50 protein-coding genes (1 of these 50 running past the window's edge) are annotated in these 57,671 nt (G+C 46.8%); 19 read left to right on the top strand and 31 right to left on the bottom strand.

The features are described from left to right. From pnp to OXN25_01815, 10 genes are all read right to left on the bottom strand, one after another. A protein-coding gene (pnp, locus tag OXN25_01860; GenBank protein MDE0423594.1) for a polyribonucleotide nucleotidyltransferase crosses the window boundary here: on the bottom strand, positions 1-1,535 show its 5' portion. 787 nt of this gene lie to the left of the window's left edge; 1,535 of the gene's 2,322 nt are visible here — the first part of the coding sequence; its start codon is at positions 1,533-1,535; its stop codon lies off the left edge, out of view. A gap of 53 nt (positions 1,536-1,588) precedes the next feature. Beyond that, complete coding sequence (gene rpsO, locus OXN25_01855; GenBank protein ID MDE0423593.1) at positions 1,589-1,879, bottom strand: 30S ribosomal protein S15; 291 nt, start codon at positions 1,877-1,879, stop codon at positions 1,589-1,591. 256 nt (positions 1,880-2,135) lie between these two features. Beyond that, positions 2,136-3,107: a bifunctional riboflavin kinase/FAD synthetase gene (locus OXN25_01850; protein MDE0423592.1), complete on the bottom strand. Its 972-nt coding sequence runs from the start codon at positions 3,105-3,107 to the stop codon at positions 2,136-2,138. Between the two features lie 12 nt (positions 3,108-3,119). Next, on the bottom strand, positions 3,120-4,142 hold the full coding sequence (locus tag OXN25_01845) for a bifunctional oligoribonuclease/PAP phosphatase NrnA (GenBank protein ID MDE0423591.1): 1,023 nt from the start codon (positions 4,140-4,142) through the stop codon (positions 3,120-3,122). Further along, positions 4,139-4,522, bottom strand: coding sequence for a 30S ribosome-binding factor RbfA (gene rbfA / locus OXN25_01840; protein MDE0423590.1), 384 nt, complete (start codon positions 4,520-4,522; stop codon positions 4,139-4,141). Before rbfA ends, OXN25_01845 begins: the two co-directional genes overlap by 4 nt. Before the next feature lie 46 nt (positions 4,523-4,568). After that, positions 4,569-4,853 (bottom strand): DUF503 domain-containing protein, encoded by a 285-nt coding sequence (locus tag OXN25_01835; protein MDE0423589.1) that lies wholly within the window; start codon positions 4,851-4,853, stop codon positions 4,569-4,571. 78 nt (positions 4,854-4,931) lie between these two features. Beyond that, positions 4,932-6,965 carry a translation initiation factor IF-2 gene (gene infB / locus OXN25_01830; protein ID MDE0423588.1) on the bottom strand — a complete coding sequence of 678 codons (2,034 nt, stop codon included), beginning with the start codon at positions 6,963-6,965 and terminating at the stop codon, positions 4,932-4,934. Then, the gene (locus OXN25_01825; GenBank protein MDE0423587.1) at positions 6,958-7,275 is read right to left on the bottom strand and encodes a YlxR family protein; all 318 of its coding nucleotides are present in this window, start codon (positions 7,273-7,275) and stop codon (positions 6,958-6,960) included. Before OXN25_01825 ends, infB begins: the two co-directional genes overlap by 8 nt. Before the next feature lie 73 nt (positions 7,276-7,348). After that, positions 7,349-8,659, bottom strand: coding sequence for a transcription termination factor NusA (gene nusA, locus OXN25_01820; GenBank protein MDE0423586.1), 1,311 nt, complete (start codon positions 8,657-8,659; stop codon positions 7,349-7,351). 118 nt (positions 8,660-8,777) lie between these two features. Then, entirely contained in the window at positions 8,778-9,227 is a 450-nt protein-coding gene (locus OXN25_01815) for a hypothetical protein (GenBank protein ID MDE0423585.1), read from the bottom strand. A 613-nt stretch (positions 9,228-9,840) separates the two neighbouring features. Here OXN25_01815 and OXN25_01810 point away from each other — a divergent pair. Both OXN25_01810 and OXN25_01805 read left to right on the top strand, forming a co-directional pair. Next, positions 9,841-10,446, top strand: a complete 606-nt coding sequence (locus OXN25_01810; protein MDE0423584.1) for a hypothetical protein — start codon at positions 9,841-9,843, stop codon at positions 10,444-10,446. After that, on the top strand, positions 10,443-11,777 hold the full coding sequence (locus tag OXN25_01805; GenBank protein ID MDE0423583.1) for a hypothetical protein: 1,335 nt from the start codon (positions 10,443-10,445) through the stop codon (positions 11,775-11,777). Before OXN25_01810 ends, OXN25_01805 begins: the two co-directional genes overlap by 4 nt. Before the next feature lie 5 nt (positions 11,778-11,782). Here OXN25_01805 and OXN25_01800 read toward each other — a convergent pair whose 3' ends face one another. The 3 genes from OXN25_01800 to OXN25_01790 are packed head-to-tail and all read right to left on the bottom strand — an operon-like array spanning position 11,783 to position 14,963. After that, complete coding sequence (locus OXN25_01800; protein ID MDE0423582.1) at positions 11,783-12,463, bottom strand: TVP38/TMEM64 family protein; 681 nt, start codon at positions 12,461-12,463, stop codon at positions 11,783-11,785. Further along, positions 12,460-13,953, bottom strand: coding sequence for a hypothetical protein (locus OXN25_01795; GenBank protein MDE0423581.1), 1,494 nt, complete (start codon positions 13,951-13,953; stop codon positions 12,460-12,462). The genes OXN25_01800 and OXN25_01795 overlap by 4 nt, the downstream gene beginning before the upstream one ends. After that, positions 13,947-14,963 carry a glycosyltransferase family 9 protein gene (locus OXN25_01790; GenBank protein ID MDE0423580.1) on the bottom strand — a complete coding sequence of 339 codons (1,017 nt, stop codon included), beginning with the start codon at positions 14,961-14,963 and terminating at the stop codon, positions 13,947-13,949. Before OXN25_01790 ends, OXN25_01795 begins: the two co-directional genes overlap by 7 nt. Positions 14,964-15,082: 119 nt before the next feature. On the opposite strand from OXN25_01790, the gene OXN25_01785 reads away from it, so the two are divergent. The 12 genes from OXN25_01785 to OXN25_01730 all read left to right on the top strand — a co-directional run bounded on the left by OXN25_01785 (position 15,083) and on the right by OXN25_01730 (position 27,789). Continuing rightward, positions 15,083-15,817 carry a CPBP family intramembrane metalloprotease gene (locus tag OXN25_01785; GenBank protein ID MDE0423579.1) on the top strand — a complete coding sequence of 245 codons (735 nt, stop codon included), beginning with the start codon at positions 15,083-15,085 and terminating at the stop codon, positions 15,815-15,817. A gap of 146 nt (positions 15,818-15,963) precedes the next feature. After that, positions 15,964-16,182, top strand: coding sequence for a hypothetical protein (locus OXN25_01780; GenBank protein MDE0423578.1), 219 nt, complete (start codon positions 15,964-15,966; stop codon positions 16,180-16,182). Then, on the top strand, positions 16,179-16,448 hold the full coding sequence (locus OXN25_01775) for a hypothetical protein (protein ID MDE0423577.1): 270 nt from the start codon (positions 16,179-16,181) through the stop codon (positions 16,446-16,448). Before OXN25_01780 ends, OXN25_01775 begins: the two co-directional genes overlap by 4 nt. Before the next feature lie 140 nt (positions 16,449-16,588). Beyond that, complete coding sequence (locus OXN25_01770; GenBank protein ID MDE0423576.1) at positions 16,589-18,676, top strand: N-6 DNA methylase; 2,088 nt, start codon at positions 16,589-16,591, stop codon at positions 18,674-18,676. A gap of 2 nt (positions 18,677-18,678) precedes the next feature. After that, entirely contained in the window at positions 18,679-19,338 is a 660-nt protein-coding gene (locus OXN25_01765; protein MDE0423575.1) for a DUF4145 domain-containing protein, read from the top strand. Further along, positions 19,338-20,720, top strand: a complete 1,383-nt coding sequence (locus OXN25_01760) for a hypothetical protein (protein MDE0423574.1) — start codon at positions 19,338-19,340, stop codon at positions 20,718-20,720. The genes OXN25_01765 and OXN25_01760 overlap by 1 nt, the downstream gene beginning before the upstream one ends. Before the next feature lie 208 nt (positions 20,721-20,928). Further along, the gene (locus OXN25_01755) at positions 20,929-21,531 is read left to right on the top strand and encodes a hypothetical protein (protein ID MDE0423573.1); all 603 of its coding nucleotides are present in this window, start codon (positions 20,929-20,931) and stop codon (positions 21,529-21,531) included. Continuing rightward, positions 21,509-22,549, top strand: a complete 1,041-nt coding sequence (locus tag OXN25_01750) for a DUF262 domain-containing protein (protein MDE0423572.1) — start codon at positions 21,509-21,511, stop codon at positions 22,547-22,549. Before OXN25_01755 ends, OXN25_01750 begins: the two co-directional genes overlap by 23 nt. 533 nt (positions 22,550-23,082) lie before the next feature. Continuing rightward, positions 23,083-25,026 carry an acetate--CoA ligase gene (gene acs, locus OXN25_01745; protein ID MDE0423571.1) on the top strand — a complete coding sequence of 648 codons (1,944 nt, stop codon included), beginning with the start codon at positions 23,083-23,085 and terminating at the stop codon, positions 25,024-25,026. Between the two features lie 38 nt (positions 25,027-25,064). Further along, positions 25,065-25,559, top strand: coding sequence for a thiamine pyrophosphate-binding protein (locus OXN25_01740; GenBank protein ID MDE0423570.1), 495 nt, complete (start codon positions 25,065-25,067; stop codon positions 25,557-25,559). 294 nt (positions 25,560-25,853) lie between these two features. After that, the gene (locus OXN25_01735) at positions 25,854-27,155 is read left to right on the top strand and encodes a sigma-70 family RNA polymerase sigma factor (GenBank protein ID MDE0423569.1); all 1,302 of its coding nucleotides are present in this window, start codon (positions 25,854-25,856) and stop codon (positions 27,153-27,155) included. Positions 27,156-27,174: 19 nt separating this feature from the next. Next, positions 27,175-27,789 (top strand): iron-sulfur cluster assembly accessory protein, encoded by a 615-nt coding sequence (locus OXN25_01730; protein MDE0423568.1) that lies wholly within the window; start codon positions 27,175-27,177, stop codon positions 27,787-27,789. A 38-nt stretch (positions 27,790-27,827) separates the two neighbouring features. On the opposite strand, the gene OXN25_01725 is transcribed toward OXN25_01730, so the two are convergent. From OXN25_01725 to OXN25_01705, 5 genes are all read right to left on the bottom strand, one after another. After that, the gene (locus OXN25_01725) at positions 27,828-28,796 is read right to left on the bottom strand and encodes a beta-ribofuranosylaminobenzene 5'-phosphate synthase (GenBank protein ID MDE0423567.1); all 969 of its coding nucleotides are present in this window, start codon (positions 28,794-28,796) and stop codon (positions 27,828-27,830) included. Between the two features lie 103 nt (positions 28,797-28,899). Beyond that, positions 28,900-29,565, bottom strand: coding sequence for an ABC transporter ATP-binding protein (locus OXN25_01720; GenBank protein MDE0423566.1), 666 nt, complete (start codon positions 29,563-29,565; stop codon positions 28,900-28,902). Positions 29,566-29,742: 177 nt separating this feature from the next. After that, positions 29,743-31,716: an HlyD family efflux transporter periplasmic adaptor subunit gene (locus OXN25_01715; GenBank protein ID MDE0423565.1), complete on the bottom strand. Its 1,974-nt coding sequence runs from the start codon at positions 31,714-31,716 to the stop codon at positions 29,743-29,745. A 2-nt stretch (positions 31,717-31,718) separates the two neighbouring features. After that, positions 31,719-33,095 (bottom strand): TolC family protein, encoded by a 1,377-nt coding sequence (locus tag OXN25_01710; GenBank protein ID MDE0423564.1) that lies wholly within the window; start codon positions 33,093-33,095, stop codon positions 31,719-31,721. Between the two features lie 122 nt (positions 33,096-33,217). Continuing rightward, complete coding sequence (locus OXN25_01705; protein MDE0423563.1) at positions 33,218-34,240, bottom strand: RRXRR domain-containing protein; 1,023 nt, start codon at positions 34,238-34,240, stop codon at positions 33,218-33,220. Between the two features lie 521 nt (positions 34,241-34,761). Between OXN25_01705 and OXN25_01700 the strand changes: the two genes are divergently transcribed. Further along, positions 34,762-36,387 (top strand): PEGA domain-containing protein, encoded by a 1,626-nt coding sequence (locus OXN25_01700; protein ID MDE0423562.1) that lies wholly within the window; start codon positions 34,762-34,764, stop codon positions 36,385-36,387. Positions 36,388-36,439: 52 nt separating this feature from the next. On the opposite strand, the gene OXN25_01695 is transcribed toward OXN25_01700, so the two are convergent. Together OXN25_01695 and OXN25_01690 are read right to left on the bottom strand one after the other, a co-directional pair. Further along, positions 36,440-37,333 carry a phytanoyl-CoA dioxygenase family protein gene (locus OXN25_01695; GenBank protein MDE0423561.1) on the bottom strand — a complete coding sequence of 298 codons (894 nt, stop codon included), beginning with the start codon at positions 37,331-37,333 and terminating at the stop codon, positions 36,440-36,442. Between the two features lie 151 nt (positions 37,334-37,484). Further along, a complete protein-coding gene (locus OXN25_01690; protein ID MDE0423560.1) occupies positions 37,485-38,690 on the bottom strand; it encodes an aminotransferase class III-fold pyridoxal phosphate-dependent enzyme in 1,206 nt (401 codons plus the stop codon). A gap of 184 nt (positions 38,691-38,874) precedes the next feature. Between OXN25_01690 and OXN25_01685 the strand changes: the two genes are divergently transcribed. Next, positions 38,875-40,248 carry a HEAT repeat domain-containing protein gene (locus tag OXN25_01685; protein ID MDE0423559.1) on the top strand — a complete coding sequence of 458 codons (1,374 nt, stop codon included), beginning with the start codon at positions 38,875-38,877 and terminating at the stop codon, positions 40,246-40,248. 56 nt (positions 40,249-40,304) lie between these two features. Here OXN25_01685 and OXN25_01680 read toward each other — a convergent pair whose 3' ends face one another. From OXN25_01680 to OXN25_01650, 7 genes are all read right to left on the bottom strand, one after another. Then, positions 40,305-41,021 carry an SDR family NAD(P)-dependent oxidoreductase gene (locus tag OXN25_01680; GenBank protein MDE0423558.1) on the bottom strand — a complete coding sequence of 239 codons (717 nt, stop codon included), beginning with the start codon at positions 41,019-41,021 and terminating at the stop codon, positions 40,305-40,307. 109 nt (positions 41,022-41,130) lie between these two features. Beyond that, entirely contained in the window at positions 41,131-42,342 is a 1,212-nt protein-coding gene (locus OXN25_01675; GenBank protein ID MDE0423557.1) for an ABC transporter permease, read from the bottom strand. A 111-nt stretch (positions 42,343-42,453) separates the two neighbouring features. Further along, entirely contained in the window at positions 42,454-44,535 is a 2,082-nt protein-coding gene (locus tag OXN25_01670) for an efflux RND transporter periplasmic adaptor subunit (GenBank protein ID MDE0423556.1), read from the bottom strand. A gap of 142 nt (positions 44,536-44,677) precedes the next feature. Further along, the gene (locus OXN25_01665) at positions 44,678-45,691 is read right to left on the bottom strand and encodes an aldo/keto reductase (protein MDE0423555.1); all 1,014 of its coding nucleotides are present in this window, start codon (positions 45,689-45,691) and stop codon (positions 44,678-44,680) included. Between the two features lie 20 nt (positions 45,692-45,711). Then, positions 45,712-47,436 carry an AAA family ATPase gene (locus tag OXN25_01660; protein MDE0423554.1) on the bottom strand — a complete coding sequence of 575 codons (1,725 nt, stop codon included), beginning with the start codon at positions 47,434-47,436 and terminating at the stop codon, positions 45,712-45,714. A 27-nt stretch (positions 47,437-47,463) separates the two neighbouring features. Beyond that, positions 47,464-48,507 carry a Gfo/Idh/MocA family oxidoreductase gene (locus OXN25_01655; protein MDE0423553.1) on the bottom strand — a complete coding sequence of 348 codons (1,044 nt, stop codon included), beginning with the start codon at positions 48,505-48,507 and terminating at the stop codon, positions 47,464-47,466. 3 nt (positions 48,508-48,510) lie between these two features. Continuing rightward, positions 48,511-49,992 carry a peptidase S10 gene (locus OXN25_01650; protein ID MDE0423552.1) on the bottom strand — a complete coding sequence of 494 codons (1,482 nt, stop codon included), beginning with the start codon at positions 49,990-49,992 and terminating at the stop codon, positions 48,511-48,513. A gap of 164 nt (positions 49,993-50,156) precedes the next feature. On the opposite strand from OXN25_01650, the gene OXN25_01645 reads away from it, so the two are divergent. Continuing rightward, positions 50,157-53,213, top strand: a complete 3,057-nt coding sequence (locus OXN25_01645; GenBank protein ID MDE0423551.1) for an N-6 DNA methylase — start codon at positions 50,157-50,159, stop codon at positions 53,211-53,213. Positions 53,214-53,482: 269 nt separating this feature from the next. Here the strand turns inward: OXN25_01645 and OXN25_01640 are convergent, their stop codons facing one another. Both OXN25_01640 and OXN25_01635 read right to left on the bottom strand, forming a co-directional pair. Beyond that, positions 53,483-54,070 carry an HNH endonuclease signature motif containing protein gene (locus OXN25_01640; GenBank protein ID MDE0423550.1) on the bottom strand — a complete coding sequence of 196 codons (588 nt, stop codon included), beginning with the start codon at positions 54,068-54,070 and terminating at the stop codon, positions 53,483-53,485. Between the two features lie 59 nt (positions 54,071-54,129). Beyond that, complete coding sequence (locus OXN25_01635; protein ID MDE0423549.1) at positions 54,130-54,882, bottom strand: hypothetical protein; 753 nt, start codon at positions 54,880-54,882, stop codon at positions 54,130-54,132. A 53-nt stretch (positions 54,883-54,935) separates the two neighbouring features. Here OXN25_01635 and OXN25_01630 point away from each other — a divergent pair, with 53 nt between their 5' ends. After that, positions 54,936-55,220, top strand: coding sequence for a transposase (locus tag OXN25_01630; GenBank protein MDE0423548.1), 285 nt, complete (start codon positions 54,936-54,938; stop codon positions 55,218-55,220). Positions 55,221-55,240: 20 nt separating this feature from the next. Further along, on the top strand, positions 55,241-56,062 hold the full coding sequence (locus tag OXN25_01625) for an IS3 family transposase (protein MDE0423547.1): 822 nt from the start codon (positions 55,241-55,243) through the stop codon (positions 56,060-56,062). Positions 56,063-56,123: 61 nt separating this feature from the next. On the opposite strand, the gene OXN25_01620 is transcribed toward OXN25_01625, so the two are convergent. Both OXN25_01620 and OXN25_01615 read right to left on the bottom strand, forming a co-directional pair. Further along, the gene (locus OXN25_01620) at positions 56,124-56,681 is read right to left on the bottom strand and encodes a nucleotide-binding protein (GenBank protein MDE0423546.1); all 558 of its coding nucleotides are present in this window, start codon (positions 56,679-56,681) and stop codon (positions 56,124-56,126) included. Positions 56,682-56,759: 78 nt separating this feature from the next. Then, a complete protein-coding gene (locus OXN25_01615) occupies positions 56,760-57,644 on the bottom strand; it encodes an IS3 family transposase (protein ID MDE0423545.1) in 885 nt (294 codons plus the stop codon). Positions 57,645-57,671 lie beyond the last annotated feature (27 nt).

Raw genomic sequence — 57,671 nt, 5'->3', positions numbered from 1 at the left:
CCGTCAATTTTGATGTCCATCTGGATAGCAGTGACACCTTCGCTGGTCCCTGCGACCTTAAAGTCCATATCGCCGAGGAAATCTTCGGTACCCAGCATGTCGGTAAGGATTGCTTCCTGTTCTCCCTCTTTGATGAGACCGACCCCAATTCCGGCGACAGCTCTTTTAAGCGGGACACCCGCATCCAAGAGTGCCAAGGTCGCACCACAGACGCTTGCCATTGACGATGAGGCATTAGATTCCAAGATTTCCGATACCACTCGGATGGTATAGTGGAAGTCCTCTTTCTCTGGGATAACAGGTTCAAGTGCTTTTTGTGCCAAAGCACCGTGGCCAATCTCTCGACGCCCCGGACCCATCATGCGTTTAACTTCACCCGTACTGAAGGGCGGAAAATTGTAGTGTAGGAAGAAAGAGTGTCTGGCTTCACCATCAAGTCCGCGTTGGACATCTTCATCCCCTGATGTACCGAGAGTCGTTACACAGAGTGCTTGTGTTTGTCCCCTTGTAAAGAGTGCTGATCCGTGGGTGTGTGGAAGCAACGCGACCTCTCCAGAGATAGGACGAATATCTGTTACACCGCGTCCATCAACACGTTTACCTTGTGTCAGAATGGCTTCGCGCATCTCTTCTTTTTCGATTTCGCTTAATATAGAAATCGTGTCCTTTGCCGCGTTCGGATCCGTTTCCTCAGGCGTATCTTCAAGAATTTCTGATAGGACTTCTTCTTGGACCTGTTCGAGATAATCTTCACGCAGTTTTTTGTCTGCCATTCCGATAGATTCTCGAATCCGCGATGTAGCGAGATTTCGGACCCGTGAGCTAAGGTCTGATTCGATGTCTTTGGCTGCATAATCGCGTTTGGCGTTACTGCATACCGCTGCCAGCCCTTCTTGAAGTTTAATAATTTCTTTTATCTGCGCGTGCGCAGTAACAATAGTATCAATAACTTCGTCTTCTGGGATTTCATGCCCACTACCTTCGACAGACATCACCGCGTCCGCTTTGCCACTTACGAACAGTTCCATCTCGGAGGCGTGTAATTCCTCATAACTCGGGTTGATTATCAATTCATTTTCAATTTTCCCCACTGTGACCGCGGCAACTGGACCGTTAAAGGGAATATCGGAAATCGACAAAGCCGCAGATGTCCCGATAAGTGCGGGAACATCCGCTGGATGAATGCCGTCCGATGAAAACACGTTACATAAAATTTGGACTTCTGCCTTGAAATCTTTTGGAAAGAGAGGGCGAATGCAGTGATCAATTAAGCGGGCAATCAGTTGTTCTGATGTTCCAGGACGTGGCTCACGTCTACCGTAGACCGTTGGAATACGTCCTGTCGCATAACCTCTCTCACGGTAATCTACTGTTAACGGAAAAAAATCCAAGTCGTGTTCACTGTCATCGGCTACTACTGTCACTAAGACAACCGTTCCACCGTATTGGACCCAAACTGCTCCGTCTGCCTGTTTCGCAACTTTCCCAGTTTCAATTGATAACTTCTCGCTCCCAAGTTGCATTTCAACTTTCATTCTGTATACTACTCCTGTATTTCCATTTTTTCGTCGTGTCACCAACGCAAAACCTAACTTCTCCTCGATCCGATAGTGTCACGAATTCCAAGTTCATCAATTAAACGGTAATAGCGCGTAACATCCTTTTTGTATAGATACCGTAACAAACGGCGCTGCTTACCAACAAGACGGAAAAGTCCGTGGCGGGAATGATAATCCTTCCGGTGTGTCTGAAAGTGTTCAGTCAACTGTCGAATACGAGCAGTTAAAATTGCCACTTGTGCCTCCGGAGAGCCAGTATCCTGTTGGTGTAGCTGATGCTGTTGCATGAGTTCCTTCTTCTCTGCTGCACTAATTGCCAATTGCGTTCGCCTCCTTTGGGTTGAACAACTGATTTAAACAACAGGTTTTAGAAACCTGTTCATTCGGTCTCATTAAAAATCATCTTATAAAGCGGACGCTATGAGACAACAATACTTGAGACCTATATGGTATGAGAACTAAGTTGTTTGCGATGATTATTCCACTTCTTATCTATATGTGATGTAATATATAATACCACATATCAACCTGAAATTCAAATTAAACTCTTGCGTCCAAATAGTTTGGGGTGCCATCCTACTGTAGCGCAGATTCAGCAAGGATCTCCGCAGCAGCCATAACATCGCGTTGTATCTGTTGCACAAGGGATTGAAGGTTCGGGAACTTTCGTTCGCTTCTAATTTTCTCCACGAAAAAGATTTCTACCGATTTACCGTAGATAGTTTCATTAAAATCAAAAAAGTAACTCTCTACTTGAAAATTCAATTCGTTAAATGTCGGACGGGTTCCGATGTTTAATACACCATTTAACCATTTGCCCTCTAATTTCGCGCGGATTGCGTATACACCGTTGGGTGGGCAGATTTGGTTGCGAGTGTCTATATTTGCTGTCGGAAAACCGAGCTGCCTGCCTCTGCCATCGCCGTGGATGACCTCACCGATCAGTGAGTACGGGCGACCCAGTAGTTGGGCACTCCATCGGAGGTCTCCCCTCGCGAGGGCTTGGCGAATACGGGTACTATGGACAGGCGCACCGTTTATTTCTGTTGGTGGTACGATTGAGACCTCAAATGGGTAATCCTCACTGATTTCTGCCAATCGTTGCGCATTACCGGCACGATTTTTCCCAAATTGACAGGCGTATCCAACGACAACGTGTTTGGCTCGGCATTTTTCCAAGAGTACCTTTTCGACAAAGGTTTCTGGAGACATTGCCGCAATCTGGGCATCGAAGTTAAGAATGACGATTTTATCAATGCCGAATTGCTGAAGAATTTCGATACGTTTGGAGAGAGGTGTCAGGATAGGTGGACATCGTTCTGGAGATAAAAACGCAAGTGGATGCGGGTAGAAGCCGACCAGCACGCTCAGCAATCTGTCTTGTGCAGCACGTTGCAGAAGGGTCTTGATAACCGCTTGGTGTCCTATGTGGATCCCATCAAACACGCCGAAGGTAACCACCGTATTTCTCTCGAATTCAACGATGTCCTCAAAATTATAAATCGTTGTCGCTATTGCGGGATCATTCTTATTGCCAGCGTTTTCCACGTTTTCAATCCTTCAGCGAATCACCACATCTCGTGGGGTCTGGTCGATGTATCGTTGGGCACTATGAATAAGGGCTGTAATTGCTGATAGATACGGCATCACGATCCGACAACCCGCGGCGCGTGAATGTCCACCACCTTCAAACTCTGAAGCCAGCTCACTAACGTCTACCTGACCTTGGCTCCGTAAACTGACCTTCGTACTTCCATCTGGCAGCTCGCATACACACAGTGCCACCTCAACGCCTGCAATCGCTTGAATCTGATTTACAACACCTTCCACAGCTTCAGGAGTTGTGCCAGTCTTCCCGAACATCGTTTGTGTAGCATAGACCGATGCGATTTTGCCATTATCTGTTACTTGCAAAGTCCGGAGAATTTCACTCAATAGGCGAATCTTACTGACCGGGATGTGTTCATAGACATATCGATAGACTTCATCGGGCGCAAATTCCCCTACTTCAATTAATTCTGCTGCAATACGGTGGGTTTCTGCTGTCGCGTTACTATACCGAAAACAACCCGTATCAAACATGAGTCCTGTGTACAAACAGAGCGCACATGCTTTGCTTATTGGTGTTTGGTGGTGTTTGATGAGTGTGTATACGATTTCTGATGTAGAGGAAACCGAAGGTTCGATAAGATTGATGTCTCCGAACGCTTCTGCTGTTGTATGGTGATCGATGTTAACAAGCGTATGTAGAGGCAGTAAAATTTTCGATAGGGTCTTACCAATCCGTTCCAATGTGCTTGCATCTAATACAATCAGAACTTCTGGACGATACGTCCCGACTGAATGTATATCTTCGATGCTATCCCAAGATGGCAGAAATCTATAGTTAACCGGCACTGCGTCAGTATTGAACATTCTAACGGATTTTCCTAACTCCGTTAGGAATAGGTAGAGACTGAGTTCGGAACCAATCGCATCACCGTCTGGGTTGATATGCGTTGAGAGCGCGAAATGCTGATACCGATCCAGTAACGCCAAGAGTATCCTGTAATTATGTATATCTGCCATATATTGGGTGTTCATGAAAGATCCGGAGTATCGTTCTCAGGTGTTTCGTCTTCAGATTCGACGGATTTAAGGAGCCCATCTATTTTAAAAAGATAATCCGCAGATTCATCTATGGCGAACCGAAGTTCTGGTGAGTAGCGGAGCGTCAGGCGGTTGCCGATTTCTCGCCTAAGGAATCCCGCCGCACTTTTCAGACCCGCGAGCGTATTATCCTTTTGCGTTTTGTCGCCGATGACACTAACTTTCACATCGGCGTATTTCAAATCTGGTGAAAGTTCTGCTTGTGTGATGGTACAAAGGGCAACGCGTGGATCCTTAACAGAACGTTGGATAATTTCGCTCAGTTCTCGTTGAATTAGGGCACTAACCCGATCTTGCCTTCTATTATTTACCATGATTTCCCTATCTTTAATAACAGTAGGTTTTCACCTGCAATCTTCATTAAAAGAAAAATTCAGTTTTGTAATCCACTAACTCAGCGTCTACATTTGCCTCGATAAAGGTAATAACGTGTGAGATGAGTTTGTTCAGATGTGCTGCATCGTTAGAAACGGATACAGCTGCTAATACCGCAGCTTCATGCACATTGAGTGCGTCCACTTCGGCAATCGCGATATTAAATCGGTTCTTGAGCCTTGCTACAAGGCTTTTGATAACTCGGCGTTTCGCCTTTAGCGAGTGGCTCTGCGGAATGCGGAGCCAGATTTTACAAACACCGATGTGCATGAAAGTTGCCTGTCAATTACAAGCACGGTTTTCCAACCACACTTTTTGTGAGAATGACCCGTTATGAAGTTATATCTCTTATGAAAGCGATCGCGCCACTTGTTCGTGGACGTAGCATTCAAGAACGTCACCGACCTTTAAATCATCGAAAGTCTCTATACCTATGCCGCATTCATAGTTCGCTTGCACTTCGTTCACATTGTCCTTGAAACGGCGAAGCGAATTCACTTTCCCTTCGTGAATTAAGCGGTTGTCGCGAAGTACACGAAGCGGTTGATTGTAGGAGATCCGGCCCCAATTAACATAACTTCCTGCAACTAAACCGAGTCGCGGCACTCTGAACAATTCGCGAACCTCTGCCCGTCCGATAACGACCTCACGGACTTCTGGGTCTAATAAGCCTTCCATGGCAGAACGGATGTAGGAAATGAGGTTATAAATGACGTTATACGTGCGGACATCAATTCCTTCGCTTTCTTTGGCTTGGACGGCTTCTGTTGTTGGGTGTACATTAAAACCGACGACGATAGCATCGGATGCTGAAGCAAGCAAAATATCGGTTTCGGTGATACCGCCAACTGCTTGGTGAATGATGTTGATCTTGACTTCCTCCGTACTCAGATCGAGGAGGGATGAGGCAACTGCCTGCACTGAGCCTTGCACGTCCCCTTTAAGTACAACATTCAACTCCTTAATCTCGCCTTCCTGAATCTGTTGGAACAGGTTTTCTAAACTCACATGGCTGTTCGCACCAAGTTTTTCAGTCCGATATTGGTCTTGTCGCGCTTCACTAATAGCACGGGCATCCCGATCAGAGTCAACCGCATAAAATCTGTCTCCTGCCTCTGGAACACCAGTGAAGCCGAGGATTTCAACGGGACATGAGGGACCTACCTCTTTCATCCGTTTACCGTGGTCGTCTATCATTGCTCTAACTTTGCCAGAGTATCGTCCTGAAATAAAGGAATTTCCGACACGCAGGGTGCCGGATTGCACAAGAACAGTCGCGATAGCCCCGCGCTCTTTATCGACTTGTGCTTCAATAACAACACCGCGAGCAGATTTATTTGGATTGGCTTTCAGTTCAAGGAGTGCCGCTTCCAAGAGCAACATTTCCAGCAAAGTGTCAATCCCGGTTCCTTCTGTCGCGGAGGTCTCGACACAAATCGTTTGCCCACCCCACTCCTCTGGCATAAGGTCGTGTTCTGAGAGTTGTTGTCGGATATAGTCTGGGCGCGCACCAGGGACATCGACTTTATTAATCGCCACCACAATTGGGACTTTGGCGGCTTTTGCATGGCTAATCGCCTCAACTGTCTGCGGCATAACGCCGTCATCGGCTGCGACAATCAGAACAACAATATCCGTCACTTGTGCACCCCGTGCCCGCATCGCCGTAAAAGCGGCGTGTCCGGGCGTATCCAAGAAAACCACGCTGCCAGTTTCCAAGGTCACATGGTAAGCACCAATGTGTTGTGTAATATTCCCCGCCTCAGATTCGCTTACGTTTGATTCACGGATAGAGTCCAAGAGAGAAGTTTTACCGTGATCAACGTGCCCCATGATTGTAACGACTGGTGCCCGGGATTGTAAAGAGTCCGGCGGGTCGGGTGGATCTGTTAATAAATCTTCTTCGAGCGTCCGTTTTTTGATTGCCTCAAAGTCTAAGTGTTCTCCAAGCATCAGGAGCGTGTCATAATCGAGACGTTGATTAATATTTGCCATCACCCGTAACTTCATCAACCGCATAATCAGGGCTGAAGGTTGTAATTCCAGGGACGCGGCGAGATCCGCTACCGTTGCCCCCTCTGTGATTTGCAAACCATCTGTAGTGTTGGAGCTTGTATCAGCATCGTTTTCGATAGACGCCACAACTGTATTTTCCGCATTGAGATCTACTTGTAATTCAGATTCGACGAGTGCAACAGTGTCCGGATCAAGCGTGCTCTTTTCATTTTTAACCTGAACGCCGTGGTCTCTTAATATGGCGAGGAGTTCCTTATTTGTGAGTTTATATTGTCTTGCCAATTTAGAAACAGGTACACCAGAACTTTGATTCGCTTCACGATTTCCTTTTGTAGATTTTCGCCGCTGCCGTGTGGCTTTACCCATGATAGTTCCTCCTTTTTCCTATTGAGTTCGTGGATTTTCTTGTATATTCAAGAAGAACTTGTTCAAATCGCGCAATAACGTTACTTGTAAGTTCTGCACGTAATAGAGCATTAACCCGCTTTGGAGACTTGAACGCTTTTTGAATGCAAGGTTGAGACCAACACACATAAGCCCCGCGGCCTCCTGATTTCTTCTGTGCATCTATTTGCAGCGTTTTGTCCCCTTGACATACAAATCGAATTAACGTTTTTTGTGGAAATTTGCCACGGCACCCGATACAAGTGCGAATAACGTTCCTCAAAAACTTCACCTACTATGGACCTAGCACGCCGCTGCCGTGCGGAATAGTTCCTGAGTAAATTCCAAAAAAGACTGTAGGAATGTTATTGGGCTTCAGGGTCAAAGTCATCATCTTCAGGGTCTTCTTCGGAGTTTATCACAGATACGTCTTCATCTTGTGTGTTTGCTGTCACAGTTTCAGGACTCTCAGTGTCTATGTCCGTTTCAATATTCACTTCCGAGTCCGTTGGTTGTTCAGTGGTTCCTTCAGTCTCTGTTTCTGTTTGTTCAGTGCTCGCTTCATCTACCGGTGTTTCTTCAAGTCCTGTTACATCTGAATCTTCGTTGTCCGGAGACGGTTTGAAAAGTTCATCAATCGAAACAGTCGCTTCGGATTCACCTTTTATGTCAACCTTCCATCCGGTCAATTTTGCGGCGAGCCGTGCATTCTGTCCGCGTTGACCGATTGCTAACGAGAGTTGGTTATCAGGAACAACCACACGTGCGCTTTTGTTTTCCTCATCGAGTTCTACCCGACGGACAGCGGCAGGACGTAAAGCGTTGGCAATGAAAACACTGGTATCATCGCTCCATTCTAACAAGTCGATTTTTTCATCGTCAAGTTCACTAACGATTGTTTGGACTCGAATTCCCTTGACCCCGACGCATGTACCGACGGCATCTATGCCTTCCTCAGTTGCCATGACAGCGACTTTCGCTCTATTCCCCGGATCACGCGCAACTGCCATGATACGGACCTGACCTTCATAAATTTCAGGGACTTCTTGCTCAAAAAGCATTGCGAGGAGATCACGGTGTGTGCGCGATACGATAACTGGGGCACCGCGCACCTCGTTTTTCACTGCCAGAATTAAGCACTGTAAACGTTTCCCGCGTTCGTAGGTTTTTGAACGAGGCATCTCGCGCGGCGGCAAAAAAGCTTCTGTCTGTTCAAGGTCTAAGATAATACCCCCGCGTTCAAAGCGCTGGACGTACCCGGTGACAATTTCGCCTTCACGACCAGCGAATTCCTGATAGATTTTTTCGCGTTCTGCCTGTTTGATTTTTTGGAAGAGAATCTGCTTTGCCAATTGTGCCGGGATGCGTCCAAACTCACTGGGATTGATCTCAACGTTTAGCACGTCATCAAGTTCGACATCCGCTTGGAGTTTCTTTGCTTCCTCAATCGGGATTTCTGTTGAGAAATCTCGCATAATATTAACGACTTTTTTCGGGACATAGCACCGTATGTCTCCTTTTTCGAGATCAATCTCGACAGAAATATCGGCATCTTGACCGTAAACTCGACGCGCAGCAGCACGTAAAGCGGCTTCTATTGCTTCAACGAAAACATGCTCCGGAAGTTCTGTTTGCGCTGTATTTTGACGAATAGCGTTTTGGAGACTTTCTAACATAAATAATATCCACGGGGACTTTTCTGATCGCCCCGCGTACTCCTTTCCGAATTTCTATGTTATGTACAGGTCCGCTGAATATACGCTTGTGAACTGCGCTGCCGGTTATCTGTGCCGACTACCATTTCAGGTGTATATACGCATTGTAGATGTCTGAAATATTAATGGCGACGCGGTCTTCGTTCGTTTCTGCTAAGACCACCTGCGCTTCGGATACTTCTATCACGGTGCCTTGCACCTGATATTTTTTCTCGTCTTCTGAAGCGGCTTCTATCCGGACTGTGCGTCCACAATTTCGTCGAAAGTCCGCAGCGGTTCGTAAAGGCCTATCTAAGCCCGGTGAGGCGACTTCTAATTGCGTATAACTTGCCAAGTGTTCATGCACTTCTAAAATGGGTCGCACAACACTGTTGACTGCTTGACAATCAGATACAGAGAGGCCTCCGGGTTTGTGAATCAGAAGTCGTAGGGTCTTTAACTGCGTTTCAACATCTACAAGTTCAATGCCATCAATGTCAAGTATGGGTGCTAACAGTTCAAAAATCGAATTCTTCTCGCTTACGGCCATAATAAATATAAAAAAAAACGCGATATGTCCCAATAATAGAGGTTCTTCGCGGTTCGTTTGGATTTCGTCGCACGCAGATGATGGGCGTAAAACTGCAGTATAAAAATCTCATCTGTAATCCCGAGCTACTGCGTGTTACAACTTCTACCGATGTTTAAGCAGCAGTGTGTTATACCAATTCTAATTGATAATTCCTCTTAAAAGGTTGGCTATTTTTCAGCACTGCTCGGTGCGGTTAGAAACCGCACCTACTGGGTGTGACGTGAGTGGGTTCGGTTAATGCGAGATAAACTTTTAGAAATGGTATTAGTTCTTACGGACCTGCCTCTATTGTTACATAATAACCCTTTTCCTTTTTTTTATCAACTAAATTTGCCTGTAGTCTTAGTCTTCACTGTTCGATAGAGCCTTTTGGATACCGCTCGCGAACCGAGATTTCTGGTAAATTGAGGATGACATTCCCAACAATCACAACATAATTGTATCATACTTTGTTTTATAAAGTCAAATTAAAATTCCGACACGCAAAACCTAAACTCTCTGATTGAGGTTATTGAAACCCTATTTCCAATTTCATTTTTCGGCAAAACGTGCTATAATATTTTCCATGAGTATGTTTCGTGAACATTGGATCGGTGGGTTGGTTGCTTATAGCACCTTCTTCATCGTTTCCGTTATTGCAACTATTGCTGTTTCAACACTTTATGCAATCCCATTGGCATGGAATCCAACGATCTCCGTGAACCCCATAAAGGTTATAGGGTGCTTCATAATAGCGGTGCTCTTCGGATTGTGGCCAGATGTTGATATTAAGAGCAAGAGTCAGAAAATATTTTACAGGCTCTTATTTTTGCTAAACATCGCGCTCATTGTTTTTTTGCAGAGGTATCTGGAATCTGCGCTGCTGGGTCTCTTCGCGATGCTTCCGATCATGAGCAAACACCGCGGATGGACACATGCTAAAGGCACCATGCTTTTACTGCCCGGTGTATTCCTGTTGCTGCCTGTCTATGCTACATATCCTGAGTGGCAGGATGGAGATAACCTCTTAGAGAGTTTCGATGCGTTAGTCGAGTGGGAAGAATTTCCGGCGATTATCCTCACCGGTTTACCTTTTTACGTAGCGAGTTTCATCGGTTATGCGAGTCACCTCTATCTTGATGGCATCCTATTTCGTTCTCGTAAAGCACAGAGGCGGAAGGCACGGGTAAGTCAGTGAAGCTTAGTATTTTGACCCTCCAAAAGTTGTTTCACGATTCTACTATGAAGGCACTTGATACTTTTGCGAAAGCGCGAGGGATACGCCTCTATCTCGTCGGCGGCAGTGTCCGAGATCTACTTCTTGAGCGTCAAACTGCAGATTTTGATTTTACACTATCTTCTGATGCAATCCACTTTGCTAAAGCATTTGCTGCTAACATCAAGGCGACATGCATCACGCTTGAAGAAGATCCGCCTACCGCACGCGTGATCGTTAAAAAGTCCGATCCTTCAGATGACTCACCACTCACCATGGATTTCGCACAATTCCGAGCCGAGTCCCTAACTGACGATCTACGTTTGCGGGACTTAACAATTAATGCAATGGCGGTTGTGTTTGAGGATATGGGGTCCGTCACAGACCGCGCCCACAAGTTGGATTTACATCGCGTAATTGATCCATGTGGCGGTATGAAGGACTTAAAAACCCGTCTGCTTCAATTTCCGAGTGAACGCGTAATCTTAGCAGATCCGGTCCGCCTGTTACGGATTTATAGGTTTGCTGCGCAATTAGAATTTGAAATTTCCGAAAATGCAATCGCACTCGTACGGAAGCACCGAGAGTTACTGCCAAACGTTGCGGTGGAACGCCGTCGTGATGAATTGATGAAGATTCTTGATGTTGAGAAGGCACATCTGTATTTGCAGCAGATGGAAGCCAGCGGGCTGTTGACACACGTTTTACCCAGTGTCCGCGGGATGTGTGTTCCATGGCATCTAATTGAGGCATTTGAAGGAGCACCCATTCCTCTTCCGCTCCGCACTTATTCTGAGGAAATCGGTAGCTATCTCCAAGAAGAATTGGGGGATGGCGTTAACCGGCGTTCCTTAATCAAACTCAGCCTACTCTTGGGCGACAATTCCAGCGATATTGGAAAACATCTTCGGTTAAGTCGCAAAGCGACGCAGTTCGTAAAGGGTATTATCTCTAAGTATGCGCAATTTCTTAAAGATGTGGACACCCAATTAACCCATGAACAGATAATCTATTTCCTCAGAACTTCTGCGTCTCATTGGTGGGGCGTGCTGCTCTATGCTGCCGCATCGCGCCCACTGGATTCAGTAGTTCTTAAACAGATTGCTGATACCTACTATGAGCATATCCTACCCATTCAAGCGCAGGGCAGGCTCATCACTGGAGACGATCTGATCCAGGTGTTCAACTTGAAAGAGGGAAAACAGATAGGGAATTTATTGGAACAGATCGAAGAACGCCAATTTAAGGGTGAAATCCAAACGCGTGAAGAAGCATTTGCTGCCATAGCAGCGTTAATTCGCCAGTCTGAGTAGATTACTTACTTAATTTCTTTGTTTTGATATTTTCGGAGAAGATTCGGCACTAATGATAGCGCGAACATAAGTACACCCGCGATGCCGAGATAGAGCATCGTCTTCAAAATGCTTCCCTCACCGCTAACGAACGCGCCACCAAGCATCACCAATGCTATTGTCCCTGGTAACATAAAGACAGCGGAAGTAAGGACGAATGTCCAAAACCGAATCTTGGTCAATCCATAGGCGTAATTTTGTAGGTTAAACGGAAAGATGGGAATCAAGCGTGTAACCATCAAAATCCGCCATCCCTGTTCTTCAACCTGTTCGTCTATTTTTTGGAATTGCGCGTTTTCCTTGATCCATCCCTCAACGAGATCGCGCGCAACATAGCGCGCGACCAGGAAAGCACAAGCGACAGAGATGATGGAGGCGATGGAAGCATAAAAAACACCCCATAACGGTCCGAAAACAAAACCTGCTAACACGGTTACCGGAAAACCTGGGAGAAAGAAGACAGTAGATATAAGATAGAGTCCGATATAAATCAGTGGAGCGATGACACCAAAACTTTCTACCCATGTTTTGATTTTCGGTACATTTTCTAATCGGATATGTTTTGTTATTCCATAGTGTCTCAGCACGAAATAGACTGCTACGATAATGCCGACAGCAATCAGAATTTTAATTACGCTTTTTTTCATCTTTTTTCGGAAATTGCCTCCAAATAGTCTTTAATCTGTATCTGGTATTTCACAGGAATACGATTGTTGTTAATGGCTTCGGCATACGCTCGCGTCGCGTTGAGAACGACATCGCTGAAGGGCAGATACGGCAGCGCATTGACCCGGATCTCTCCAGTGAAAACGTTGGAGAAACTTTCTGAATCACCAGACGAATCGGCTATAAGCGTCAGGCGTTTTCCATTAATTTGTGAAACCGGTGCTTCGTCTCCGAGCAACGGCGTTGTGAGATTTTCTTCGTCTGTTGTGTTATTCACTGTTTTGTCATTATCCGCTGCCGATAAGGACTGAGATTCGGCGTTTGACGGGACTTCACGCGTGCCTTGGACTTCACGAGTGCCCGCATTTTGTCCAGGTGTGCCGTCCACATTAGCAACCCCGCCATCGGATGCCTCCGTTTCAATAGCCGCAAGTGCCAGTTCCTTGCGGTTGGCTCTCAATTCACCTTCCAACTGTGCAAGGTTCATGGGTGTTTCTGCTTCTTGCAGCGCATCGATAATTTCCTGCAATGTCTCTGGTGTAACCGTCTTACCCTGAACCTGATTCAACGAATTACGGAGTTCGCCTTCTGGCAGGCTTGCAGATAGCTGTTCAAAGAGACCTTGCAGTTCTGCTTGGAGTTCTGGTGGTATCTCAGCCTGTTCTGTGAGATCTTTCAGTGCTGATGCGAGCTGCTCAGCATCCATGCTCTGAAAATGTTGGCTTGCTTCTGTCGCTTCAGTAATAACGTCTTGTGTTAATTTTTGTTTACGGACTTCTGTGTTTAGATTGCTGAGATACGCTTGGGCAGTGTCAAGATCTGTTGCGGCTTTCAACTTTTCTGCTGTGTCACGAATGTGCTTCTGGAGTTCTGGGTCTCTGACCTGTTTCTCTTCAAGGTTTTGGATAACTTGATCTAATGCCCGCTGTTGAGACTCACTGAGCGGCTCCGGGACCTCGTAGAAAAGTGGTATTGTGAAAGAGAGTCCTATCAACAAAAGTGGAATCGGAAACAATCGCAATAGTTTTGGCGCGCGATACGGACAGACTTTTTGCATATCCAAGGATGGCACAATCTCAGCAGCATCTCGGATTTGGAGTCGCGCGAACTCACCTTCAGGGATGTGCTGTATCAATCCAAATGCTGTCCTGAGTCGTTCCTTGAGCTCCATCTTTTCATCAACAAATTGGGCGACAGATGGTAGGTCCTTCCACTGTTTAATGCTGAGACAGACCCCTACACTCACACTTACGAACAGAACTATCCAACTCATGTTTGACATGTGCATCGGTAGCGGAATCAGTCGATTTACAATAGATAGAATAACAAGCAGAATGAGGCCACAGAAAAGCACCATTGTAACCGTTTGCAAGAGTGCCTGTCGGTACATCCTTGCGCGGATGTCGGTTAAATAATTTCTAATGCGTTGTGCATCTTCTTCTGGGGTCTGAGTGTGTTCGGATTTCACCATTTGAGTTTTTCCACTGTTGCCATAACCTGATCCGGGGTAATTGCCTCCAGATTTTCACGTGCGCGATCGGTATGCGCGTCCCACTCTTTGGACGATAATGTTTTCATAAGCGGACACGTTGTACGCGCCACCACTGCGTGTTTATCCCACAGCGGTGCCCATTGTCCGAGGTTTGACGCACCAAACAAGGCAACAGTCGGCGTTTTCACGGCGGTGCTGAGGTGCATCGGTCCTGTATCGTTGCTGATGTATAGATTACACCGTTGCAGAAGTGCCGCAAGTTCCATTGTGGTTGCTTGGCTAACGATAGCAGGCGGGTGCGACATCTGCTTCGCGACCTGAGCTGCTAACTCACCTTCCCGCGGTCCGGTTGTGATAACAATATGCGCGCCATACCTTTCGTGAAGTTGATCACCGAGGACGGCAAAGTTGGAGGCTTCCCAACGGCGATAGGCAGTAGCCGCCCCTGGATTCAGACCGATGATAGGATGGCTATCCTTAAGTTTTTGGCTTTCAAAGAAATTGTTCGCCCACGCTGTGCCAGTGCTATCAACGAATACTTCCGGTTCATTGTCTGTTACTTCAATACCTAATGCACGGACAACATCGAGATAGCGTTGTGTTTCATGTTGTGCTGTGTTATTCGGCACTGCGACGCTCAACAACTTCTGCCCTCCAGCGTTTGTTTCAAACCCGACACGGAACGGAATTCGAGCGAGGAATGTATGAAGCACCAAGCGAAAGGTCGGTTGTAAAACGAGTGCCATCTGAAATCTTCGACGAGCGATTTGATAGATGAGTTTTGGCACGGATGCTTGATAGGTCAGCACCTCGTTCAGATGTGGGTTGGCGGAGACCAAATCCTCTCGCGTGGGTGCTACCATATAAGCGATATAAGCATTTTGAAAGTGGTGACGTAAGGCACAGATAACCGGAGTCGTCAAAACCGTCTCACCCAATGGTGCGAGTCTAATGATTAAGATCCGTTCAATCTGATTAGGCGCAAACATCCGATCCTTTTATTATATTCCGTCCAATCGAATCTTAGAGTGCTGAATGTCTTTAAACCCGTCTATTGCTAATTTTCGTAGGTAACGGTATAATATCCTAAAACCTACGAGATGTCAAGATGATTTCCCACATTCAAACTTTAAAAGAGAAATATCTGCGCGGTTGGGAACGCCAAGCGACAGTCATTCTGCTCGCCTCAGCCCTACTCTTGATGCTGCATAGATATTATACCCGCCGAAGTTTCTTCAGACTCCATTTCGCAGAATACTTTGGGGCCGGACCGCTGGCGGAAAGTTATCCGTACTATTACTGGTTTCTGACCACTGGAATTACGTTATTCCTTGTCCCCGTTCTCGTCGCCAGATTCGGGACAACCCAGCGGCTAAAAGACTACGGATTTCAACTCGGAAATCAGAAACTCGGGTGGAGTGTCACCGGTGCGGCATGGGTTCTGATGATTCCAGTGGTTATCCTTGCAGTCATTGTGTATCCACCTTTCCGCGTGAAGTATCCGCTCTGCAAGGTAATTGCAGACAGTTGGCAGACGTTTTTACCCTATCAACTCGCTTATGGCGTTTACATGTTTTCGTGGGAATTCTTCTTCCGTGGCTTTATGCTCTTCGGATTAGAACGGAAATTTGGGAACTACAGTATCTTGATCCAAACGATTCCGTTTGCGGTGCTTCACTATTCAAAGCCGTTGCCGGAGGCATTGGGTTCAATCATTGCAGGTGTCCTGCTTGGTGTCCTCGCGTTAGAGACGCGCACGTTTCTTTATGGCGCAGCAATCCACTGGCTCGTCGCAATGACAATGGATACAGTCGCTGTCCTTTTTTCACGTTTTTTTATGTGAAAATTTTATTGCAGTCGCTCGGTTGTCATGTTATAATGCATCAACGGTGTGTCGATAAAAAATACTAACGTCCGGAGAAGTTATTATCAGTTTGTCGCTGTGCTCTTGAATTTCTTGTCCATCAATATAATAAAGGAGGTATCTTCATGACAACGCGCCTTGAACACGCTTTTACGGAAGCATCAAAACTTTCACCCAAGGAACAGGATGCACTTGCAGATTGGGTCCTTGCTGAACTTCGTTCTGAAAAACGATGGGATAAATTGTTTGCCAGTTCTCAAGAGACATTATCCAAGCTGGCTTCAGAAGCACTTGCTGAACATCGTAGGGGGCAAACGCAGGAACTAAATCCAGACCAACTATGAATTCAAGCACAACAAAACGCTTCCGGCAGATGCTTGCGAAATTACCAAATAACATTCGACAGCAGGCTAAAGATGCCTATAGACTCTTCAGGGAAAATCCATATCACCCAAGTTTGCGATTCAAGAAAGTACATAACACTGAGTCAATTTATGCTGTACGTATTAACATCAACTATAGAGCGGTTGGAGTTGTTGATAGTGGAAAAATCGTTTGGTTCTGGATCGGGCCGCATGCAGAATATGAAAAGTTGCTTGATGTGCTTTGAGTTTTCTTGTCTATCAATCAGCGAGAAGAAATCCAGACATCCCACCAGAAAATAGAAGAACTTGAACACGAAAAAACATGGACAACATTACTGAAATTGTAAACGACTTTGGCGAAAGCATTAATAGATAAGAAAAAACGATGACCCAACCCGACATCATCCAAACGATACTCAAAGACAGCAATTACCACCTCGACCTATTCGACGCTTCCGAAATTCAGAGCTTACGTCAAAGAATAGAGGGCAAAAAAACACCCATCACCTACTGCCCTATCCGAGGGAAAGCAATCCAGCTCAAACCCGAGGAACTCATCCGTCAATTGTATGTAGAACGCCTCCTGAACCGGTATCATTATCCACGAGAACGCGTGCGGTTTGAGCATCTTGTCAATTTCGGTAGAGAAAAGAAACGTGCTGACATCGTTATCCTTGACAAGGACAGAGCCGATAGTCCTTATATTATCATTGAAGTAAAAAAGCCAAAACTCCAAGACGGCAAGGCACAACTCCGTTCCTACTGCAATGCCACCGGCGCGCCTATTGCTGTATGGACAAACGGACAGCAGATTTCACACTACCACCGGCGAGACCCGAACTACTTTGAAGACATTACCGATATTCCGAACGCCGATCAGACTTTGGCGGATATCCTCAATGAGCGTTTTACGCTCAAGGATCTCATTCTTAAGGATAAGCTCGCAACGGAACACAAATCCTTGAAGGATGTCATTTTGGAATTAGAGGATGAGGTACTCGCCAACGCAGGCGTGGATGTCTTTGAGGAGGTCTTTAAACTCATCTTTACCAAACTCTATGATGAATTCAAGAGTCAGGAAGATAAGATGTTTATCAACCGCCTCCTGCGATCCAGAATCAACACGGCTATTCAAGAAACAGATCAATCTTACGACGTTGAAAATCCAGATTATGAGGTTCTCAAGAAAGCCGTTGAAGAAATTCCAGATGACGATTTTCGAGCGGTGGAGTTCAGAAACACAGGACAAACCGACTCCCAACTCAAAACCAAAATTCAGCGGCTTTTTGACGATGCAAGAGACCGGTGGAGAGGCGTTTTTCCCGAACATTCGACGTTTGAACTATCTGACAGCCACCTATCAGTCTGTGTGTCCAGTTTGCAGGATATAAAGTTGTTCAACTCCAATTTACAGGTTGTCGATGAAGCGTTTGAGTATCTGGTGAGTAAATCTGCCAAAGGCGAAAAAGGGCAATACTTCACGCCACGCCACGTCATAGATATGTGTGTCAAAATGCTCAATCCGCAGCCAGGGGAATATATGATTGACACCGCCGCTGGGAGTTGCGGGTTTCCGGTGCATACCGTTTTCAAGTTGACTGGGACGCTGTTCACGAATGCGGAAATCCCTGCAGCCGACAAAGAGCACGTCCTCAAAGTGTTTGGAATTGATTTCGACGAAAAGACTGTCCGGGTGGCGAGAACCCTCAATCTGATCGCAGGAGACGGTGAAACGAATGTCTTGCACCTCAACACACTGGATTACGAGCGGTGGGACGACAGCACAGAGAGAAATAGCAGGTGGGTACGCACGTATGGCGACGGTTTTGATCGACTCAAAGCGTTAAGGCTGGAACAGGACAGGAACAAGTCATTTGGTTTTGATATTCTGATGGCGAATCCACCCTTTGCTGGAGACATCAAGGAGAGTCGTATCCTCCATCAATATAACCTCACCTTTAAGCAGAACGGCAAGGCACACACTAAAATCGGTCGCGATATCCTATTTATTGAACGCAATCTTGATTTCCTCAAACCCGGGGGGCGTATGGCGATTGTGCTACCGCAAGGCAGATTTAACAACACGTCTGACAAGTCCGTCCGTGAATTTATCGCCGAGCGCGGCCGTATTTTGGCTATCGTCAGTTTACACGGTAACACTTTCAAACCGCATACCGGTACGAAAACGAGCGTTCTATTCGTACAAAAGTGGAACGATGATCCAAATGCGGGCCCCCTTTGTCGAAAAGTTGACAACTACTCCGTCTTTTTAGCGGTGAGTGGGAAGGGTGGTAAAGATAATTCTGGCGATTATATTTTCCTTGAAAATAGCGATGGACAGCACAAATTGGACAAAAACGGGCACCTGATTGTTGATCACGACCTACACAACCACAACGGAGAACTCCCTGACGGCATCGCCGAAGCCTTTATTGAATGGGCAAGGCGTAAAGATTTGAGCTTTTGGAGATAAACATGTCTGAATATTATCCACCAAAGTACAAGAATGATGCCTTTCATTGTCCAAATTGTCAGGTTTTTGCTTTGCAACATTGGGAAGATGCTGTTATTACAGTTTACAATGAAGCCCTCCGTGATGTTTTATTTAATAAAATTTGTATTAAAGACGTGGACGTGGAGGTTGCTATTTGTTCACACTGTAAAAGCGGGACTCTTTGGTTAGCAGAAAAGATTATCTATCCGCCAACGCGTAGTGCTCCACCAGCAAATGGTGATTTACCGGAGGATGTAACACAAGTTTATGACGAAGCTGCCGCTATAGCTGATCAATCTCCACGTGCCGCTTGTGCTTTGTTGAGATTGGCTGTAGAAATGCTTATGAAACATCTCGGAGAGACAAGTAATATCAATGACAGTATAGGGAATCTTGTAAAAAAAGGACTTGCCCCGAAGGTCCAGCAATCATTGGATATTGTGAGAATAACGGGCGACAATGCCGTTCACCCAGGGGAAATCGTGTTTGACGACACTGCCGATGTTCAAGCACTTTTTAACTTAATCAATGTCATTGCTGGTGTCTTGATCACACAACCTAAACAGATTCAAGAACTTTACGATGGACTTCCTGAGGGGCCTAAGGAAGCAGTAGAAAAACGGGATGGTAAAACGCAATAATGCAGTATTCTACCGTTGATTACCAATCTATAGTGGATGCCTCCCATTCCCTGCGGTTTGATGCGGAGTTTTTTAGACCCGATTATTTACAGATCCAACGCCGACTCGAAGATATTGGTTCGCGCAAACTCATTGATTTTCAAGTCAACATCAAACACCCTAAAGAAATAAAGCGAAATTATGTGGATGATGGTGTTCTGTTATTAAGAGGGCAAAACGTTCGCCCGCTCTCCATTGATCTGACAGCGAATCCGGTTTATATATCAGAAGAAGATGCAGAACGTTTAAAGGAAAACGCGATACATTACAAAGATATTCTGATAATGCGATCAGGGGCAAATGTTGGTCAATGTGCTATCTATCTTGAAAATAACCCTGCTATATCAATGTCCGATACGCTTATCATCCGAAGTGGTGCCTTAAACCCTTTCTTTCTCGCTATTTTTCTCAATACCAAGTATGGTAAAGCATTAATAGAAAGAGGCAAATATGGTAGCGCACAACCTCATATTGCTCCGCCCTTTTTATACCAAATTCCTGTCCCGAATTGGGAAAACCTTCAAACCGAAATAGAGAAAACCTATCTCCGTTCAAAAGAACTAACAGAACTATCAAAAACGCGGTATGCCGAAACCCAAACTCTTCTCCTTGAGGAACTGGGACTTACCGACTGGCAACCAAAGCACAGGTTGACTTTTGCCACAGATTATGCAAGCATGCAACGCGCGGAACGCATTGACGCGGATTACTTCCAACCGAAATACGAGGATATTATTGATGACATTAAAGGTTATCCGGGCGGATGGGGTAAGATTGGGAATCATGCCCAGTTAAAAGATAGCAATTTCAAACCTGAACCTGAAACGGAATACAAGTACATTGAACTTGCCAATATCGGAAGCAGTGCGGAAATAAACGGTTGTATGGTAGAGCAAGGACAAAACTTGCCAAGTAGAGCACGGTGCAAGGTGAACGCGGGAGATGTTATTGTTTCGTCTGTTGAAGGCTCACTGGAAAGCATAGCCTTGATAACAGAGGAATATGATAATGCCCTATGTTCGACTGGGTTTCATGCTATCAATTCGGATATGCTTAATTCGGAAACTTTATTAGTGTTTTTGAAAAGTAGCGTCGGTCAGTTACAGCTCAAGAAAGGGTGTAGTGGGACAATCCTTACTGCAATTAATAGGGAAGAATTTAGTAAAGTCGTTGTTCCAACAATCAGAGCAGAGAAACAGACTGAAATCCAACAGAAGGTCATCGAATCCTTCAACTTACGCAAGCGCGCCAAAGACCTGCTGGAATCTGCCAAACGATCAGTCGAAATTGCCATTGAACAGGACGAACAAACCGCTATCGACTGGTTGGAATCTGTTTTGTAAGTGCCTTGATATTTCGGATGGGAACACTTCACCTGTTCTTTTGTCCTTAAGTCAGCAACCTCTCCTCTTAGATTTCGTCAGCTTAGATTGGTATTTGCTCTATGATATGTGGTATAATTGTAATATGAGTTTGGTAATGGTCGAGGTTAGAAAACCTCGCCACTTGGGTGGAGCGCGACAGTATCTCATATTTTCTTAGGAATTGATAATGATTGACGAGGGTAAAGAAAGACTTGATGAGTTTAAGAAAGAATTAAGACGTTTATCGGCAACCCGAATAGTCAGAAAACACATTCTTTTTGGAGAATGTTGTATGTTATCTCAGGACAAATACTTCGATTTGCGCTCGGAGGTTGCTGATCACTTCGGACTGCACCCAAATGATGTTTTGGTTGTGGGCTCAACAAAACTGGGTTTTAGTGTTGTACCAGATAAAAAATATCGTCTATTCGGTAATGAATCTGATATTGATGTCGCTCTGGTGTCTTCGAGATTATTTGATGAATTTTGGGAACAAGTGTTTAGATATAAGTATGAGGGTTCATATTGGCCCGAATATGATCAATTTGTTGACTATTTCTTTCGAGGATGGATAAGACCTGATAAATTGCCTCGATCATCTATGTTTCCTTTGAGAGAAGATTGGTGGAATTTTTTCCGGTCTATCACTAATAGTCGTAAATATGGAGATTTTAAAATTTCCGGTGGATTATATAAGTCGTATTTTTTTCTCGAGAACTATCAGACAATTTGTATACAACAATGTATAGATAACTTGGAGGAGAAGAATGCAAACAACAGCGACAAATAAAAAAATACGCACGCTCTTGGCAGATATTCGGAACGAAATCTTGATTCCAAGACCTGAATTTCAAAGACGTTTAGTGTGGTCGAATAAACATAAAAGTGCTTTTATTCAAACAGTTTTGGATGGGTATCCTTTTCCCGAAATATATATTGCTGCTGGTGAAGTAGATCCTGTCACTGGAGAAGGGAAGGAAATGCTGGTAGATGGCCAACAGAGGTTAACTACATTGAAACAGTACTTTGAAGCATCGCCAGACTTAAGGTTGTCGAAAGAGGTGATTTCCTACTCGAAGCTACCCGAAGGAAAACAAGTTGACTTTTTAGAATATCAGGTTGTTGTTCGAGACTTGGGAAAAATAGACATTAGTAAGATAAAGGAGGTGTTTCAACGAATTAACTCAACGAACTATGCTTTGAATGCTATGGAGATTCATAATGCCAGATTTGATGGAGAAATAAAACGATTCGCTGAAAAACTTGCGGAAGATCCTTTTTTTCAAAAACATAGAGTCTTCTATTCTAACGAAGTAAGACGTATGGGAGATGTTCGTTTCGCTTTGTCTATTGTTGTAACTGTGATGTCAACCTACTTTAATAGGGATAACGAACTTGAAAATTATCTGCAAGAATATAACGATACATTTGAAGAAAAGTGCCGTTTAGAGATTGGATTTCAAAGAGTTTTTAAGTTTATAGAAGCGTGTGGATTTCTTCAAAATAGCCGTGTCTGGCGAAAGGCGGATCTATTTACTTTGCTTGTGGAGATTTATAGAGCGTTAGTTAAAGAAAACAAACCACTTCAGCCTGCAAAAGTTGGAGAACAGCTGCGACAGTTTTACGAATTAGTAGAAAGGTTAGGACAGCGAGGGTTAGACAGTGAGGTTGAAAAGGAAGACAAGAGAATAGCAGAGTACCTTACAACGACTAGACAAGCGACCAACGATAGGATGACCCGTATAAATAGAGGAAAGATTTTACAAGATGTGATTAGCGGAAAATTTTTCGACGAGAAACAAGATTAACTGTTTTAGCAATACCTTCGCCTATTATAAGGTGTTGCTTTGAGAGCCTTGCTTGTGGGCAGTTTGATAGATGTTAGAGCGGGTTTATGCAGCTCTACTGCTTCCTCAAACCTTCTACGTTGTAGCATACGCCATAAGCTACACGCGCATTTCGCGTTGATTCCTATCAGTTTGTGAGTGACAGTTCCCAATCCTGTAAATCCGATAATCCTGATTCTGACGACCAAATGTCCCAAAAATCCGCGTCTTCTGCGTCCACAATCCGTGTCATCCGCGATTTGTGGCGGACTCGCCTCGGTTCATGTCCTAAGGCATGAATACCGTTGATTCATGCGACGTGCCTTCAGACAACACTTTCAACAAGATATTTACACACCCCAGAAATCCGTGTAATCTGCATAATCCGTGAAAATCCGTGATTCAGATAATTGTAGTTGACATGCTCACCCTTTTTTTGTAAAATGTATCCTATACAACTTATAGAGGTATTTTGAGAACCGCAGATTGATTTGGAGAGGAGATAAAATAATAAAATGGCTAACAACGTTTTTCCACCGGAAGACACTACCTATCCTATAGATAACGCATACGTCAACAGTTTAGAGGCATACGAAGCACAATATGCCGAGTCCGTCCGAGACCCTGAAGCATTTTGGGCAACGGTTGCGGAACGGTTGACGTGGTATCAAAAATGGCATACCGTTCGCGATTACGACTTCGTCGAAGCGGAAATTAAATGGTTTGAAGGCGGCACACTGAATGCTTGTTATAATTGCCTTGATCGGCATGTAGAGGCTGGACACGGCGATGCAACCGCTATTATCTGGGAGGGAAACGATCCATCTGAAGATAAAACCTTTACCTTTGATGAACTGCTAACTGAGGTCAAAAAATTTGCCAACGTTCTCAAGGCACAAGGCATTGAAAAAGGCGACCGCGTTTGTATCTATCTACAGATGGTTCCAGAGTTAGCCATCGCGATGCTCGCATGCGCACGGATTGGTGCCGTTCACTCCATCGTCTTCGGGGCATTTTCAGCGGAATCCCTCCGAGACCGGATTAACGACTCGGCGTGCAAAATGCTCATAACACAAGATACCGCAATGCGCGGACCCCGTAGCGATATACCCATGAAAGCTAACGCCGATGCCACTGTTGCCGAATGCCCATCCATTGAAAAGGTCGTCGTCGTCAAGCGTACCGGCGATACAGTCGATTTCGATGCTTCGCAGGATATTTGGTGGCATGAAGCGATGGCGAATGCCGATGCCGAGTGTGAACCCACTGTTATGGATGCTGAAGATCCCCTGTTTATTCTTTATACCTCCGGTTCAACTGGGAAACCCAAGGGGGTTTTACATACCACAGGCGGTTATCTCACCTATACATCTTACACACACCAACAGGTTTTTGACTACCACGAGGGGGATGTCTACTGGTGTACCGCTGATATAGGATGGATTACTGGGCACTCTTACATCATCTACGGTCCACTTGCGAATCGGGCGATTACCGTTATGTTTGAAGGCGTGCCAAACTATCCCGACTTTGGAAGATTTTGGCAGGTCGTCGAAAAGCATCGTATCAACATCTTCTACACCGCGCCAACCGCACTCCGCGCATTGATGAAGGAAGGCGATACATGGGTCGAGAAATATGACCGCTCCACACTCAGGTTACTCGGCACGGTCGGCGAACCCATCAAAGAGCCAGAGTGGTTATGGTACTACAATACCGTTGGCGATGGGCGTTGCCCGATTGTCGATACGTGGTGGCAGACGGAGACTGGCGGAATCTTGATGACACCGCTGCCCGCAGCAACGCCATTGAAACCCGGTTCAGCAACTTTCCCGTTCTTTGCAATTGAACCTGTGATACTCGATGAAGAAGGGAACGAGGTGGAAGGCAACCCGGCGACTGGGTATCTCTGTATTAAAACCGCCTGGCCCGGTATCATGAGGACCGTCTATGGCGACCATGAACGGTTCTTGGATACCTATTTTCGCCGATTTCCCGGCTACTATATGACCGGGGACGGTGTCCTACGCGATGAAGATGGATACTATTGGATTACAGGTCGTGTTGACGATGTTCTGAATGTCTCTGGACATCGATTGGGAACTGCCGAAGTTGAAGGGGCAATCGGACAGCATGAAGCGGTCGCAGAAGCAGCCGTCGTCGGTTACCCGCACGACATCAAAGGGCAAGGGATCTATGCCTATGTCACGCTGATGACGGGTGAATCTCCGTCTGATACGGTAGAAACCGGTATCAAACTGGCGGTACGGCAACATATCGGACCTATTGCCACACCTGATAAGATCCAGTTTACACCCGCATTGCCAAAGACGAGATCCGGAAAAATTATGCGGCGTATCCTCCGAAAGATCGCAGAAGGCGACCTCTCTGAGCTCGGTGATACCTCAACGCTTGCTGATCCAACGGTTGTTGATGCTTTGGTTGAAGGTAGGCAGTAGATTTGCGTATTGTATTTATAATGAATGAGGGACAGAAATTGGCATCAGCACAAAATATTGTAGACGAATTGAAGAAACAGGGCATTACGCATGCCATAGGCGTTCCTGATAACGGTAGCGCGCGGATTTATGAAATTTTGCGGGCAGAACCCGATATCGAAGTTATCACGGTAACCCGTGAGGGTGAGGCGTTTGCTATTGCTTCTGGGTTGTACGTGGGTGGTAGAAAACCCGTCATCATCATTCAGAATACAGGTTTTCTGGAGTCCGGCGATGCCATTCGCGGCACTGTTGTTAACATGCAAGTACCAATAGTCGTATTTATTGGTTATCGTGGGTATCACAACCGCGACGCAAATGGGAATTGGGTCGATTCTGTAGCAACCTTTCTTGAACCGACGCTGAAAGCGTGGAATTTGCCTTATGAAATGTTGGAGACGGATGACGATATTTCGTGTATCGGTAGAGCGTTTGAAAAAGCTGCTACCACTTCGTTTCCTGCAGCAGTGCTACTGATCGGACATGCTACATAGTTTGCTGTGGTTATAATTTGGTAGTTATGAAGTATGGTAAACGTCAAAAATAAATAGACATTCTCCGCTCCGTGGTAGGCGAGGTTTCTAACCTCGCCGGTGTAGAGTGTCCAATTAATGCTAAGGTTTACCATAAGTGCGAAATAATGGATAAATTTTGGTAAAATGTGAGGTTATACGGCTTTTTTTTACAATATTTCATTTTTTTTTAAACATTTTACTTGACAAAGCGTTTAAAGAGAATGTATCATTAATCTTTGTTTATCAAAATCTATAAATAAGGAGAGGAGAACAATGGAAGCCGAGTATTTCGGTGAAACAGCTAATATAGGGAATGTTGAATCTTATATGGATTCGGCATTTCCGATGGAAGAGACAGAGTATTCTGAGAATTCTAAGGGGAGCGATCGGACAGCACTCACGAGTTGGCTCCGAAGCGTAGCAGGTCATCGCCTGTTGTCACGAGAAGAAGAAGTTGAATTAGCGAAACGGATTGAAGCCGCGGAGGCACAACCACTGGACGAACTACTGGAAGTATTAGTAAAAGTTGAACTATTATCTCCCAAGGTGAAAGTGGAACTGGTGAAACAGATTGGAGCCAACGAGGACGAACCGCGAGAAGCAGGCGATGAATTGTTAGAAGTACTATTGGAAAACAACCTGTTGTCTCTTGAGAGAAAAGAGGAACTGGCGAAGCAGATTAAACCTGGCGGTAATGCCGCACGCAGGACCTTAGTGGCTGAATTACTAAACATTCTGGTGCAATCCGATACGTTACCTGACGAGCAGAAAAAAGAGCTGGCGGAACGGATTGAAGTTGCTGAGATTGAAGCACACAGCGCACGAGATGAATTAGTCCAGGCCAACCTACGCCTCGTTATTTCTATTGCCGTTAAATATCAGGGCCACAATGTCCCACTTGAAGATTTGATTCAGGAAGGAAATATCGGACTCATTAAGGCGGCAAGTAAATTTGATTATCGGAAGGGGTTTAAATTCAGTACTTATGCTATCTGGTGGATTAAGCAGGCGATCATGCGCACGCTTGATAATTTCTCTCGTTCGATTCGTTTACCTTCCTATATCGTCGCGAAGATGAATAAATTTGATTCTATTTATGCAACGTTGTGCCAAGAGTTGCAACGTGAACCCAGACGCGATGAGATAGCGGAGGCTTTGGACCTCACTGTCAATCAGGTTGAAGAGATTCTTACCTTTAACGCTGATGCGATTTCCATGGATTTACCGCTGAGTGATGAACGTTCTGCTTCAACATTAGGTGATTTAATCGAGGACCCCACTACCAGTGGAGAAGACGGTCCCATCGCCGAATTGATTAACGCCGATTTGATCGCTCAATTTCTTGACAAGTTACCTGAACGCGAGCAGATAGTCCTGCGGATGCGTTTTGGACTTGAAGATGGAGAACGGAAAACGCTCCGAGAAATTGGTGTTGCCTTGAAGGTCACTCGAGAACGCGTCCGGCAGCTTGAAATAGACGCACTCAAAAGATTGAATAATCTTTATAAAGAGATGAGTGAATTTCAATATGAAGAGATGAGAGAGTTTCGATCTGAATCCTCCAGAGCCGCATAAATAATCACGGAAGGCGACTATGAAGAATTTCTTGAAGAAGTTCACGGGAACCGAAACTCCTTTGCTTGAAGTTACGGAAGCCGCACAAGAGAAAATTCACGCAGTTATACAAACTGAGGAAGTTGAAGTCGAAGGGCTGCGGATTGGTATCCAAGGTAGAACCGCTACCGCTTTCCAGTACAGTCTCGGCTTGGCTACCGAAGTTCAAGACGGTGATATTATCGTCGATTGTGAGAATTTTAAAGTCCTCGTTGATGCAGAAAGCGCGTCTGACCTCAAAGGTGCTGTTATTGATTATGTCGAGGACCTAAATTCCAGTGGCTTTAACATTGAGAATCCCAATACGCCGACATGGGACAATCCCAAAGCGCAGGAGATTCAAAAACTTATTGATGAACGTATCAACCCAGCTGTTGCTGCACACGGTGGGCAAATAGAACTCCTGAACGTTGAGGATGACTCTATTTATATTCATATGGGCGGTGGCTGTCAAGGGTGTGGGATGGCGAATGTCACCCTCAAACACGGCATTGAAGCCATGATTCAGGAAGTTTTCCCTGAGATTAAGCATGTCGTTGATACGACTGACCACGCTGCTGGGGATAATCCATATTATTCCCCAAGCAAAGGCTAAAACAGACGGGCAGGTTCTACATCTGTCCGTTTTTGTTTTTAATCTGTTATAACGTGGGCACCTGAATTATTCGCTCGCGTAATAAAACATGAACCCCCATTCGGGAGCGTTTTCAGGAATGCTTCCGTCTCCCGTTTCAGCTCCCCAATTTCCTCGCCTAACACACAAATCGCAGGTCCCCAACTGCTAACGCCAGCACCGAAGGCACCAGTAGTGCTTAGGAAATCGAGTGTTAGTTGTAACTCATTACCTTGCGCGTCAATTTCCACCCGCTTCCACCCAAATTTCTGGATACGGTTTAAAGCGTTGCCGAAGTTAGACATATCCCCTTCGATGAGAGCCGGGAGTATCTGGAGTAGGAGTATGTGGGATAGTTTTTGAGCGATCCATTCCGGTTGTGGACATAGGGTCTGGAACAATTCTATCTCTGCCTCGCCGTAAATCCTCGAACAGTTCGGCATCACAATCAGCATCGGCGATTCTGGAAATGCGTAACGCAGTAGGATGGGGGGTGGTGGAATATCACCCACGGCGGAAGAAGGTAGGAAGGAAGCCTTCTGGTCTGGAAAACGGTGTCCGCCGTCTACAATGAAGCCACCTGTGTCGAACGCTGCAATACCGATACCTGAAGTGCCACCGCGTCCGACAATTTTTGCGAGTTCTTGCACATCCAAACTGAGTTCATACAGAATATTAACGGCTTGTGCAACACCGAGCGCGAGTTGTGTGCCAGATCCGAAGCCACAATGCATCGGGATTTCGGTTGCAAGTGTTAATTTAATACCGGGGAATGGATGGATTTTTTGGAGTCGTTCGAGAACCGAATATGCCCGATCGCGGTATACAGAGGCAGCTACGTCCAGGGTGTTTGCCCGCTCAGCGACGATTTGAAAATTTGGATCGGTAATTGCTAAACCGAAACCTCCATCAATACGTCCGAGCGCGCCGTTCAAATCAAGCAGGGAAAAATGTAACCGAGACGGCGTGGTAATTCTGACATGGTGCATAGTTGAATCGAGTTTGATAGGCTTATAGGCGCGACGAGTGAGTATTATCTTTACGAAGTTGGGCGCACTTGAAAAGCACGCCAGCACGCCCATCGAGGTTCATCTATTCGGCATCCGCGCCATTATGTCCATTTTTCCTGACATCCCGCTCGATTAAACCGTCTCGGATGTGCAACACACGTTTAGCATGTTCCGCGACTTCAGGTTCGTGTGTCACCATAATGATAGTGTTGCCTTCATCGTTGAGTCGGTTGAAGATCGCCATGATTTCAGTCCCAGAACGGGTATCTAAGTTCCCTGTCGGTTCATCAGCAAAGATCATTGACGGTCTGTTGACTAAGGCACGCGCAATCGCAACGCGCTGGATCTGTCCACCCGACAACTCCGTTGACTTGTGATCCACGCGATCCGCCAAACCAACCGCCTCTAAGGCTTCAAATGCCCGCCGTTTCCGCTCCTTTCTGCCCAAGCCGGAGTAGATGAGGGGTAACTCAACGTTGTTGAGCGCACTCGTCCGGGGAAGCAAGTTAAACGACTGAAACACGAAACCGATCTTCTTGTTCCGGATGTCTGCCAGACGATTGTCCGAAAGTTTGCCGACCTCTTCGCCTTCGAGGAAGTACTCACCGGCTGTTGGTGTCGCGAGACATCCGAGGATATCCATCATTGTTGACTTCCCGGAACCCGATGGTCCCATAATCGCGATGAATTCACCTGATGTTACTGTGAAGGTCACGCCTCGCAGCGCGTGCACCTGAACGTCACCCATCTGGTAAACTTTCGTCAGGTCTTTTACATCTATTAACACAACGTTTCCTCCTTAGCATTACTGACATGAAGCTAAAGATATATCTAAATTTATGGACCCTTTTTCAAGCCTGTTCTTTTTGACGCAATATCAAAAAGGAAGGGAAGGCAGTTTGTCTATACTAACAATCACGCAAATTTATTTGTCTTCTTCATCGTCCGAAGTTTTTTCGCCTTTGGTTAATTCTTGCATAGAAGGGACAAAAACGCGATCACCTTCTTTCAAACCACCGGTGATTTGAAAGTGTGTGTTGTTCCGCTGCCCAATTGTAATATGGGTTTTAACCCCTTTTTGTTCCTTTTTGTTTTTATTCGGTTCACCTGTATCCAACATGACAAAGTATTGCCGTTCGCTGCTTACTTCGGCTTCCACACCGGAGAGCGCATTCCCGTCTGCAATAATGATGCTAATCTCTATCGGACCCGTCCGCAACCCTTTTTGGTCACCTTCAAGCAAAATTTCGAGATTACCGCGGTCCTGCTCCGGTGAAATTTTACCAACCCGTCCAGGGAACTCTTTTCCGACCAGGCTCCGAATTCTGAGTTCCTGACCTTCTCGGAATCGTCCCAAATCACTTGGATTAACTTTCGCTCTGACAGTGAAAATCTCAGGGCTTAATACCGAGGGTATCGGGAGTTGCAGAATATCTGATTCTTCAAACACGATGATGTCTACATCAGCGGACATCCCAGGCAGCAGTTCCGGCGGTGAACCGATAACCTCTACATCTACTTCAAATGTGATCACAGAACTCTGGTTCTGTGGGCCTCGCGGTGTTGCACTCGGTGAAATTTCACTCACCTGCCCCGGAAAGATACGATTCGGGTAACTATCAACGCTAATCTCGGCACGTTGCTCTAACTGTATTTTCCCGATCTCTACTTGATTGATTTGTGTTCTGACAATCATTTGATCAAGATCGGCGATCCGCATGATTGGCTCACCGCGTGAGAAGGCTGAACGTCCGGAGGTAATAATCTCACCTTCTTCTACAATGAGGCGTGTAATCGTACCAGGGATAGGCGCAGTGACGGTTGTCCAGTTGTAACGCTCCTCTTGCGACTTGAGTCGACTTTCTGCTTCAAGTCGGCTTGCCTCTGCGCCGACCTTCGCGTGTTTCGCCAATGCTTTTTGTTGTTCTATTGTTTCTTGTATCTGGTCAAGGCGCGTCTGCGCGTCCTCAAGTTCTGCCTTGTACTGCTTACGTTGGGCTTCTAACGAGTCTTTGAGCGTCTTGACATTCTTTTTATTCAAATCAAACGTCGAACGTCTGCTCTCAATCGCTTGCTCCATTGCTTTGATGTTTTCTTCTTGAGATTTTATCGTTTCACCTTGCGAATCGACCTCTTTTAGGGAGGTCTCATAATTCGATCTGGCGATGATTAACTGTTTCTGCGAATCCTCTAACGCCTGTTTTGAAATGAGTTGTTTGTCGAACAGTTCCTTATTTCGTTCGTGTTCTGATGCAGTTGTCTCGTAGGAGATTTTTGCCGACTCAACTGTTGTCTGCGCACGCTCAAGCGTCAGTTTCGCTTGTCCTAACGCAATTTCTGCTTGTTTAAGTCCGATAATATCCTGATTTAGGGAATTTTGGGTTGTAGCGACGAGCGTTTCGGCTTCCGTTATCCGCTGCTGTGTTGTCGCAACGAATGAATCTAATGTGGCTTGTGCCTTAAGTACCGAATTTTGTGCTTGTGCCAGGTTGCTATCCTGCTGTTTGTCAGTGATCTCAATCTGGAGTTCTGCGCGTCTGAGTTCAGCGTCGCGGGCGTCGAGATTCGCCTCAGCCTGCTTCTTTTGCTCTAAAATTTGTTCATCATCAATGCGGAGGAGAGGATCTCCTATTTCAACTTTTTGTCCTTCGTCAACGAGGATTTTGATGATCTCACCCTCAACATTTGACCGGACATCTACCTCAAGGAAGGAGCGTAAATTGCCCGATTCACGTACTCGCACGCGGAATTCCCCACGCCGAACGACCTCTTGTTTAACCTCTTCGTCTTTCTTCTGTTGACCGAAACTGAAATTCATCCGGGTTGCACCGATTGCCCCAACGGCGATAACGACAACAGCAATCGCCCCGATAATGAACCACTTTTTTCGACTCTTCATGGTTATTGTAAGACCCCCATTGCGTCTTGCAGACGGGTCTGTGCAATTTTGTAATCGTAAAAGGCATTCACCTGATTCGTCAATGCCTGTGCGTAGCTTGTTTGGGCATCAAGCAATTCAAGCAGAATCGCTTTGTCCACATCGAAACGTCCTTGAATCACGTCCAAACTCAGTTGTGCGTTGTTAACTTGTGCCTTGGAGATGTCAAGCGAGGTTTCACTCCGTTTGAGGTTTAGGTATGCTTGTCTGACAGCGAGAGCCACATTCCGTTCCAGATCACTCGCGTTTTCCCGCGTCTGCTCTAACTGCATATTTATTTCTTTGACGCGATTGCTCAAAATACCGCCGTCAAAAAGGGTGAAGTTTAGTGAGGCACCAATGCTCCAGCTCCGAAAATCAGAGAAATTCTCGCGCTCCCGGAGGTAATCGTCAAGATTCACATCGTAACTGGCATCCGCATTCAACCGGGGCCACCGTTGTAATTTTGCCAAGGTTAAACTCCATTCTTGCACTCTTAATTGTGCCTGAAGTTCTTGGAACTCTGGACGATTGTCAAGTGCTGTCTGGATGGCTTCTTCGACCGGAATCGCTATCCGTTCAATGGTCCCCCGGTCTTGATACAACTGATATGCTTCATCAACCGAAACGGTAAGCAGCACGCCTGGGTCCAACCCGAGGAGCCGTGGCAGGGTTGCCTGTGCAATTTGAAGTGAATTTTGGTTGTTTAGCAAACTTAATTGGTCGTTTGCTTCGCGAACTTCAGCAGTGGCAATATCTGCCGGGATGAGTGAACCCGCCGCTACGAAATCTCGCGTGCGTCGTGTATTCTCTTGAGACCTCGCCAGGATCTGCTCACTCACGCTGACGAGCTCCTGCGATTGGATGACATCATAGTAGGCTTGGGTAATATCAAGAATTAGACCTTGTTTAATGCCTTCATTGCGGCTCACTGTAGCGTTCAAATTCTCTTTCGCTTGTGCAAAGCCACCTTCGCGCTGACCGTTGTCCCAGATCGTATATTGTCCGCGTAATCCTAAATTATAATTTTCGGGTTCAAATCCGAAATCAATCCGGTCAGAAAAGTCGTAACTACCGGTGGCAAAGATTTGTGGAAAATAGTCAGCGCGTGCAGTCTTCACGCGAAGTTCTTGGATCGCAAGGTTCAAGCGCGCATTTCGCATGCTTGACGCTTTCTCTAAACCTATTTGAATACACTGCTCAAGCGTTAAAGGTTGTGATAAATCCACCTCGCCGCCAGGTTCTTGCGCACCTACACTGAAAGCTATCGCTAATTGCGCAATCAAGATAATTTTTAACAATGGGTTTCGCGGACCCGCGAGTTTTGACAAAACAGTAAACTTAATTTTCCCGTGAATCATTAAAATCTCCTTGTCCATACCGATGCTTGTGTCGATTCAACACTATCTATCCTCAAGTTTTGGGAACCCACGGATTACACCAAAACCGTATTGTCAATCTTCGGGCAGGAGACCCCGCTGCTTTAGCTCGGGGAGGAATGCCCACTCCTATAGTTAAAGTTAAGGCGTGTTAGCACCTTGAAATCTGCTATTTTCGCGTTTTGACAAAGACGCTTTCCTGCCAAAGAATATAGCGAAATACCCCTTTTGCTAAAGCCGCTAATACGGGTCAAGCCATGCTTAATATGCCTAACCAGTGTGTTCTTTACCAAGCCATTGAAAGTCGTCCCACCATAACGCGGACGGTTGCCACCTTTCTGTGGGTTCTGTCTATGAAGTTCACGCCTCCGTATCGGTATCGGTGATAGGCAGAATATATGGGTATTATCAGGGCTGCTTTCACCTCCTACCGTGTGATATGCAAGACACCAAGAATCCACACAATGTGCGTCAAAGGTTTCAGCAAGTTTCTTGGAAGACTTCTTGAGTCCAAGTCTCTCTCGTATCTCCTTTGTTTCCCATCCTCGAAGGGTTCGCAGGTCCCAACGCTTCTGAACTTCAGCGTAGAACCACTGCTTACCCACTTCAAGGGGACTAAAAGAGGTATTCCACTTTTTCGCATATGCTATCGTCCGTGCCTTAATATCTTCAACACATACATGCGTGATTCGATAGAGTTTGGATAACCAGTCGAGGATACGCAACTTCCAATCCCAACGTGCGCGTGTGCCCGCGGGAATACGGACTTGGTTCGCAAGACGATTCGTCCTATGCTTCCTATTCGGACATTTACGCGACCGACGCCCTCTCCGCAACTCCCGACGCTTTTCAACTTTCTTGCCGACTTTACTGTGAGCGTCCGCCTGCACATTCAAATAGGTATGCTTTTCAGACTTCACTGTAAAACCTTCTTTTTTGCTACCGGGGTCTACACCTACTACTATATCTTGTGTGTATTCGTCTTCTGTAGCATAGTTAAGTCTGAGACAAAATATACCGTTAGACCAATACGGTGTTGCCAACCCTTTCTTAATGAGCATACCCGCCTTATTAGGATGAGTCGGCATTAATATCTTACCGTCTTTACTCTTAACAGGAACATACATTGTATGTAATCTCCCTTTCGGGTTATATGTTTCCCCATCCAGATCGCAGTCTCCAAGAGGAATCAGACTTGGGGAGCATCCGAAACATTGCATTGACTGCCACGCCGAGAGACCGCGATATAGCGAATGCGCTGACTGTAGTCAATAGTTTAACTCGTGGAGTGAACGTTTGGCATACGCTTCGCACAAGCCCGATGCTTTAGCTTTAGGGTTATTGACCATATATATTATGACGTTGACGCGAGCCCCTTCAATTTCGCTCGATGTCCGTCCTAATTTGTAAGCACAATTTCTAACCGCGCCCCTTAATCCTAATACAGACGCTTCGCTTCAAAATAGGAAATTTTGGAAATTTGCAAGCTGCGCTAAGAAACCTTAATCTATAATCTTTTGACGCAGTTTTCCACTAAACGTTTAGACATTTTAACATCTAATGTGGTTCTTTTTTCTTGAAATCGTTCACAGTTTTTGTTAAACTAATCTGTTAAGTAGACTCGAAACATAATTTACGGGTAGAACCTATGCTGAAACCCAACACTATTCTCGCTGCCATTTTTATCTCTGCAGCACTCGTTATCGCCGTATCCGTGCCAGCGTTTTCGGTTGATTCTGGCGTACACTGGTTGATTGTGGATGCAACCCCGGATGCACGTGCACATGAACTGCTAAATACGCTTACTGAACTCCTGACGACGCGCGGACAGGTGCCGAGTGAGCAGATCCATCGTCTTGCAGGTGATGTTGTTACCACGCAAGAGATTTACGCCTTACTTCAAGAAGTTGGGCAGCAAGTACAGCCGGATGCAACCCTAATCTTTTTATTTCATGGAATGGTTGTCAAACACAGACGCCCGAATGCCATGCATCTGCTAATTCCAGGTGATACGCAAACGATTCAAGATGCAACGCTGAATCAGTGGTTTAGGGAGTCTTTTGAAGGACGCGCCGTTGTTATACTTGATGGGTACTCCGATGATACAGACCTAAACACTTACTATGCCAACCGTGAGATTCTGGGCAGTGCTGCCCTGAACGTGATTCAATTGGCACCCCAAGCAGATGCTACGAGAGCTCTTCGGGTACTCAACGACGCACTTGCTACAGACACAACTGATACGGATGAGAACAGGCAGATCAGTATCATTGAGACCTTTGAATTGTTCCGGACAGATGAGGAACTCCCTAACGGCGTACTCGCACCAACGGGTGATGTTGAGGCAGCGCTTCTCAAACTCAGTCCTGCGATTAAGATTGAGACCTTTCCTGATGGCGCACAAATTTCTATTAACGATGTAGAAGTTGGGAGCACACCGGCACTCGTCACAGAGAATTTGCAGCAGGGCACTTCCACAGTATCGGTTAAGAAGCTTGGTTATCATATCCCTCTCCCCAAAACTGCCGAATTGCAATTGGTGCTCGGGGAGTCCGTCCGCATGGGGTGGGTCCTGCAACCTATTGCTATACACGGGACTGTCGTAGGTGTTGAGGGTCAACCGGTCACTGGGACAATCGTTTGGATTGGTGGAACAACACACCAGCAGACGCTTGAGGCAGATGGTGCTTACCGCTTTGACGATTGGAAGGATTCAGGGTTGCTTACACTCGGTGAAACTTACACGCTTCACGCAAAACAAGGTGATCTGAGTTATGAAGCCCTTACTTTCACGTTTGATGGCTATACCGATATAGAACACACGATTCAACTTGTTAAACGGACGTGGTTTGAAATCGCACAGATTGCCTTTGATCAAAACGACCATCAAGGCGCGATTATCGCGTTTCAGAACGGGATTGAACAGACTACAGATTTCCCACAGATGTCCCCAGAATTAACGGTTTTACTTCTCAGCTCCTTCGCCGATGCGCTCGACAAACAAGATGTTCACGATGTTAATACGCTGGTTGTTACAGCGAAGCTTGCCGAACAACATGGACAGCCAGACCTCGCAAAAAGGTATTGGCAAGAGTTAAAAGCGAAGGCGCGAAAGGGAACTCCGGCTGCGGAACTCGCGAGCCAACGCCTCTGGGAACTCAATCGCGCCCGTTATCTTTTTAATATCGGTCTCGTTGTTGTCGTCGTCATTCTAATCACATCTGGCGCGTGGACATATTACAGATACCGGAAAACGAGGCAGACAGTTTCATAGAAGATATAGGGACAGACTCAAAGGCTCTGTCCCTATGCGTCTGAGCCGCTTCTTAATGCCGATACCTCTCCCCAATCAAATTATTCGCAGCGCGGACTGGACGGAAGAGCGTCTGGCGTTTCGCAGGCATTTCCGCTAACAATTTAGGATGTGGATCCCAGTCGTGCCACTTGCTGTTCACTGTGTTGTAGCAACTGAAAGTAGCCAGCCGATCGTTTTCTGCATTCGTCCATTGATGCGTGCTATGCGTCAGTGCTTCTGTGAAAAATAGCAGGGAGCCAGCGGGACACTCGTACGTATCCCAAATCGGAGAATCTGGACTCTGGATTGTGTCCGGTGCTGTGTAGACTGCCTTATGACTCGCCGTAATAAATAGCGTCCCACCTTGTCGGTATTTCACTGGATTCAGTTCCCAAACAACGCGGGTTAACCCGCTGTGTGCCTTGCCTGGGATACACCGATAGAGATGGGAGTCACCCGGAAAACGGAGCATTCCGTTTCCGTTGTGCGGTCCGAAATTTCCGTCACCAACAGTCCGATAGAACAGACTACACGACTCCATCCGGAATCCATAGCACTCCTGACTCGATAGCGCAGGATGCGCCACGAACTCGTTCAGGAAGCCCACAACATTTGGGTGATCCGATAAACGTTGCAAAGGACCGCCGAGCGGAGAACGCTCATGTTCTGGGATTGATTCCGGGTCATGGCGGAGTCGGTGGGCAAATTCCTGCATCTCCGCAAGTTCATCACCCGACAGCACGCCTGGAACTAAGAGCCAACCGCGCATATCAAAAAGATATTTCTGTTCCTGCGTCGGTGCGACGACTGGACTGCCATCAGAAGTTGTTGCGGTGAGTTGGGCATCTGCGTTCTCTAAGTCAAGTGCCGATCCGAGGTTTTTGTCAACAATGAAGGGGTTGCTGTGATGTATGACTTTTGCCATTTTTTTAACTATTCGCTCCTGGGCTGCCCTCCACTACGTTTCGGGCAGGTTTTCGGTGAAGTTGCAGTGCTTCCTTAGGAATTGTGAACGGCTTAAAGAAAGTGCGACTCACATTCCTGATTGCTACAACTGTTCAGCGGTTTTGCCCTTCCTATGCAGCCTTGGCGCGTTTAAGGGCATCTTCAGAAACCGTAAGCGTCTTCTCAATATCTTCATCCGTATGCGACATCGACATAAACCAGATATGTCCTTCCGGTAGGTACAAACCGCCATCTAAAGTCGCTTCGTAGAAGGTCTGATGGAAACGTTGTTGGCGTTCATCGCTGCTATCGGTGTTCAATCCGAAGTATGGCATCGGACCGATACCACCGATCCGAGCGTTCTCAATGCCGAGGCGTGCTACCATCTCCCTGTAGCCATCGAGTAGTTTCTGTCCCTGTTTCCACATGAATGCGACACCGTCTTTCGCCTCAAGTTCTTCTATCGTAGCGATTGCGGCGGCAACGAGGGAGACCTCTCCGTGGAAGGTCGCGGCTACCCAGACATCGCCGACCTCGTCCATGATTTCCTTTTTACCGACGACGACAGCAGTCGCAAACCCGTTGGCGAGTGCTTTTCCAAAAACGGACATGTCAGGAGTAACACCGAAGTATTCTTGGGCACCGCCCAAAGCGTAGCGGAATCCCGTTTTGACTTCATCAAAGATCATCAACGCGCCGTTAGCATTCACGAGTTTCTTTGCTTCTTCGAGGAAGTTATCTTTCGGAAGATCGTGCCCAGAGGGTTCCATAATCAGACACGCGATCTCGTCAGGGTGCGCTTTAAAAAGGTCAGCGAGTCCTTGAAGGTCGTTAAAATCGACGCTCAGTGTAGATGCGGCAGCACTCGGCAAATGTCCGCGGGCGTGGCTGCACCAGTCGTGCCATCCGTGATAACCCGAACGAATTACCTTTTCTTTACCGGTATACGCCCGCGCGAACTTAATCGCACCCGTCGTTGCATCTGAACCGCCAACAAAATAGCCAACCTTGTCCGCCGATGGAATAATCTCAACCAACTTTTCAGCAAGCTCTACCTCAAGCGTATGTCCGAAGTTGTAAACGTTACCGCGTTCAACAAGATGTCTTGTGACCGTCTCAATCACGGTAGGATAGGCGTGTCCAAGGATCATCGGTCCGTATCCCATTAGATAGTCGATATAGTCGTTGCCATCGGCATCCCAAAAATGCGCTCCTTTCGCACCTGCAATCATAACAGGTCTCGGCGGTTGGCTCTGCTTATGCGGTTGCCCGCCGCCGACCAGTGCAGCTCTGGCGCGCTTCTGCCATGCCAGTGATTTTTCAAAACTTCGTCCCATCCTAAAACCTCCAAGTTCGTGCTATAGCCCTACGAATTGACTCCAATTTCTTGCTATTTTATCACAATTTCGGATTTGACAGGAAAATTTCTTGAAAATTGCACAATTTTGTGGAATAATTAGACGCATCGGACGCTTGTAGACAGCCCTTTGGCAAGTTTCAAAAAAGAGGGAGGAACAAAAAATGGCAGAAGGTCTCTTGACAGATGCGCAGATGCGACACTTTATTGTGAACGGTTACGTCACCGTTACAACCGATCTGCCCGCACAGTTTCACGATGCAATCTATGAGAAGACGATGACCGTCTTTGATAAGGAAGGTAATCCCGGTAATAACCTCGTGCCGCGGATACCTGAAATTCAGAATGTCCTTGACGACCCAAACGTTGAAGGTGCTTTGACAAGCCTGCTTGGCGCGGATTACTACATGCAACCGCATCGCCATCCCCACTATAATCCACCCGGTAGCAAGGGGCAAGGGATGCACCAAGACGGTGGCAAACGCTGGTCGCATCATACACGTAGGTTACTCGTTTTCTATTATCCGCAAGATACTCCGTTAGAACTCGGTCCTACCGGAGTTGTCCCAATGAGTCACTACTATAGCACCCGTGAAGGCGCAGAGATTTCACCTGAACAACCTGTTGTTGGCAAAGCGGGAACAGTCGCCTTCGCAAACTATGACCTCTGGCACCGCGCTATGCCTAATAGTAGCGAAAAGAGGCGCTACATGATGAAGTTTCTCTATACCCGCATGTCGGAGCCGCAGGAACCGACGTGGGCAAATAAGGAGACCGATTGGGCAAACGGCTCTCTTGCAGGACCCGCAGAACATCAGAAAATGTTTCAACACCTCTGGAAATGGCATCAAGGAATTGAGGATGCTGACACGCACGAAACGCCGAACGGTGAGTCGTTATCGAGTTTAATCAGTGCGCTCAACAGCACATCGGAATCAATAGGATTGCAAACAGCTTATGAATTGCCCCGATTTGGAGAGGCGGCGGTGCCTGCGTTGGTGCAGTGTTTGCAAGATGAATCGGAGATGACACGTCGAAACGCTTGTTATGCTCTCAACGCAGTGGGAACCCCAGCAGTTGAACCCTTACGTGAGGCATTGAAGGATTCCTGTGAATACGTGCGTGATAACGCGGCGGAAGCACTCGGCGACTTGGGGATCAAGGCTGAACCCGCGGTGCCTGCGTTAGTCGAAACACTGGACGACCCTTCTGGTGCTGTTCGTTCGCGCACGATTGAGGCGTTGGGAACAACAAGCCAGTCGAGCTCAGTTGCTGTACCTCGGATTGTGAAGGCGTTGGAAGATGAAAGCCCTGGCGTTCGCCGGAATGCGGTTTTCGCCTTGGCGCGAATCGGTAGAGACGCACCCGGCGCGGTTGAAGGATTGCAAAATGTCCTGCTTGATGAGAATCGTTACGTACGTGGGGATGCCGTGCATGCACTTTATCGTATCGGAACACCCGCAGCGAAAACCGTGCTACTCCACTACCTCGAAACGACACGCTGGTGTCCGCTAACCTCAAAAGAGAGCACCTTTTAGGGGACCCAGCGTTCCCAATCACGGTAGGTGCGGTTTGTAACCGCACCGATTTCCTTTTAAGTAAAAAATTCCTCATTATACGGGCGGACATCTACTTCAAAAGTCCACGAACTCCGTTCCTGCTGTATCAAAGCCCAATAGGTATCCGCGATCGCATCGGGTTCAAGGAGCGGCTCGTTTTCTCTGAGTTTATAGCGTTGCCGTACCCCCGGTGTATCAATAACACCGTCGATAATGATGTGCGAGACATGGATACCCTGTGGACCGACTTCACGGGCAAGTGCCGATGCTAAGCCGCGTGTGGCATACTTCGCACTGCTGAACGCCAGCGCGCCTGCTCTGCCACGGACAGCAGATGTCGCACCCGTGAATAGTATATTCCCGCCACCTTTCTGAAGCATCCCCGGTACGACTTGTTTTGAACAGAGAAATCCACCGAGCGTACAAACGCGCCACGCACCTTCAAACGCTTCGGGTGTGAGATCGGCGAAACTCCCCCAAGCAGCGTTCCCTGCATGATTCACAAGGATGTCCGGATCGCCGAGTTCTTCTCGAATGCGTGCGAAACTTGCTGCGACTTCCTCGGCTTCGGCAACATCTGTTGGGATGGGTATGGCTTTACGACCGGATTCTCCCAATCTTGTAGAGAGGTTTTTTATGTAGGCGGATGAGCGTGACAGGAGGGCTACGTCGCAGCCTTCCTCTACAAATTTACGGGCGAGAGCAGCCCCTAAGCCAGGTCCCACACCCGCAATAACTGCTATTTTTCCCATAGTGATTCCTTTTTATGCTATCGTGAAACTTAAAATTAAAAAGACCTTTCAACATCTTGACGACTGAAAGGAACCTGCGTGAGCAGGTTTCCGACCTGACCGCTAACCGTTATTCATGTCTAAGCGCATCAATCGGATGGAGTTTGGATGCCTTCCACGCTGGATATGCCCCAAAAAAGATGCCTACCAACGCGCTGACAACAAAGGAGACCATGCCATATATCGGCGAGACAAGGGTTCGCCACTCCCAGAACGATGTCACCAATTCTGCACCACCGACGCCGACACCAATCCCAATGACACCTCCTATGACTGCAAGGCTTGTAGATTCGACAAGGAACTGAACGAGAATATCGGAGCGTTGTGCCCCGACGGCTTTGCGTAACCCAATCTCTTTCGTCCGCTCCGTCACAGAAACTAACATAATATTCATAATACCAATACCACCAACAACTAAAGATACCACGGCAATTCCCAAAATCAGATTAGTGAAGGTTTGGTTTGATTCTTCGAGTGTTTCCATGAATTCTGCTTGATTCCGAATGTGAAAGTCAAGTTCTTTATTTGGGGCAATTTCGTGTTGCTTTCGGAGGAGTTCGGTTACTTCAGTTTCTGCCGCTTCGAGAAGTTTATCGTCATTCGCTTGTATGCTAATACTTGATAGGTACTCCTCTCCGAAAACACGTTTCATGGCGGTTGTATACGGAATGAAAACTTGGTCATCCGGGTTTCGCCAACCGCTTGCCCCTTTTTCCTTCATAACACCTGCGACGTGGAAACCGACGTTCTTAATTTTTACAGTTTTGCCAACAGGGTCCACACCTTCAAAGAGGTTATCAACAACGGTTTTGCCAAGTACACAGACGCGTTCACGGTATCGGATCTCACTGTCTGTAAAGAACCTTCCGTTCTCAACTGTAAAGTTTGCCGTGACAAGATACGCCGGAGATGTCCCAACAATGGTCGTATTCACATTTCTGTTGAGATATTTCACTTGGGCACGGCTGCTAACTTCGGGTGTAACATAACCAAAAGTCTGTCCGCGCGCTTCTAATGCCTCCATATCTGCGACAGTAAGGCTTTTGCGCGCATCAGCAGAACCGCGTCCGCGGGTCCTGCTTTGCCCTGGACGAACAGCGAGAATGTTCGCACCGAGCGTTTGAATCCGTTCTGTAACGTCGGCTTTCGCGCCTTCTCCAATTGAAGTCGTCGTTATAATCGCCCCAACCCCGATGATGACCCCTAACATCGTTAACATAGACCGGAGTTTATTCGCCAATAAGGCACTGAATGCGTTTGTAAGACTCTCCAAGATACTCATAAGTATTTCCTCCTATGCCTCTGACCGCGGTAGGTGCGGTTTCTAACCGAACCGGATCTTGCGAATGTATTTTTCATGTCATTAGCTACACCAGCAAGCCGATTGATAAACCTATCGTCCACCACGGCCGCCGCCACCGGTCATTCGGCGCATTGTGGAAGCCGGATTCTGCATCATGCGTCGCCGCCAATCTTCACCACCGCCGCCACCCCCAGGTCCAGCACCCCCGATTACAACGGTATCCCCTTCGGCAAGCCCAGAAATGATTTCGATTTTGTCAAAACTGTTGACACCTGTCACGACCGGCTGTGGTCGTCCGGGTTGTCCGTCTGGTCCGATAATTCTCACCATTTTCCTGCCTCGCATATCAAGCACGGCTTCAGTTGGTAATGTGAGAATATCCATTCTGTTAACAGCCGAGATCTGGACGGTGGCGTTCATGCCGGGCTTGAGGAAGGGTATCTTTGTATCTTCGGTCTCTGCGGGTTCAGGTTGCGTTGGTGCTTCTACAATAGGTGCTTCTTCAAAGAAGCCTCCGAAAAGTCCACCCCAATCATCGTCAGGAGTCTCTTCTGCTTGTGCGACAGGTTGTTCCTCCGTCGGGGTCGCTTGTGTCGGAGCTTCTTGCGCATCAGGGCTTGACCTTTCGCTTGCACCACCTTCTGCCTGCCGTTGTTGACGCATCGCACGGAAACGTTCCCGCTCCTCCTCAGTCATATTTGCGAAGTCTGGACGGGCACCACCGCCTTGTCCTTGCCATCTGCCAGCACCTCTTACCGTGCCTTGCCGTGTGCTTGTCGCTTCCACGTTTTTCAACTCAGAGGTCACTTCAAACGTCGTCACATTCTGGATCGCTTGACCTTGGGGTGCAATTTTCAAGACTTCCCCTTGGAACGGCGTATCGGGATAGGCTTCGACTGTGATTGTTACAGGTTGCCCGATCTCTATCTTACCGATGTCGGTTTCGTCAACATCTGTCACAACATAGACGGTGTCGAGGTCAGCCATTGTGACAAGCGTTTGCCCTTCTTCTGAGGCAAGTGAGGAGAGACGTGAAGTGATTACCTGTCCCTCTTCAACCAATTTTTCAAGGATTGTTCCAGAAATAGGGGCTTTGATAACAGTATCGTTATATTCGATTTGACGAAGCTCCAGCTGCGTTTCACTCCGTTTGACCGATGAGCGTGCAGTCTCCAGGTCGCGTTCTTTCCGTTCAATTTGTTTTCGATTCGCCTCTGTGAGTTTCAAAGACTCTTCAGCCTGTACAATCCGTTGCTGCTGAAGTTCAATGTCCATATCTCGTGTGGCTTCAGCCTCTACGCGTTCTTTGGCGAGCGCGAGGTTGAATTCCGCCTTTTTAATATCCGCGCGCCCGAGTTCAAGTTCGGCTTCAGTGGCGGGTTTCTCTACCAATTTCAGGTTTTCCTCAGCGGATTTATATCGCGCCTCTGCCGATTTAAGCTGTGCCTGTGAGGATTCTAATGCTGCTTGTGAAATGAGCTCTTTCTCGTAGAGTGTTTTGTTCCGTTTATGCTCTGCTTGCACGAGTTCTAAGTTTGCTTTTTCTTGATCTAAGGAGGCTTGCGCCCGCCGCCTATTTTCATCCCGCACTTCATCAGATGTCAGCAATTTATACCGAATCTCAGCGATTTTGAGGCTGTTTTCGGCATCCATGACCCCGCGGGCATTTGCTATCTTTTCAAGCCGAATCTCCTCCTGCAGTTGGACGAGGCGTTGTTTCGCTTCAAGGAGAGATTCCTCAGCTTGACGAATCTGGATTGCCGATTGTTCTTTCTGGAGTTGGAGGTCAATTTCTGCCTGTTGCAAACGCGCTTGCGCAGATCGCAAATCCGCTTCAGCCTGCTCCAAGCTAATTTGGACGTAGGTGGTTTCAATAATCGCGATGATGTCATCTTGCTCGACGTAATCACCGGCATCAACATTGAGTTTTAGAATCTTTCCGCTCGCTTTGGAACTGACCTTGACGATATTCAACGGTTTGATAGTCCCCGTTGCGTCAATTGTGACCGCAATATCCCCCCGTTCAACGATTGCTGTTTTAACTGCTGATGCATCAGCATTGGCTGCTTCGTCTTTGGTTGCAAATACCATGCGTCCCACGACAACCGCGACCGCTGCAACCAGGACAGCCGCACCAACAATTGCAATAAGTTTCCATTTTCTTATTAGCATTATAGATACCCCTTCTAATAGTAAGACGCTAAATTATCTTTTCCCTTTCTTTCGCTCCGAAGAGTATGTGGCTGAAATATGTGCCGCTTTGCTAATTTAGTCAAATCGAAAAGAGAAAAGTTCGCTTTTTTGAAGGGTAGTTCTACAAACTCGGCATATTAACCGCACTATCCCGTCGTTCATGCATATTCTTTTCCATCGCTTCCGGGTACCGATCCGGCAGATGTGAGACCTCGTTGAGTTTTTGAAGTGCTTCGCCTTCAAGTCGCCACCCTGCTGCGCCGAGGTTATCACGCAGATGCTCCGTATGCCTTGCCCCAACAATCACTGAGGTCATTGCGCGTTGTTCAAGCACCCACCGGAGCGCAACTTGCGCAGGACTCCGTTCAAGTTCATCAGAGACATCAAACAGTGTTTGCAACGTCTCATCAGCGTTCTCAGCAAAATAGCGTTCCGGGTATGCCCAACCCTCTTCGGAGCGTGTTCCACCTTGCGTCCGTTCCCCCGGTCTGTATTTACCAGAGAGGAATCCACCCGCTAACGGACTCCATACAACGACACCCAACCCTTTAAGTTCACAGAGCGGCACAAGTTCTTGCTCTATATCTCGCACAACGAGGCTATACTGTGGTTGATAGCAGGAGAACTGTGTCCAACCGTTCGTATCGCTGAGCCATAACGCCTCGGATAATAGCCATGTTTGGTAGTTACTGCACGCCGTATAGCGTACTTTTCCTTGTCGAACCAGATCGTCGAGTGCTTGAAGCATTTCTTCTAATGGGGTTTGTAAATCAACGTGGTGGATATAGTAGATGTCTACATAATCCATCTGTAGACGTTTAAGGCTATCGTCAATCGCTTGCATGATATGGACGCGAGACATACCAGAGTCGTTGGGACCGGTACCCATCGGGTTGAAAAATTTGGTCGCTACGACCGCATCGCGTCGTCGTCCCTTGAGTGCCTTGCCAAGCAGGATTTCAGACTCGCCATCCGCATAGGAATTAGCCGTATCAAAGAAGTTCACACCTGCATCCAAAGCCAGATCCACCATCTTGTGTGATTCCGTTTCATCGGCACCGTGACCGAAGGTCATCGTCCCTAAACAGATTTCAGATACCTTGAGTCCACTTTTTCCTAATCTTCTATATTCCACGTTTACCTCCTTTTTATATTTTACACACTGCCCAACGGCACTGCTTTATTGGCGACCTCTAAAACCATGTCCAGTACATTGGTGACTTCAGGATCAATCTGTTCTGCTGGTAGATATTCAACTAAAGTATAATAATTTGTTTTTCGCATAAAATTCGTCATTTCCAATTTTTCAAAGAAAGCCTCGAAAAGTGGATCTAGGAAGTCGTCAGTCACTTTTATATCTGGAGACCATGGCGATTCTTGACGGAGTGTTACTCGGGCTTTTTCAATTTCCGTAATGATTTCCTCCATCGTAGTAGCCCAAGTATCCGAGAACAGAGGGCCTCCCGCTGCATTGCGTACCCAGCCAATTAACACTTTTTGGGTGGGAACAATGTAGTTCTCAATCTCGCGCCGCTGCCATGCATAGGTTATTAATCCAGGAACTTGCTGAAGCTGCCCAGTAATTCGATCAAGGAGACAGAATCCCACCAGATCTGGTTTTGCCTCTCGTAACGCATAAAAGTGCTTATGAGCTTTTCCTTGTCGGTTGCTGATGTCATAGGTATAAGGTGCTTTCAATATTTTTTGCGCGGGGTGATCGAGTTTCTCGGCAAATGCTTGCAAGATTGAGAGGTCTGTAGACCCTTCAAGATAAAGCACCCAACCCCTTTGCTGTGCTTGGTAATATTGTTCAAAATCAAAGTCTATAAGCGATTTAAGCAATTGACTGCCGCGATCGTTAATACGATGGGGCTTACCAAGAAATGCGATAACAGCATCGTCGCGCTTTACTGCCGCTCTGAGGACAACCTCAGAATGGCTGGCGGCAACGATCTGGCTCCCGTGTTCCATTGCCAAGTCTGTAAGGACCTGATAAATTTGCCGTTGCCGAAGGATTTCGAGGTGTGCATCGGGTTCGTCAAGTAATAAAACAGAACCCGGGTGTGTAGCAATGTAGGCAAGTAGTAGAAGCGTTTGCTGTAAACCGCGTCCCGATGAAGAAAGGTCTAAAGATACATTAGACGCTTCCCGATAACTCATCGTAATCTCTCCACGTCCCGGTATATAATCCGGTTTCTCAAGTTGTATGCCAAACAGATCGTTGATTTGCTTGCAGAGTCCTTTCCATTTTTCTTCATCTTGTGAAATTTGATAACAGAGATTCCGCAAAACCTCTGCTGTCCGTCCCTCTCCAATCCGGACATTGATTGCCCCTTGATCGAGTCGTGTTTCGTTGGATGTGAGTCCAGACATCGGGGGCAGGAAGGCAACAGAGAGGCGTTCCGCCTCTTCTGCGACAGGCATTCGAGCGGATACTTCCCCCTCTATTTCTGATGTTCTCAGTGGGCGACAATAAAAAGATTCCTGATTGGCATAATCAAACTCAAAACCACATTGCCATGCTTTGTTAGCGGTAACACCCTCCACAATAATATCTATACGGACGTTTTGAGTCCGTTGTCTACCCTCAACCCTTTTCACGTCGCGAACTTGCAAATCTCGCCAGAGCAATCGCGCATTCGGCACAGGAACAGAGATGAGGTCGAGCCGGTTGATGACAACACCCGGACGCTTTTCCGGGTTTGTTTTCCCTTTGCGGTTGTCATTCCACCGTTTGAGACCTATTTCCCATAAAGCAAGGGCTTGTAACGCTGTTGTCTTGCCGGAGTTATTCGGACCGATGAAGACGACCGGATTCCCCAATTCAATCTCAACTTCGCCAAAGTGTTTGAAATTACGGCAAATCAATTTTGTCAGCATCTTTGCCTCCGAATGCCATTATTTCTGTCAAACAGCGACAGTCTCACCTTCCGAGCGAAGCCCCGCCTCATAAACTTTCATCACTTCCAACGCAAACTCAAGCGAGCCTTGTTCCGCCGGTCTGCCCTCCAGAATACAATCACAGAAATACCGCATCTCCTGGTAGAAGCCTTGTGTGAAAAATGCTTTGTTTTCAAGCGTTCCCAGACTGTTTTGCGGTTCCCAGACAATCGCGCCGCTGTCAAAGCCTTCAGGCACATAACTCGTGCTACCGCTGTAATTGAAAGACACGCCGCGCTGGAGTACGACACGTACACCGTTCTGAATTTCAGCATGACACCCATCGCCGAAAAACTGATAGAGTTCCGAAGGCTGCCCATGTCTCGCACCATCAGCCAAATGGAAGTTGCCAATCACACCGCTTTCGTATTCCAATATGCACGCGCCGCCACCGCGCCTGCCTCTGTGAGCCGTCACATTTGCAACCTTCCCACCGACCGCGACGAGCAGCGACAACGGATGTACCCCATTTTGAAGCCAATTCGTATGTACCTTCTCGCGTAGGATACGTTTGCCATCGCTCGGAATCGTCATCGGATAGACCCCTAAAATGCTGCGTAAGGCACCGTATTCCTCTGTTGCAAAGATTTCGATAATCTTCTGCGTCGCGGGCATGAACGCCTTTTTGAATCCAACCACGACGACGCGATCCTTCCGGTGAGCGATCATCTCCGAAACTTCATCCGCAAACATCCCCGGCGGCTTTTCTAACCAGACATGCATCCCCGCATCCAGTGCCTCACACGTCAATTCGGGGTGCAGACGCGGCGGTGCACACAAAAAAACAGCGTCCAATTCTTCGCTCTCAAACATCTCTGCCATGTTTGGATAAAACGCATCAACACCGTACTGCTTGGCAGTGATACGCGCACGCTCGATATCAAGGTCGCACAACGCCTTCAGCCGTACCGGAAGAAAGGTCATTGTCGGTAGTACATTCCGATACCCGTGTGAACCGACCCCCACAACCGCAACATCTAACCGCTTCTCAAATTCTCTCTGATAACTCATAACCTACTCCCCTGAAAGCACACTATCAAGATATGCATCCAGGTCTCTTTTCATCTTCTGCAATTCGCCTTGGTCAATGTACATCATGTGCCCTGCCTGATAGTAAGCCATTGAGATGTTGTCCTGTAAGGATTTATCGAGTCCAAGGTGACTAAAGGTATACTCTGATGCCAAAAACGGTGTTGCCAGATCGTAATAACCGTTAGCAACAAAGACCTTTAGCGCAGGGTTGGTCGTCATCGCCTTCCGAAGCGTATCCGCAACGTTGACGTATTCATTCTGGTGATCGCCATAGTCCCATGGATGCACACGCCTGCTCAAGATTTCATACGGAAGGTCAGACGCAAATTCCAGTTCATCACGGACGTAGTAGTTGAGCATTGCCGTGTATGCGCCTTGAACAACTGCTGAACTGGGGTCGTATTCATACATCTCACCTGCGGAATCCCGATCAATACCTTTGTAGCGACTATCGAACCGTCCGACTGTGCGATCTTCGTCTCGGAGAAGCTCCTTGCAGAAACGGGCGATGTTAATGCGCAAGTCCGTCCGCTCAATATATTCAGCACTCAACCCAGTATATTTCACGAGTTGTTGCGTAATGTTAGCACGTTGGTCAGCAGGTAACGCACTCCCTTGCATCAGAGCCGTCGTGTAATCGCCCATTGCGAATACTCTGACCTCGTCCATAAAGGACTCAAGTTGGACATCCGCTTCCAATTTACCGTGATACAATGCCGTCGCTGCATAAGTAGGCAAATAGAGGATATACGGCAGATCGTTTCCAGGTGCAAACCGGATCGTCTGAAAATTCAGAACGACCGAGACGAGCATAATACCGTTGAGATAGGTACCGTGCCGTTCCTGCAGGTAACCGGAGAGTCCACTGGCGCGCGTCGTTCCGTAGCTTTCGCCAATGAGGAACTTCGGTGAACCCCAGCGTTTATAGCGTCCCAAATACAGCAGGATAAAGTCTCCCACAGACTCAATATCCTTCTTGAACCCATGAAACTGCTTTGCCTCTTCCCCCGGTACTGCTCTACTGAAACCCGTACTCACAGGATCAATGAAGACCAGATCCGTCTTGTCTAAAATGGAGCAGTCGTTATTCTTGAGTTCGTATGGAGGCTGTGGCAGTTCGCCGTCATCGTCAGGTTTCACACACCGCGGACCTAACACACCCAAATGTAGCCATACCGACGAAGATCCAGGACCTCCATTGAAGGAGAAAGTTATTGGGCGTTCGGACAAATCTTCTACATCATCGCGGGTATACGCAATAAAAAACACCGACGCTTTCGCTTTCTCACCTTCCTTATCGACTTCCTCTTTTAGCACAAGTGTCCCCGTCGTCGCGGTATAACGAATCTCTTCACCGTTAATCGTAACGCTGTGATGTGTAACCGAGAGGTTATCTTCGGGGGTAGGTGGGTTGTTCTCTTCAGCTGAACTCTCTTCAGAGGTCTGTTGTTCTTTTTCACTCATATTAACTTTTCCTCCGTACTTTTTTATTCCCAAGACTTAAGCACACTACCGCATAACCGCATTATAGCACATTTTACAGAAACGGGTGTGACAAAAATCAATGGAACGAAAATCAAAACCGAAAACGAATTGACTCATTACTCCAAACCTGTTATGCTATTTTCATGCCAAAACTCAACCTCAAACCCAACCATAAAGCAATCCGAGACTACTATGCTACGCTGCAACAGTACGACAAGCACGCCATCACACACGAAGGTGCCGTCAGCGCGCCTTTTGATACACTCCTACAAGCTTGTGCGAAACAGGTCAACGCCACACTCGTCCCGCAATATCGTATGCAGGCACCAGAAGGCAACCGCATTGTCATTGACGGTGTTGTCCTTGACGCTTATGGACTCCCATTCGCGTACTGGGAGGCAAAAGATACAGATGATGACCTCATCAAAGCCGTCCAAGACAAATGTGACGCTGGCTATCCGCTCGACAATACCCTCTTCCAAAACCCAACGCGCGCCATCTTATACCAAAACGGACAGGTCGCACTGGACACCGACATCACCGAACCCGCGCGTCTGATTGGCGTACTCCAATATCTATTCACTTATACCGCACCCGCACTCGACAATTGGCAGACAGCCGTCTCGGATTTCAGGGAACATGTCCCAGACCTTGCAAATAGGCTAAAGGAACTCATTGAAGAACGCCACGACACCGATACAGCGTTCAAGAAGGCGTTCACCGATTTTTACGAAACCTGCCGCACCTCCATTAACCCAGACCTTTCACAAGATGCCGTTGAAGAGATGCTCGTTCAACATATCCTCACCGAACGCATCTTCCGTACGGTCTTTAACAATTCCGCCTTCACCCGCCGAAATATCATCGCACGCGAAATTGAAAACGTTGTGGATGCCCTAATCCGAGAGGCGTTCAGTCGTGAAGAATTTCTCAAACCCTTGGATCGGTTCTACGTGGCAATTGAGCAGGCATCGGCACTCTGTAAAGACTTCTCCCAAAAACAGCACTTCCTCAACACCTTTTACGAGAAGTTTTTTCAAGGGTTCTCCGAAGATGTAGCGGATACACACGGTATCGTCTACACGCCACAACCCATCGTAGATTTCATGGTGAAGAGTGTCGAACATATCCTTGATACCGAGTTCAATCGGTCCCTGTCGGATACCGGTGTGCATATCATCGATCCATTTGTTGGCACGGGTAACTTCATTGTTCGACTCATGCAGGACATCCAAGGCACGACGTTAGAGGCAAAATACCGCCATGCGTTGCATTGCAACGAGGTGATGCTTCTGCCCTACTACATCGCCAGCCTGAACATTGAACAAGAGTACTTCCGTCGGACGGGTACGTATCTGCCGTTTGAAGGGATAGTGCTTGCCGACACATTTGAGCTGCTTGAGCGGCAGCAAGGCGAACTCTTCACACGTGAAAACACGGAACGGGTTGAGAGACAAAAGGCGGCGGATATGTTCGTCGTCATCGGTAACCCGCCTTACAACGCGTGGCAGGTGAACGATAGCGACAACAACAGAAATCGGAAGTATGAAACAATGGACGCGCGAATCACAGACACCTACGCTGCAGATTCCAAAGCGACACTTAAGAGTGCCCTCTACGATCCATACATCAAAGCGATTCGATGGGCATGCGACCGTATTGAAGACGAAGGCGTTGTTGCCTTTGTGACGAACAGCGGATTTCTCGAGGGTTTGGCATTTGACGGGATGCGAAAACACCTATCGGAAGATTTCGACACGATTTACGTTCTGGATCTGGGTGGCAACGCACGGAAAGGATTAAAGATTTCCGATGCAAATGTGTTCGGAATTCGGGTTGGTGTGAGTATCAATTTGTTTGTCAAGAACAAGCAGAACCCATCAGAAAAACCCAATATCTTTTATTATCGGACCGATGATTTGTGGAATAAGGAGAGAAAGTTTAATTTTCTGAATGAACACCAACACATAGGAACCATAGAATGGAATCCAATTCAACCGGATAAACAGTATGCATGGTTAACCGAAGGGCTCCACGCCGAATTTGATACGTTTATCCCGGTGGGAACGAAGGAAGCGAAAGCAGCAAAGGGCGAAACGGCGGGTGTGATTTTCAAAACCTATAGTGCAGGTGTTAAAACAGGTCGCGATGCTTGGGTTTACAACTTTAACCGAGATGTCCTTAACGAGAACATTCGGGGAATGATTGGCACTTACAACGCAGAGGTGGATAGGTGGAATCGTCGAGAAAACCAGCGGGTGAATGTCAATGATTTTGTGATTTATGATGACACAAAGATTAAATGGGATCGGGAATTACGTCAACACTTGCAACGGGGCAGACCTGCTGAATATGCAGAAAACAAGGTGCGCAATACACTTTACCGGCCCTTTACAAAATCAAACCTATTTTTTGATCGCGTTCTCAACAATTGTGTCTATCTGTTTCCGTCTATTTTTCCTATACCAGAGACTGAGACAGAAAACCGGGTGATATGGCTTAAGGTTGGGAAAGAATTGCCGATGTTTTCACTAATGGCAAACCAGATTCCAGACTTACTGCCACAGAGCGGTTCCCAATGTTTTCCCTTCTATACCTATGCCGAGAACGGCACGAATCGACAAGAGAACATCACGGATTGGGCATTGGCAGAATTCCAAAACCATTACGACGACAACACCATCACCAAGTGGGACATTTTCCACTATACCTACGGACTCTTGCACCACCCTACCTATCGTGAGAAGTATCAGATGAACCTCAAGCGCGATCTGCCGCATATCCCCTATGCCGAGGATTTCTGGGGATTTGCCAACGCAGGCGCGCAGTTAGCAGACCACCACATCAACTACGAATCCTGCCCGAAATACGATAAATTAAAATACATCGAGACCCCCGATACCCCGATAGATTGGCGCGTTGAGAAGATGCGATTGTCCAAAGATAAAACGCATCTGAAATATAACGATTTCTTGACGCTGGCGGGTATCCCCCCGGAAGTGTACGACTATCAGTTAGGCACGCGTTCTGCATTGGAATGGATTGTAGATCAATATCGTGTCAAGACTGACAAACGGAGTGGGATTGTGAACGACCCGAACCGGGTGGGGGAGCCGCTGTATATCGTAGATCTCATCGCCCGCGTTATCCATGTAAGTTTACGGACAGTGGAAATTGTCAAAAACTTACCTGCCTTGTAGGTTTTGATTCCATTCTCTGCTGGAGAGGTTTCCTAACCTCGCCTATGCTTGTCTGAATCGCGGATTTATCGGATTACACAGATTACGCGGATTTTCATAACTTTTTTGTTTGATCTCCAGCCCGCGAAGGGAGGCATCTGTGTAGAAACATGTGTCGCCAAAAAACAAAGCTCCAACGGGGCGAAATGTGTATAGAAACGCGTCCTCCAGTATCTTCAGCTCCAGCGGGGCGAAATGTGTATTGCAATTAACTTCAACCGTTATACCCATCACTCGCCATACTCGTCACTTGGAAAATACTTTTGAAATTCCGGTTTTATCCGATAGACAGTATCACAATAACCTTCCAAACCGACCTCTGAAGCAGGCACTACGTCCGTGTAATCCTCTATCGCCTCCGTAATTTTAGGTTCAACTACTATATCGTCGCAGGCAAACATAATTGCGAGGTTGTCAAGGAGTGAGGCAATTACGGGGTCTGTTCCTAACTGATTTGCGATATTTTCATACTTATCAGTATTCATTTGATAATGAAAGTTCGCCTCGTTCCAAACAGAATAAGGTAGGATTTTCTTTGGGTTTTCACTTTCCTCTATCGGTTCGGTTTGGCAACAATACCGCGGCACGTTACCATAAAACCCTCTTACATCAGACTTTTGCATGTGGCATTTTGGACAGAGAGCTTGCAAGTCCTGAATACTTTCTTCACCCAGCGTGTCATAGTGCAAATGGTGGACTTGGGTTGCCTTTCTGTAGCACCCGCCCTCACACTCGCACTTATGTTTACATGCCTCTAATTTTTCCTGCCGTTTCGCTTTCCACTCTTTTGAACGCATATATTTCTGATAATTTACCACTCGGATTTCTCTCCTTTTGATTTACACAATAAGTAGTTTTGGGATGAAATTATGGTTATCTAAAACAACCTACCGAAAACAATACTGATTATACCGAAAACAATAGTGGCAACAAAACCCATTATGCCAACAAGAATACCAATTATAGCAAGTTTGTGGGTAGTCGTTTTTGGTGGGTTTTCCGGCCCTGTAATTCTTTTCCATAGGTTAGAGGCTGTGGTTTTAACCTGTATGCACCATATTATTGGGAATGTCATTTTAGGGTTTTTGTTTACCCACTTTTTTCTTCTGTAGCCAAACAATGTATAACCTGTTATTTTTTCATATCTTTCCCTGTTTATACACGTATAACGCCATTTTTTTCGGAATTTTAGAGACTCCTGGGAATCCGCCTCTGATCGTCTAAAATATCTGTTATTCGGATATAGCCATAGGTGGTCAAAATCAGCGTAGGTTTCAATATCTGTACGACGATTATTAATGGCATAGGTTGTAACCCCACTACGAGTTTCCGGCTCAACTATAAATACAGAGCATTCTATTTGGTCACCTATTTCTAATGCCTTGCTAAGAGAAAGGCACTTGTTTATACTACCTCTGCGATAGTCCTCCTTTGTTATCTTTTCAAATTCGCTATGGAAGTCGGTGGGATAACGGTCGGGACTTATGTAAATCCTTACTTCTTTTGAAATCTGAATATCACTTAGTGATAGGTGTTCAACGCTATCGCTTGTGACCGTAATTGTAAAATGATAACCTACGAGTGGTTCTGTAACATAACCAGTTGTACTGCCACCGGAAATTAGGGCCACCCCCTAAGGCAAGATTGTGATATACTAACAATCTACTCGAAAGGAGGATTCCGATGGCGAAACGAACGAGATACACACCCGAGTTTAAAGCGGAGGTCGTTCTGGAGGCACTCCGCGGTGAAACTTCGCAAGCAGAAGTCTGTAGACACCATAACCTCAGCGAACAACAGCTGTCGAAGTGGAAACAGCAAGCGATTGAAAACTTTGCGTCTCTGTTTGGATCCAAGGATAAAGCGTCAGCGGCGGATGCGTCGCGGATCGCTCACCTTGAGCAACTCGTTGGGCGTCTCACGGTCGCCTTAGACATTGAAAAAAAAGCCGCGAAGTGGTTGACCTAACGGCATCAAAGAAACGAGAAATGGTGGAAAAAGTGCACAATGCTTCTTCATATTCGATTCGACAGATTTGTAAAACCCTCGGCTACAACCGGAATCTTCTCTATTATCAACCCAAGAGCGACCCTTCTCAAGAGGGACTGCGAACGAGAATAGAGGAGTTAGCGGCGACCTATCCAACATACGGATATAGACGTATCACGAAGCTGCTGGTGGCTGAAGGATACACCGTTGGGTATAAGCGCGTCACCCGGTTGATGAAAGCAGCCAACCTCTTGGTGGCTGTCAAACGGGCGTGTCAAACGACCCACTCCGCTGAGAGTCGGCAACCGTGGCAGAATCGCCTGAAGACCCTTGATATCTGCCGATGCGATCAGGTCTGGGTGGGTGATATCACCTACGTCCGACTCAACAGACGCTTCGTCTATGTCGCTCTGCTCATGGATGTCTTCACGCGCATGATTAGAGGGTGGAATCTCAGTCAACACTTGACGCAATCTTTGACCTTGCACCCCTTAGAGCAAGCTTTAGACGACGGGGTTTGTGAGATTCATCACTCTGATCAAGGCGTGCAGTATCTTTCAAATGCCTATATCTCACTGCTGAAGCAGCATGGCGTTGAGATTTCGGTAGCGCACAGAGGGCGCCCTTGGGAGAACGGATACGCAGAACGGTTGATCCGCACCCTCAAGGAAGAAGAAGTCCACCTTAACGACTATCAGAACATCCACGAAGCGAGAGATCGCATCGATCATTTCATCACACAAGTGTATCATCTCAAACGCCCACATTCGGCGTTAGGGTATTTGACACCTATGGAATTTCAGCAAAAAAACTTGTCTTAACTTTAGGGAATTGTGGCCCTAATAAATGGTGGCACTACAAGTAATATCTATTTGCATTGTTTTACTCTAATATAGATTCTGGTTCCAAGACCTCACGAATATCCTCAAAGGCTGCCCTAATGTTTCCTTTTGGAAATGAGATATATGTAATTCCGTGAATGTTACTAAAATCCTCACAACCTTCCTCGAGTAAAATGATTGCCCTTTCATAACCAAGTTGAGCTTGAAACAACCCGATTTCATGAATCACGTTACTACGAGCGTGTAGCGTGCCGTCGGTATGTTCGTCCTCACCTGTCATAATAAGAAATGCCATACAACACGATTCCAGCATTTCTTTGAGACGGTCACTGGTGATTTTACCAGCCTGTGGAATACGATTGAATTCTTCGTAAGGAAGCCCTAATGTATTCTCTAAAAAATCCTTAAGTTTTAGCCACTCAAGTGAACCGCCATGCCCAATAAAGTATTTTGTTTGGTTATTGGGAGTGATATTCTGATCCGTATTTAATGATAAATCCACAAGTGAATCCCTATTTATAGATCTTGCGATTGTTTTAAGGGCATTTTCGGCTTCTTCTTTACTTGTAAAACCGTATACATATTGATCAGGAATCATGTCAACAAAGTGCCTATCACTGGTCTGCATAATACAGATTGTAGTGCATACGCGTATTTAGACCACAATTTCGCAAAGTTAAGATAAGGTTTTTCGTTGAAATTCGATAGGTGTCAGATACCCTAACGCCGAATGCGGGCGTTTCTGGTGATACACCTGTCTGATAAAATGTCCGATGCGATCTCTCGCCTCGGTGATGCTTTGATAGTCATTGATGTCAACTTCCTCCTCTTTGAGCGTGCGGATGAGTCTTTCGGCATATCCGTTCTCCCAAGGCCGTCCGCGGTGTGCCACGGAAATCTCAACGCCTTGTGCTTGGAGTGTTGCGATATAAGCGTTTGAAAGATACTGCACGCCTTGATCGGAATGATGAATCTCACAGACGCTGTGGCAGAATGCTTCTTGGAGCGGTTTGAGCGTCAGAGTTTGGTTCAAGTGTGGACCGAGCTGCCACGCTTTGATGATTCGGGTGAAAACGTCCATGAGCAGTGCGAGATAGACGAAGTGTCTCTTGAGACGGATGTAGGTAATATCAGCCACCCAGACCTGATCTGCATGAGAAATCTCAAGCGTTTCGATCAGGTTGTGCCACGGTTTATCCCCCTGAAGCGATCTTGTTGTTCGACAGACACGCGTGACGGAGACGCGGAGATGATTTTCTCTCATCAACCGGGCGACGCGTCGGGTCCCAACAGTGTATCCCTGACGCACCAAGAGCTCTCGGATACGCCGATATCCGTATCTCGGATACGCGCCAGCAAGTTTCTGAATTTCAGCGAGAAGCACCTCTTCAGACGGATCCGCTTTCGGCTGATAATAGAGACTGCTCCGGTTGACACCGAGGATACCACAAATATCTCGCACGGAATGCTCCTTTTGCAATGCCGATATGAAGCTTCGCTTTTCGGATAAGGTTAGTCCAACTCCGTCAATAGTTTTCGCAATAAGTATTTTTGGACACACGAAAAGTGCCGTGGACCTTGATAAATA

The sequence above is a fragment of the Candidatus Poribacteria bacterium genome, assembly GCA_028820845.1.
Taxonomy (GTDB): domain Bacteria; phylum Poribacteria; class WGA-4E; order WGA-4E; family WGA-3G; genus WGA-3G.
The sequence above is the reverse complement of the archived record's forward strand: the minus strand, read 5'-3'. Positions and strand labels throughout refer to the sequence as shown.

Coding starts and splice junctions, on each gene's coding strand:
- OXN25_01770 (MDE0423576.1), top strand. CDS start 16,589: ATGACCCAACCCGACATCATCCAAACGATACTCAAAGACAGCAATTAC.
- OXN25_01800 (MDE0423582.1), bottom strand. CDS start 12,463: ATGAAAAAAAGCGTAATTAAAATTCTGATTGCTGTCGGCATTATCGTA.
- acs (MDE0423571.1), top strand. CDS start 23,083: ATGGCTAACAACGTTTTTCCACCGGAAGACACTACCTATCCTATAGAT.
- OXN25_01690 (MDE0423560.1), bottom strand. CDS start 38,690: ATGGGACGAAGTTTTGAAAAATCACTGGCATGGCAGAAGCGCGCCAGA.
- OXN25_01795 (MDE0423581.1), bottom strand. CDS start 13,953: ATGGTGAAATCCGAACACACTCAGACCCCAGAAGAAGATGCACAACGC.
- OXN25_01695 (MDE0423561.1), bottom strand. CDS start 37,333: ATGGCAAAAGTCATACATCACAGCAACCCCTTCATTGTTGACAAAAAC.
- OXN25_01625 (MDE0423547.1), top strand. CDS start 55,241: ATGGTGGAAAAAGTGCACAATGCTTCTTCATATTCGATTCGACAGATT.
- OXN25_01705 (MDE0423563.1), bottom strand. CDS start 34,240: ATGTATGTTCCTGTTAAGAGTAAAGACGGTAAGATATTAATGCCGACT.
- rbfA (MDE0423590.1), bottom strand. CDS start 4,522: ATGGTAAATAATAGAAGGCAAGATCGGGTTAGTGCCCTAATTCAACGA.
- OXN25_01645 (MDE0423551.1), top strand. CDS start 50,157: ATGCCAAAACTCAACCTCAAACCCAACCATAAAGCAATCCGAGACTAC.
- OXN25_01715 (MDE0423565.1), bottom strand. CDS start 31,716: ATGAAGAGTCGAAAAAAGTGGTTCATTATCGGGGCGATTGCTGTTGTC.
- nusA (MDE0423586.1), bottom strand. CDS start 8,659: ATGTTAGAAAGTCTCCAAAACGCTATTCGTCAAAATACAGCGCAAACA.
- OXN25_01700 (MDE0423562.1), top strand. CDS start 34,762: ATGCTGAAACCCAACACTATTCTCGCTGCCATTTTTATCTCTGCAGCA.
- OXN25_01670 (MDE0423556.1), bottom strand. CDS start 44,535: ATGCTAATAAGAAAATGGAAACTTATTGCAATTGTTGGTGCGGCTGTC.
- OXN25_01660 (MDE0423554.1), bottom strand. CDS start 47,436: ATGCTGACAAAATTGATTTGCCGTAATTTCAAACACTTTGGCGAAGTT.
- OXN25_01775 (MDE0423577.1), top strand. CDS start 16,179: ATGAATTCAAGCACAACAAAACGCTTCCGGCAGATGCTTGCGAAATTA.
- OXN25_01815 (MDE0423585.1), bottom strand. CDS start 9,227: ATGGCCGTAAGCGAGAAGAATTCGATTTTTGAACTGTTAGCACCCATA.
- OXN25_01685 (MDE0423559.1), top strand. CDS start 38,875: ATGGCAGAAGGTCTCTTGACAGATGCGCAGATGCGACACTTTATTGTG.
- OXN25_01785 (MDE0423579.1), top strand. CDS start 15,083: ATGATTTCCCACATTCAAACTTTAAAAGAGAAATATCTGCGCGGTTGG.
- OXN25_01790 (MDE0423580.1), bottom strand. CDS start 14,963: ATGTTTGCGCCTAATCAGATTGAACGGATCTTAATCATTAGACTCGCA.
- OXN25_01760 (MDE0423574.1), top strand. CDS start 19,338: ATGCAGTATTCTACCGTTGATTACCAATCTATAGTGGATGCCTCCCAT.
- OXN25_01675 (MDE0423557.1), bottom strand. CDS start 42,342: ATGAGTATCTTGGAGAGTCTTACAAACGCATTCAGTGCCTTATTGGCG.
- OXN25_01750 (MDE0423572.1), top strand. CDS start 21,509: ATGCAAACAACAGCGACAAATAAAAAAATACGCACGCTCTTGGCAGAT.
- OXN25_01720 (MDE0423566.1), bottom strand. CDS start 29,565: ATGGGTGACGTTCAGGTGCACGCGCTGCGAGGCGTGACCTTCACAGTA.
- OXN25_01655 (MDE0423553.1), bottom strand. CDS start 48,507: ATGAGTTATCAGAGAGAATTTGAGAAGCGGTTAGATGTTGCGGTTGTG.
- OXN25_01835 (MDE0423589.1), bottom strand. CDS start 4,853: ATGCACATCGGTGTTTGTAAAATCTGGCTCCGCATTCCGCAGAGCCAC.
- OXN25_01650 (MDE0423552.1), bottom strand. CDS start 49,992: ATGAGTGAAAAAGAACAACAGACCTCTGAAGAGAGTTCAGCTGAAGAG.
- OXN25_01680 (MDE0423558.1), bottom strand. CDS start 41,021: ATGGGAAAAATAGCAGTTATTGCGGGTGTGGGACCTGGCTTAGGGGCT.
- OXN25_01780 (MDE0423578.1), top strand. CDS start 15,964: ATGACAACGCGCCTTGAACACGCTTTTACGGAAGCATCAAAACTTTCA.
- OXN25_01765 (MDE0423575.1), top strand. CDS start 18,679: ATGTCTGAATATTATCCACCAAAGTACAAGAATGATGCCTTTCATTGT.
- OXN25_01620 (MDE0423546.1), bottom strand. CDS start 56,681: ATGATTCCTGATCAATATGTATACGGTTTTACAAGTAAAGAAGAAGCC.
- OXN25_01845 (MDE0423591.1), bottom strand. CDS start 4,142: ATGAACACCCAATATATGGCAGATATACATAATTACAGGATACTCTTG.
- OXN25_01725 (MDE0423567.1), bottom strand. CDS start 28,796: ATGCACCATGTCAGAATTACCACGCCGTCTCGGTTACATTTTTCCCTG.
- infB (MDE0423588.1), bottom strand. CDS start 6,965: ATGGGTAAAGCCACACGGCAGCGGCGAAAATCTACAAAAGGAAATCGT.
- OXN25_01810 (MDE0423584.1), top strand. CDS start 9,841: ATGTTTCGTGAACATTGGATCGGTGGGTTGGTTGCTTATAGCACCTTC.
- OXN25_01630 (MDE0423548.1), top strand. CDS start 54,936: ATGGCGAAACGAACGAGATACACACCCGAGTTTAAAGCGGAGGTCGTT.
- OXN25_01735 (MDE0423569.1), top strand. CDS start 25,854: ATGGAAGCCGAGTATTTCGGTGAAACAGCTAATATAGGGAATGTTGAA.
- OXN25_01730 (MDE0423568.1), top strand. CDS start 27,175: ATGAAGAATTTCTTGAAGAAGTTCACGGGAACCGAAACTCCTTTGCTT.
- OXN25_01710 (MDE0423564.1), bottom strand. CDS start 33,095: ATGATTCACGGGAAAATTAAGTTTACTGTTTTGTCAAAACTCGCGGGT.
- OXN25_01755 (MDE0423573.1), top strand. CDS start 20,929: ATGATTGACGAGGGTAAAGAAAGACTTGATGAGTTTAAGAAAGAATTA.